Source organism: Planktothricoides sp. SR001, from assembly GCF_001276715.1.
Taxonomy (GTDB): domain Bacteria; phylum Cyanobacteriota; class Cyanobacteriia; order Cyanobacteriales; family Laspinemataceae; genus Planktothricoides; species Planktothricoides raciborskii.
In genome coordinates this window covers 241-43736 of record NZ_LIUQ01000054.1, presented here as the reverse complement: position 1 = coordinate 43736, position 43496 = coordinate 241, and the positions used below count along the sequence as shown (strand labels likewise).

The window sequence follows — 43496 nt, the reverse complement described above, 5'->3', positions numbered from 1 at the left end:
CAAACCCCTACAAGATTAGCTTCAAAGGGGGGCTAGGGGGGCAACAACCAACAACTAATAATACCATTTACAAAAATTCATGCAGCAGTAGAGGCGCGGGGCGACCACCGCCTTTTCTGTCGCCCCTACTAAGGCCATTCCAGGCTCCAGCCTGGGAACTATCTCGTAATTGTAGCAATAATTTTTCAAATTGGTATAACTAATAACCAAAGAATCCTTACCCAAAGAATCCCTACCCAAAGAATCCCTACCCAACAACAAATAACCAACCACTATATATCAGCGATCGCTTTTTTTGGGATCTGGGACTACCGCAGGCATGGTAAATGTAAAAGTGGAGCCAACATTGAGCTCGCTTTCCACGGTAATGGTTCCAGACATCATCTGACAAAAACGTTGACTGATCGATAAACCTAGTCCGGTTCCGCCATATCTGCGGGTGGTGGAATTATCTGCTTGAGTAAATGGGTCAAACACTTTATGCAGATGTTCTGGAGTCATGCCAATGCCGGTATCTTTCATCGCAAAAATCACGATTTCCGAGACTTCTTGATTAGGGATATGTGGCGGTTCAGATGTTGTTTCATATGTTGCTGCCGATGTTGTTTCAGTTTCGGTATTTCTGAGCAAATCATCCCCCTGGATGGGAACAGAATTATTTAAATTATCTAGGAGTTTTTCGGGAGGTTTATTAATTGTTTCCCCTGAAGGCGATCGCCTTACGGTAAAAGTAATTTGACCGGCGTGGGTAAATTTGGTGGCATTACTAAGCAGATTTAAAAGTACCTGTTTAACCTTAGTGCGATCGGCGATCATCACGCCCAAAGGATTAGCACAATCAACGGTCAAGGTATTATTATTTTCTGCCAGCATTGGTTGAATGGTTATGGTCAACTCTTCAATCAAAGCCGCCACATCAAACTTTTGTAATTGCAAAGTCATTTCCCCGGATTCAATCTTAGAAATATCCAGAATATCCGTAATTAAAGATAGCAAATGCAGACCAGATTGCTTAATTTGTTGTAAATCAGGAATAAAATCACTATAGCCATAGTCTTTGGCGTCTTCTTCTAATAACTGACTATAGCCAATAATTGCATTTAACGGAGTTCTTAATTCGTGACTCATACTAGCCAAAAAAGCACTTTTTGCTTGGTTGGCGGCTTCCGCTGCTTCTTTGGCTTGTTCTAACTCAACCTGGGCTAATTTACTGTCCGTAATATCCCGCACAATCGCCAGCACATCATCATCATCACTCACCACTAATCGCGCTTCAAAATATCGTCTACGTCCTTCAATAAACCATTCATACTCAAAAATTTGTAGGCCATCGCTTTCTACGGCTTTATTCACATAATGTAAATAAAGTTTAGCAATTTCTGGGGGCAAGACATCATATACAGTTTTATTTAAAAATTCTCCAGCGGGTTTCAGGATAGTGTCACCTCTGCCCCCTTTAAAATCCATAAAAGTGCCATCTGCATGAAATTGAAACATTAAATCGGGAATTGCATTGATCAAAGCCCGATTTTTACTTTCACTTTGTCTGAGATACTCGGTTTGTTTCTCCCAGCTTTCTATTAATTCTTGCAGTTGGCTGGTCATCCGATTAAAAGCATTAGCTAATACCGCTAATTCATCTTGAGTATTAATTTCAATTTTGTAGTCTAAATCGCCGTCAGCAATTCGCTTGGTTGCCGCCTTCATTTTTTGCAGGGGTTCAGTAATTGAACGGCTGAATAATAGTGAAATTAACGTACCCGCACTCGCGGCGATCGCGGCCACAAAAATGCCGCGATCGCGGATTGCCGCCATTTTTTGATTCAGGGGTTGAGTTGACAGACCAACACTCACAGCCCCTAAGCGCTGTTGCTGATTTTCCACCACTTTTCCGGCCAAAAGGCGATCGGACTGCCACTGATAAATAGTTCCCTGACGATTAAGCAGCATCACCCCAAAAGGATCCGGATGAGTCTGAGGAAGTAAAACCAAATCGTGAGCATCAGCCACCACTCGTCCCCCTTGGTCATAGATGCGACCGACCACCAACAAATTATCCGCACCAAGCTGCTGCATCATCTCTTTGAGAAAGTCCGCATCTCCCACGGAAAGAGCATTACTGGTCGTCACTTCCAGGGTATTGAGCAAAATATTTGCTTGTTGTTCTAACTCTAACTTAAAGGTTTGTTGCTGTTGGTGCAGAGAGATGCCAGTAACACTGGCGACTGTCACCATCACCAAACCAGTCATTGCCAAGGTCAATTTGGTTGCCAGCGACCCTTGTATCCTCTTAAATCTGCCCATCCAACCTCACCATAATTATCTGTTTAATTATCTGTTTCTAACTGATGCAAACAACTCAAGCATGGTGGCAATGTCCTCTGGATTAGGACAGTTGTCAAGCTGATTTGTCTGCTTAAACTTCTGGATCACTTTTTTCTTTTTGCGGTTTGATTAATCCCGATCCGTATAGTTTTGAGCATAGCTTTGACCTTTTCCAGCTTCGCCGTTTCAATATCTACCGCACTAATGTCACTTACAGGGGATTGAGGGTTCAAACCCAGTGCAACTTGCAACGACCCATAATTCGTGATGCAGCCCCGCGTAAAACCTGTCTGGATCATGTCTTATCTAAAAATGAGAAATTGTTTAATTTTTTTGAGAGTTAAAAGATTTTGTGAAGATTGAATGAAGTTTTAGTAAAGTTGCCGATCCCCCGATCAATATTTGCATCAGGTACATCAGCAATGCCCGGATATAGCTGGATTCAGGGATTTGAATCGATTTTCACGAATGGACTGGCTTTCTAGATCCTGTAGGAGTCATGTAGGAGTTATGTAGGAGTCATCTAGGAGTCATGTATGAGTCATGTATGAGTCGTGTATGAGTCATGTATGAATCATGTATGAATCATGTAGGAAATCGATCATTTCGTCCGGTTAGGGTGAGAATTGGCCAATATTTAGATCCGATCTGATTTTGAGCGTGCAGCCGCAAACAGCAAGAGAGAGAAACCTAGTTTTGATCGACATTTTACACTGCGATTGCCCTCCGATGATTTTCTGCTGATTTTCTGCCAAATGGCAACGGTCAGAATACTTAAGTAGACCTCTGGCAAAATTCCGGATCGCTCCCCCAACCCCCCTTGATACCCCCTTAATCCCCCCGATCAAAGGGGGTATCAAGGGGGCTTTTTAGAATCAAAGCAAGAAGTCTATTATAGAATACTTAAGTATATTATAAAATATTATAAACGCAACGAACAACGAAAACTGATGAGATTAAATTCCTCATTCAAAATAAAAATAGGACAAAAGCCAGAGTCATTAGTCAGAGTCATTGGCTTAACCCCAAGTTTATATATTCCCAGAAATCTCAAATACCATAACCTAATTTGAGGATTTGTTTCCCTGTCCCGCGAAACGAGCCGGTTTTTTTTGCGCGATCGCCCCTGGAACTGGGACATAATTCTCCAAACCCTTGGGCAAACCACCGACTGAAACCGAGACAACCCAGGAATTACCAGCCCTGGAGGCGATCGCCCATCTATTTATCTGCCCACAGGAGGATCTAGCCAAGTCAGATTGACTTCGGCGGGGGAATTTTGCGCTACGATATAATTCAGTCAACCATCAATCTGAGCAAAATTGTCCTGATTATCCTTTCTCTGCTTATGAAGTTCCCGGTCCAGTGGATTTATAACTTACATCGCACCGCTTTGCACCATCCAAAATATCGCTGGGTGGTAATTTTTGGCACCTTATTTTATCTCCTAAGTCCCCTAGATATATCCCCGGACTTAATCCCACTTTTAGGGCAAATCGATGATATTGCTCTGGTGATGTTATTAGTCACCGGCTTATCGGAAATGTTTACCCAATTCTTACAGGGAAATTCGCAAACATTCATTGAAAAAGACGATGCTAAAAGCAATAAATCTCAAGAGCCAGCAAATCAAACTATCGACGTAAAAGCGGTTTCCATTGATTGATTTGCTCCCTAAATTAACTCCTGACTATCTAGTCAATTCTTGACGTTAATTAAAGATGTGGAAAAATCACCATGACCATTTCAGCAACGCAGCAACATCCAAATAAACATTATACTTGGCATAATTATCGTTGTGCTTATCAAATTGTGGGAGAACCCCAGACAAACGCCTGTCAGACTCCACTCCTATTAATTCATCCCATTGGGGTGGGATTATCGGGCAAATTTTGGCAACGATTTTGTCAGAGTTGGCAAGAAAAAGGATATAAAAATCCGATTTATAATCCTGATTTACTTGGCTGTGGGGACAGTGCTATGCCCCATTTAGCCTATTATCCGATTGATTGGGCTGAACAATTAAACTATTTTATTGAAACCGTGATTCAACAGCCGGTTATTTTAGTCGTACAAGGGGCATTATTTCCCGTAGCGATTAAGTTAGTTGGCTTACAGAATCAATCGAATACTGGTACAAACTGGGTAAAAAAATTAGTCCTCAGTGGGCCTCCTCCTTGGCCATTGATGACTAAAGAAAAGTCGAGTATCCAGCAAAAATTGCAGTGGAATTTATTTTTTGACTCTCTGGTGGGTAACGGATTTTATCGTTATGCGCGATCGCGCAAGTTTCTAAGTTCATTTTCTACTAAGCGCCTTTTTGCTGATGCAGAAGCGGTTGATGAGGAATGGTTGACAGCTTTGGATGACGGGGCAAAAGATATGGCTAGTCGCTATGCGGTGTTTTCTTTTTTGGCTGGGTTTTGGCGCGAAAATTATCAGGAACAAATTGCGGCAATTCAGCAACCTACTCTGGTAGTCATGGGGGAAAAAGCCTCTAGTATTAGCAAGGAAGGCAAAGAGGAAACCGCCGATCAAAGATTAGCGGAATATTTAAAGTATTTGCCCAATGGAGAAGGCTTGAAAATGAGTGGCCGAAATGTGTTGCCTTATGAGTCAACCCATGAGTTTGTTGAGGCGATCGCGCCATTTATCCATCGGTAAAAATAGGCAAAATATAGGCAAAATATAGGCAAAAAATCATTCGGTGAACATAATGAAATTGAAAATATTGGCTACCTCTGTATTTTGGTTAGTTTTTGGTTGCTTCAGCAGTCCCAGTCAAGCCCAGAATCAACAATTAGTGCAAAAATTACTAGAAACTAAAGAATGTCGAAATTGTGACTTATTTGGAGTTTCTCTAACCAATGCTAATCTAACTCGTGCTATTTTAGGTGAAGCGATTTTAACCACCGCTGATTTAAGTGGGGCAAACCTGACCAGTGCATTTCTGAGACAGGCATCTTTAAGATATACTAACTTGAGTAATGCCACGTTAATTCAGGCTAATTTAAGTAATGCTATTTTAAGTCTAGCTAGTTTAAATAATGCTAACTTAAATCGAGCGGATCTCAGAAGTGCTTATTTATTTGATGCCAACCTCACTGGGGCTAATTTAAGTGGGGCAAATTTAAGTCGGGCTAATTTGTTAGCTGCCGACCTGACCGGGGCAAATTTGCAAGGGGCTTTGTTATTTGAAGCCAATTTGAAAAATGCGGATTTAACTAATGCCAATTTAAGCGGGGCAAACCTTTGTAATGCTACGATGCCCGATGGATCTAAGTCTGTTCAGGGTTGTTAAATTTTCAGTATTCAGCTATTAGCAATTATTGCTGATGTTTTCCTAAAATTTAAATAATTTTGGTAATTTTGTTAGAGCGCGATCGCCTCTTTACCGTCATGTATATTCAACTTGATTTTATTGATCTAGGTCTAGCATTGGGGATGATGGCGATCGCCATAATCCTTTCTTTTTGGCAAAAGTTGGGATTAGAAGGGCAACTAGCCTTAGCCAGTGCCCGCACCATAGTGCAATTGTTAGTCGTCGGTTCGGTTTTAGAAGTAATTTTTCAATGGAAAAATCCCGTCGCCGTGGTCGCAATTGTCCTGGTTATGTTAACCATTGCCGCGATCGTTGCCCGCAACCGCATTGGGAATAAAATTCCCCAGGTATTGCTGATGGTTTGGGGGTCAATTCTCACCGCCACCGTTTTAACCATGAGTTATGTAAATTTGCTCGTATTTCGGAGTAGCGAAACCTGGTTTGAACCTCAATATATTATTCCCCTCACCGGAATGGTTTTAGGCAATGCCATGAATGCGGCAGCCATATCGGGAGAACGGTTAGCCACCAGTCTAAATAATCATCAATTAGAAATAGAAACCCATCTTTGTCTCGGCGCCACTCCCGTACAGGCGATCGCACAGTATCGCCGAGAAGCCATCAAAGCTGGACTCATTCCTACTCTCAACGCCATGATGGTCGTAGGCATTGTCACCTTACCCGGAATGATCACCGGGCAAATGCTGGCAGGGGCGGATCCACTCGATGCCGCAGCCTATCAAATATTAATTATGTTCATGCTCGGATTTGCCACGTTACTAACAGCATTACTCGTCACTCGTGGGATATGGCAACAATTTTTTAATGCAGCCGCACAACTACAAAAATTTTAGTTACTGGTTATTGGTTATTCTTTATTTTAACCGAACCACAAACAACAAATAACCAATAACAAACAACAAATAACAAATAACCAGCAACCAACAACCAACAACAAACAACCAACAACAAATAACCAATGACTAGAACAAAACGAATCAAATTCTTATCTCTCACCGTTGCCATCACAATTTCTTTACTATTAATTGGTGCCGTCCTAGTTGTGCTGGGAATTTTTAACTCATTTCTCAACTGGGATATTGTCGGCCCGCAACTGGAAAAGATTTTATATGGCATTTTTTCTACTAGCCTTGCCCTCGGTGCTTTTGGCGTTGCGATTACCGTAGTTTTAGGCATTCAAGAAATTGTGAATGTGGTCGGTTCTCTGAACCCAAATAGATTAGAAGAAGATGCGGAACTGCCGGAAGCCCCAAAGTTAACTTATGTCATGTATATGTTAGGCATGGTGGCCGGTTTAACGGTTTTAGTGGGTGGGCTTTCTTTGGTTAATCATCGGGTATTACTTCACCGCAGTGGAGTCTTTAAACGGGTTGCTGCTGAACAAATGCAAAAAGTGGAAAATCGCTTTTATCAGCAAGTGTCTTTATTAACCAAACCGCCCAAAGAAAAAGTCCCCGAAACTCTCTATGATTTAGTCGCCAATGTCCAAAAGTTATCCTTTGTTAGCGGCATGACTTTGTATATTCCCGACCCAGAAGATCCGGAAGTGATTTGGAGTTATAACCATTGGGGCAGCTACGACCCTAAACAGGGATTTTCACGATTATTTGTAGCCAAAGAATTTGAAGAAGCGATTCAACAAGCTTTACAAGGTCAACCAGAGTTACTGAATGAATTGAATAGTCGCACGGGTTTTCAATGGTATGGGGTGATTTCAAATCAGCAAGGGAAACCCATTGGAGTGATTAGAATTGATGGGAATAAAAGCGAAAATTTTCGGGATTATAGTTTATAGTAATTTGGCGAACTTGTCGGGTGGGCAAATGCCCCAATTAATAAGTTTAATGGCAGAAATAAATGCACCGCATACCCCATTAGAAAAAAACTGTCATTCCCGCGAAGGCGGGAATCCAAAGCCTATCTGCGGGAAACGAAAAGTGCAATTAATTATGTTCACCTACTTAGATAAAATTGCCGCGATCGCATAATTTGCCCACCCGACGACTGGGACTATTCCGGGGGATTTTCTTCGGGTCTTGATTGGTTCAGCAAAATGTCAATAATCCGGCGATTTTCCAATTGCATTCCCCGAATTTCTGCCTGTTGTCGCTCAATATTTGCTTGTTGTTCATCCATGCGCCGAAATAAAGCATCTCTTTCCTCTTTCGCTTCTGCGGAGACATTAGCTAAGGCTTGAATCACGCGGGCATTACTTTCTACTAGCTTTTCGATTCTTTCCATAGCTTGCTCTTGCCGTTCCATAGCGCGATCGTGCCGTTCCATAGCGATCGCATTTCTTTCGACCAGAGAGGCTAACTGGTCTAATCTTTCATCAGTCCACCGTTCGTTACTCATGGCATTTTTTGCTAAAGTTTTTCTATATTATAGCAAAAATAAACAGATTTTCAAGATTCGCGATCGCCCCCGACAATCTTTAAGTAAGAGATGTTTTTGGTCATGGAATAATATTTTTCTATGCTGTTTCATCTCTGAGTTAGGGCGAAGCATTCCGGTGACAAATTTTTTATGGTAGTTTTGTGGGTTGCGTTAGGCGGACAGTTATTTTAAAATATAGATCAGTATTAGACAAGAAAGCAAAATTCTTATGCATCCCCCTTTTTTAAGGGGGGTTGGGGGGAGCGAGATATTTATTTTGCAAGAGGTCTATTTTTAATTTCCGCGACCTTCGCACCGAATTTAATTTAAAGATGGTGCGTTACGGCTCGAATAGAATTAATTTATGATGTCCCAATGTTAATCGCGAGCCTAACACACCCTACCCTTTAAAATAGAGATATTACCCATACTTGGATTAAGACACCTATGAAGTCTCTAAATGATTACACTATTGTGACTCGTCCTGACGATAACGGCACTTTTGTCGCTTATGTTCCGGCTATTGCTGGTTGTCATGCTTGGGGACAAACCCCAGATGAAGCTAAGGCAGAATTAGTCAATGTGTTTGAGATGATTCAAGAAGAATATCAAGAACAAGGGCGTTTTTTCCCTGACGATGTAGAATTGGTGGTTGCCCATGCCAGCTAAAGCAAGTGAATTAGAGAAAGTAGCCCGAAAATTAGGATTTGAAAAAGTCCGTCAGAAAGGTAGTCATGCTCGTTGGCAACATTCAGATGGGCGATCGACGACTATACCAATTCATAGTAATGCGGAAATTGGACGTTGGCTTTTTTATCAAATTCTTAAACAATTGGGGATTACCGAGTCAGAATTTAATGAATTACGGTAAAATTATCAAAATTAATCGCGAATTTAATGCAGGATTTTGATTGGTAGGGTGCGTTAGGCGGATAGTTATTTTAAAGTATAGATTGGTATCTTTAATTTCCGCGCCTTTCGCACCACCCCAATATTTATGAAAAATCGGTGCGTTACGGCTCGAATGGGATTAATTTGTGATGCCCCAATGTTAATCGCGAGCCTAACGCACCCTACAAAAGATAAATAGCAATTAGCAAAAATTTTCGGGTCAAGGAATCGCAATATTTATACTATTATAACATAAAAGGCAGCTATATTAGGGAAAAAAGACCGATGCGAGGAGCGATCGCCCCTCAACTTTTTTTACCATAGTTTTTTTGCAGGGGCGATCGCTGCGGACATAAAGAGAATTTTACTCAACTCCCTTTGTGTTCGGCAGAGTTCTGTGGTGAATTGTCACATCAACAGTCAAACACCAAAAATTAACTCTTTAATACTACCTAGGTTTCCAAGGATTTTTCAGGAGTGACAGACGAAACACTATCCATCCCCATTTAATGACAAAATAGGCTGTAATTTTTCATCATAAAACCCATCATCGGGAGCGTAAATGATTCCCGTCAACTTAGATGCTAAGTAAGCTTCTAAGCAATCTAGCATTTCCCATCCGGCATCGGTTAAGCCATTGAAATCAATCTCAAAAGCAATTATTTGTTTAGTATTGCGGAGGTGCTGAATAATCTGATTATTTTGACTAACTCCTGGGGAATAATTCAACTTTTCTGTAATTTCTTGAATTTCCTGTTGTAACAGGCGATCGCTAACATTTCGCTGAATAATAATCGGACGTTTGCCATTTTGGTAATGTATGTGAATGGATTGCCAAGCACTTTCTGAAGTGTTGGCAACATCAGGGTTTACTGTCAAACGCGGCATTTCGTCAAAAAAGTAGCCATTTTGGATGAATTCCGAAATTTCCTGGCTGGGTAAAAATTCAGCCGACTGGCAAAAAACTCGCAAAAAATAACTCATTAGTTCCTCCGTAAATATAAGGTATAGATTTTTCCTCAATTATTTAACGTTTTAGTCTCCACATCATCCCCAGGGCGGTAGGTAATCCGACGGGCTATATCCATTTTGTCTACGAAAGTCACCGTATCATTTTCGCCCAGGGCTAGAATTTCTTCAGCAATTTTGACTCTTTCTCTGGCTTCGGGCATTCCGTTTTGAAGCATTTCTCCCACTTCAACATAATCGATACTCCCATTCGCATTATATCGAACCATATCGGGATACCTGCCTCCCAGTTCGACATTTTCCACATTTTGAAATCCCTCGTTTCCTATTGCTTGACGTGCAGCCACTTGTTCGCGGCCTCCCGGTCTTCCGGGTCTTCCTCCTTGGGCTGCGGGATTAAAATATCTTTCTTTCCAAGTCTCGAAAGATAAGATATCTTCCTGTGGTTTGCCAGCTTGATATTGATCGTATTTGTAGCGTTCATATCGCCATTCTGCTGCACCGCGATCGCTAAAATTAGGTTTTGGACTTTCTGGTGGCTGAGGAGGCCAATTAAGATTAAACATTGGTTTGCTTTCCTGAGTTATTTAGTTTCCTTTATGGTTTCCCCCATAAAAATTATGTGTTTTTGCTCTTCATCTTCTGCTAATAAAAGGTCAACGCTCGCTTCTATTCTAACGTAAAATTAGCGCAGCGACATTAGGCAAAAAAAGCAATAGTAATAGCGATCGCCCCTCAACCTTTTTTTTACCATAGTTTTTTTAAAGGGGCGATCGCTGCGGACATAAACAGAATTTTACTCAACTACCTTTGTGTTCGGCAGATTTCTGTGGTGAATTGTCACATCAACAGTCAAACACCAAAAATATAATTATTTAATTTGAATTACCATCACCGGCTATCAAGCATTTATCTGCACTTTCAGCAATTCCCAAGTTTCTCGATCCATATTCAAAACCACACCAGCTTCTTCTAATAGATTGTATGTTTTTAAATTCACGGGCAATTCGTCCGAAATCAGAATATCGCACAAAGTTTCTACAGCCAAATTCCACTCGCCAGCCTTGATATACGATTGGATAGATTCTGTTTGATTGTCTGAGAGGATATCGTTGACTAGAGCCAAAGCTTGATTCAGTTTATTTTCGACAACTTTATAGTCAAACATTTGTTTTTTCCTCTTTTATTAGACTTCTTGCTTTCATTCTAAAAAGCCCCCCTTAAAAAGGGGGGTTGGGGGGATCAATCCGTTAGTTATTTAGTTTCTTTTATCGATTAACCCATAAAAATTATGTGTTTTTTGGCTCTTCATTTTCTGCGAATAAAATTTTAACTTCTATTCTAGCCCCAGGGTATTTTTCCATAGCCGCTTTGTATATCTTCATAATTGAATTAACTTCTTTATCGGACGGCTGCTGGTAGAAATAATAAGTAATGCGACTAGGCTTTCCCTGCTTTGAGGACTCAATCGCTAAATCTTCAGCTTGAACCCTAGCTTGTTTAGCTTTATATGCTGTCTCGCGTAGCTTAAATTCTGCCACATCTTTTGCTAGGGATGGATCGAGGTATTCTTTTCTTCTGACTCCATCATACGCAGCATTACCTTGACTGTTGGTAATGTTTAGCATTTTTTTATCGTCAGCTTCTTGTTCTGCTGTTCTTGGCTCTTTCGGTCTAGTTATAACTGACGGTAAGTAGGGGCTATCAATATCTTCACTAGCCCACATTTTGCCTTCCAAGTGCCACTGCTCAAAAGATAATTCTTGCTCCACAAAATATCCCCAGTTATCACCCTTCCAAGTGTTTAAAAGATTTTTTATATCCTTATTATAATTTTCCTTGGCAGGTAATTTATCTTGTAACCCTCGTGTCCATTTATCCCAACCTTTCGCATCTTTTACCGGCAACTGTTTAACAGTCGCAACACCCCAACGGATTTGAATATCTGCCAGATTATCTCTTAAATATTCAACTTGGGTGTGGGATTCCTGACAGAGTTCTGACACTTGCGACAAGAGACAACGTAACTCATATTCAAGACACCCAGGGATTCTATTACTCAAATAAAGAATTTCCTCCATCGATTCTTGGAGTGTCACAACATTTCGCCGCCATTGTTCGATATCATCTATGAGTGTCATATTTATTTAACGCCCCCACCGCGCTCGAATTTCCTCAAGCATTTCTATAGCTGTTCTGAGTTCACTAGATACCTCCTCACAGCCATCTGCTAACATGGAAAATTTTCTCCTCAATTCGGATTGCTGGGTTTCAGGAATTGTTCTTGAATTCGCACTCACTTCTTCCAGGGATTCAAGTATTCGGTTAATCATAGCCCGGAATTTTTCAATGTCCGATTCCAAATTCATTGCAATACCTCCATTAATTACTTATTACTTATTACTTAACACAATTTTGCCAGAGGGTATCAGACACATTTACCTTTTTACCACGAGGAACTTCAATGTAAGGAGTATTCACAAACCCATTATTGTCACCACCTCCTACGTTCTTTAAAAATGCCCTACCTATCGCTTCTTTAGAGATTCGACCAGCTTGGGGAGTTTCTACAATCGATTCACTGACTGTTTCATTTACCCGAAAAACCATTCTTTCTTCACAACAATCAAGAACCTGCGGAGTAATGATGACGCTTGATGGTCTTTGGGTGCAATAAATCAGATGAAGACCAAGCTTACGACCTTTGCGGGCATATTCACTTAGTCGATTTTCGATTTGATCTTTTGACTTATCTAACTTATAGGAAGGTTGGGCAAGATCCGCCGCTTCATCAATAATCAACAGGGTACGTTCAATTTTATCCTTCTCTTCAAGCTTTTCTTTTCTTAACTGTTGAATATTTTGGACTTTATAGGTTTTCAGTAACTCCGCTCGTTTTTGATACTCGTCCGTGTAAAGTTTCTCAACTAATTGTAGACATTCTTCAATAGTTGTAATGATTTCCACATGGGTCTTGAAATATTCTTCCAAAAACTGAAAGTCAACCCCCTCCGCAAAATCAGCAATATAAATCTTGCCTTTGGGGTTGGCATAGATAAATTGGAAAATGACCCAATTTAAAAAGTTAGTTTTGCCCGCACCGGGGACACCTGCAACTAAACGATGGGGAGTTTCTGCCCAGCTTGATATTACAGGTTTTCCGGCATCATTAATCCCGATAATATATTTATCTCGGTATTTATCTGGCTCCTGCTCCAGCAGACCTTTATAATGCTTGAATAAGTCTTCAGAGTTGGCAACGGGCATATTTGTTTTCATCTCCTGATTTAAGGTATTTTTAGGAACGGCAACACGGAAAAATCCGCTAATTTCTTGGGCTGTAACCAGCTTGCTAAGAGGCTTCAAATCCACAAAGCGAGCGGGTGGTGGAGCGGAAAATTTTGCTAAAGCAGAAGAACCCCTAACCACAATATCAGATCCTCCGGGTGGATTTTGATTAGGTGCAGAATTCCCACTAATCGGCAATGAAGGTTTTGCCGTCAAACTGAGAGAACCATCTCCAAATTTAGCTAATCCGGTTTTTTTAGGTTGAATCGCTTCTCTGATTAATTTTTGGCCAAAATTTTGCCATCCTGACCACTGAATTGAATTAGCAATTTCTACTTTTTCGGTAGCTTGCAAGCTTTCTGCAAATCCAGGTTGCCCTTTGGCAATTATAATTTCACAAGGTTTGCTGTGAGCCGTTTCTTTGGTAGCGTGTTCACTAAGAGTTCGCAAGACCACAGAAGCTTCGCCGCGATTTTCTGCTAACACTTTGATACTGTATTGAAATAAATCGCTAACTGCATACAATTGCTGGTATTTTTGATATAAAGCTATGGTGGTAGACAACAGGTGATCTTTGGTGCCGGTGAGTTTATCGAGTTGAACCAGCATCTCCTGAATGGCATTTACCCACAATGATTTTTCTGATGATTTTTCTGATGGATTGTGATACTTTTGCAGGGTAATTTCTAATATTAGCCGGTTGTCTAGCCCGCTGATTACCTCCCAAACATCTAACATATCATTGTCTGAATTGGATTCTATGAAATGCGGTAAGTAGTAATGCGGTTCGATGAATTGCTGATTTTTGATGACTTCGCCAATAAATTCAACCCAGGTTAAGGGCTGAAATTGAGAAAAGTTGTTTTCTCGGTTTAGGGCAAAAAATTTACTGAATTTGCCTTTGGTAAGCAGGACGTTGACTTGCTCGATAATTTCCTCGGTTTGGCTATCTGCCAAGGGATGAATCAGCAAATAAGTTTTGAGTTCCGGGCAGTTGGGGTCAGATTTGGGGTCATAATAGTAGCGCAAGGAAACTGTTAGGTTAGAAGCAATACCGACGAGCGATCGTAAAGTTTGATCTTGCGTTGGCAGGAGTTCTTTACAAAATTGACGCCAGTCTATATTATCTTCAGCGGGCTGCTGGGGATAAATTTCAAAGCTTAGTCTATTGTGCTTCATCTTTTATTTCCAATTTCTCCAATTTTTCCAATTTTCAGAGATTTCTTGGGAAATGCGCCCCAGCCGTTTTGCTTTCTGGGGAAGTTGATAATATTCGACAAAGTTCATTATTGCCAAACCTATACACATCCCCCCAATGGCATAAATAATCCACCCGAATCCATTTACATAAAGAGCATGAGCAATTAGCGCAAATATAGCCAACCCAAATAAACAACCGAGTGCGTCTTCCATTCTAAACCTCTCTAACGTCCTGTTATTTTTCTTTATTTGCTTTGATTAATAGCATTTACTTTCTTCAACCCAGCCACTACCATACTGACTACTCATGTAGGTAGCAAATCCTTGGGCTTGTTCTAGCTTGCTAAATGAAGCGACTTGAATTTGTCCGAGTTCTTTAGCTTTTGCTTGACTCTGGGCAGTTTCAAGATCCCCACAGTGGTTGAATAAAACTTGACTCCAGTTATCATCGCTGTATTGAATAAACACCGGATACCAACAGTTATTAGCACTAGATGAACTCCCGCAACCATTCGGCTTAGGAAACCCAGTAGCATACCAAGGTGTGTTAGTTGTGTTAGTTGTGTTAGTTGTGTTAGTTGTGTTAGGTACACTGGAACTACTTGAACTAGCACCAGAATCTTGATATTGCTCGGAGTATGGGACAATTACTAAGGTCATAAATAATCAATTACTAAGGTCATAAATAATATGATCGCAACTCCAATTCCCATTCCCCATAAACCAGCCTCAAAACGTTCTTTACTTTTTTTATTTAATTTTGCTTGACCTTGATTTATTTTTGGCACAAATTGACTTTTGATATATTCTAAGTCAGGTGACAAATTTTGACACTGGTTATAAGTCTGGTATTCCGTGCTATTCAGGGCTGTTTGCTTTGGTACAGCCATAAGCTCTTTATAAAGTTCAGAATCGATACCGCGAATTTCAGATAAAGCATCTTTGAGGCTTTCCTGATAATATTTAATTTTCTTTTGATATCTTGAAGTTTCAGCAATTTGTTTTTCTAGTTGAGTAATCCAACCTCTAATATCTGATAAGTAAGCTTCCTGCTTATTTTGTAAAAATTCTTGTGCTGCCGAGGTAGACTTGGAGTAAGTCCTTGCCAGGGAATTAGCCTCGGCGATCGCGTTGGCAAAGGTAGTGGCAATAACAGATTCTTTTTCTCTGCATGACGATAGCCGCTCGTCCATCTGTGGAACAGTTAAATCCTTGAGTTCGGGTTTCTCTAAAGTGTACTCAAACAGTAATGCGTCTACTAAATTAGCTATATTTGGAACTACTCCCTTGTGTGGTTCTAATAATCTTGCGGTAGCCTTTCGCACTTGCTCTTCAGGACACAGCAGTAGTACCTTTACAAGTTTTTTAATTTTCTCTGATAATTCAGCAAATTGAATTTGGTTTATTGTTTCCACAGCTTTAATTTGCTGATTAATAATCTCATCCTCGCTGGCAGCAAGTCTTAAGTTTCTTTCGATAACTTCTTCCAAATGAGAAACCGCAGGCTCCCCAATAGCCGCTACCTGCTGCCACTGCTCACAGATAACAAAGCTTCTGGCTCGAATTGAAGGATATAACCAAGAACCAGCTTGTTTAATGGCTTGTGCTGCTGATTTTCTCCATGAGATATTATTATTGTAATTATTGCTTAAAAACTCTGTTAATAGTAGGCAATCGACGATTTGATGGTTGCTGGCACTAATCTCAGTATAATTTTTATCAAAAATCGCCAAAATTGTTTCAAGAGCTTTAATTTGATGTTGACGTAACTCATTTTCACTGGTAGTCAGCTTTAACTTTCTTTCAATCACTTCTTGCAAATGAGCCAGAGCCGGTTCACCAATAGCAACTGCTTTTTCCCATTCTTCGCAGATAACAAAGCTTCTGGATCGAATTGAAGGATCTAACCAAGAACCAGCTTGTTTAATCGCTTGAGCCGCCAAGTTTCTCAGCGGTATATCTTGATTGTAATCATTGCTTAAAAAATCCTTATCCTCTATTGTCTTATAAGCTCTTTTTTGCTCGAACTCCGTAAATTCGGCAAACTTCGAGCCAGCAATACGCAAAGCTTGTTCTTGCAACCAACGTCTTTTTCTTTCGTCATCAATTTGTAAAAAAGACCTATCTTTGTCGATCGCTAACTCAATTCCTCGTACATTTAAAAAATAAATAACATCTCCTACCAGCGTTTGATATTGCGGTAAGTTAAAATTTGCTCGAAATAATTCTTCGGTCGGCCCATACAGCCAAAACTCTAAATTTATTTCATATTCAGGAGTAACTTCATTTCTACTATCGAGTATTTGAATCCTCCCAATTTCCTGAAGCTTGCGGCCAATAATTTCATTCCGAATTCGATAGGGCGGTTCTGTCAGTGCGCCTCCCTCTAAATGTGGGATCGCATCCTGAGAAAATCCGATATTTTCAATTGCCCAAGCTGCCGCCCAGCGAGTCAAATCGCCACTAACTTCCCCTTTGCCTTTTACCTCATTGGCTACATCCCTGAGTACCTGTAAATCTTCCTCAGTATCGCAAGCAGCCAGCGCCTGCTTAATGTGTGGGTCGCGAATTCTACCTAAACCTTGCAGCGCTAAAGCCCGTATCGGTTGCTTTGCTTGGGTTTCCAAAATTTCCACAAAAGCCGGAACTGCCACTTCAGGTTGATTTTCTGCTACGGCGAAAAATAGCTCTACTTTTTCCCCTGGATTTTTTGCCTTTTCAAAACTTGCAGCCAGATCGCGCCCGTTTTTCAGATTGATAGACCCAGAAAGGTTTTCGCTTTGAGATGTCGGTTCTATGCTAGAAAAATTGTTCATGTTGTTCTTACCAGGGATAGCAGCACAGGGAAACTATAATTTTCGATTTTGTTAGTCTAGTAAGTCTTATATTTCTGAGGGATAGTGCGACTCGTTATCGCACCTTACAGCGGTTTTCTTTCTTACTGAACCGCGATCTAGCACTACCTTGACCGCAGTAGGGACAGGATCTTGACCGCAGTTCATTTAATATTTGTAAAGGCAGTGAACTTATCGGTTTTTACAATTAACTGTTTACCCGAATGCTTCGCCCTATTAAGTAGGTGAACATAATTAATTGCACTTTTCGTTCCCCGGCATAAATCTTTGGATTCCCGCCTGCGCGGGAATGACAGATTTTCTTCTAATGGGGTCTGTGGTGAATTTATTTTTGCCCGTCTACTTATCTGCGGTCATGCTTGGGTTGGTGTACAGGTATTTGTGGTTTATTCGCGGAGAAAATTGCTGTAATCCGACAAACATAAGTCTTGCCCCCCAGTGGATTTACAGAGGTTTTTAGATTAATAAACCACATTAACCGTTAACCGCCAGGGAATTAATTCCCGCCTGTAGGGGTCAACGGCCGTTGACCCCTACAGTCGGTTAAAACCGACTAAAATTCTGTACGGGTCAACGGCCGTTGACCCCTACAGTCGGTTAAAACCAACTAAAATTCTGTACGGGTCAACAGCCGTTGACCCCTACCAAGCATGGTTAGTCGGATTTATCTGAAATCTTGCGCCATTTTCAACAAGCTTTTGTGTAACCCCGCGATCCGGCGGGGATTTTAATCCCCGCCTGTAGGGGTCAACGGCCGTTGACCCCTACAGTCAATTAAAACCGACTAGAAGCATTATATTAAAAGTATTTGAGTCGGTTTCAACCGACTTGATATGTTAGGCGGGGATTTTAATCCCCGCCGGTTGTTGCAACTGGTGCAAGATTTCAGATTTATCCGACTTGCGCTATGAGGCCGCCATCATTAAAATGATGGCGGACGGGTGTGGTTTCCTCAGTAGAAAACCGCTGTAGGAATCCTATAGTTGATCAAAAAATCACTGAATAAGATTTTATTTTACCACTCCACTTCAGGTCTGCCAACCCCGAAAAGTAGGATTTTGTAGGAACTTTTAAAGCCACGTTGCACCTGATTTAGTAGGAAAAAAGAGGATTTTATCCCCAAAAGTAGGAAAAAGTAGGAAAAAGTATGATAATATAGCCTGAAACCAGACTCAAACCCGATGTAACATCTATGGATATTGAAGAAGCTTTAAAGTGGACTGACGATCGCGTTTTTGCGAAAACAGGAAAACATTTGGATTCTCTGCAAATGGCCATTTTAGAGGGGGTTTGGCAACGGGAAACTTACGAAAAAATAGGAGACGATCGACATTGCAGTAAGCATCATGTGAGAAAGGAAGCTTCGGAATTATGGCAAATTCTCTCGAATGTACTGGAAGAAAATGTTAAAAAATCTAATGTAAAATCAATTTTAGAAAATGGGGCTTTTTCTTATATTTCTAACGTACAAATTGGTGATAAAAATAACTTTTGTAGCGAACAGTGTCCCTATCCAAAAGCAGGAAAAAAACGCTCAATTAGCAACCCAGATAAAGTTAAAACCGAAAAACGCCACGATTTAACGGAAGTTCCCAAGCGCGATCGCCTCTACAACCGCATCCAGGAAGTCAACACCCTCAAACAATGGATCCTCGAAGAAAAAAACCCGATTGTTACTATTATCGGGTTATCGGGTATTGGCAAAACCTCCCTGGCAGTGGAACTGGTGACACAAATTAAAGATAACTTCGATCGCCTCTTATGGCGCAACTGTAGCAACGCCCCCAGTTTAGAATCCCTGAAAACCGATTTAATCCAATTTCTCTCCCCACAAACAGAAACAAAATCAGCATCGTTAATCGACTGTTTGCGATCGCATCGTTGCCTCATCATTCTCGATGACTTCCAAGAACTATTTACCAGTGGAGAATTAGCGGGTACTTACCGACCAGACTGCCAATATTACAGCAAATTTCTCAAACAAATAGCCACCACTCCTCACCAAAGTTGCCTGCTAATTCTCAGTTGGGAAAAACCCATAGAAATTGCCACCTTAGAAGGGATAAAAAGTCCCTGCCGCACATTAAAAATTGATGGTTTAGGGGAATCCGCCAAAGAAATATTAACTGAAATGGAATTAACCGACCAAGATAGATGGTTAGAATTAATTCAACTTTACAACGGCAATCCTTTATGGTTGAATATAGCGGCCAATACGATTCAAGAACTCTTTGACGGCAGCGTGGCTGATTTCTTATCCGGTGAGAGTGTATTTTTGGGAGATTTAGAAATAATATTGCAAGAACATTATCAACGATTATCCCAGATAGAAAAACAAGCGCTTTGTTGGTTAGCCCGCCAAGAAACAGCCGGGGATATTTCCGCACATCCGCCAGATTTACCTCTCTCGGAGTCTGACTTATTAAAAGCGGTGCAATCTTTATTAAAACGCGGTTTAATTGAAAAGGTAAAAGGAAAGGGGCGATCGCGCTTCACCCTGCAACCGGCTATTCAACAATATGTGAAAAATAAATTTTAGAATAGTATGAATAAAATGATTATTACTCTGTCTATTATCGTCGATAATTGTCATTTATAAACATCAAAAATTAACGCTCAACAGTCAATTATAAACGCCCCTAATTATTTCTATATCTCTATTAGAGGCGAATTCTTTTCTAGAAAAAAACGCTGGCTATTCTGGGGAATTATCTTGTTGGTTTGACTGGTTCAGCAAAATATCAATAATCCGGCGATTTTCCAATTGCATCCCCCGAATTTCTGCCTGTTTCAATATTTGCCTGTTGTTCATCGCCGAAATAAAGCATCTCTTTCCTATTTCGCTTCTGCGAAGGCATTAGCTAAGACTTGAATCACGCGGGCATTACTTTCTACTAGCTGTTCTATTCTTTCCATAGCCCGATCGCATTTCTTTCACTAGCGATCGCATTTCTTGCCACCAGAGAGGCTAACTGGTCTAATCTTTCATCGGTCTTGCCCAAAGACTGTATATCCGGGCGGATCCTGAATCAATCTTTGCCAGACCAGAGAGAGCGATCGCCATTGTTCTCCCCAAAATTGTCTAGATTGGCACAGGTTTAAACCTGTAGCGACTGTAGTAAAGTATTTTGAGGTTAGCCAAGAAAAAATTATTATCTATATAAAGAATGAACTCGGTTCAACAATGCTTTGCGTCTCTGCGTGATTCCCATCAGGGATCCCCCGAATGTGCCTTAATTCCTTTTATCACTGCTGGCGATCCTGACTTGGAGACAACGGCCCAGGCTTTGCAAATCCTAGATCGCAACGGGGCCGATCTGATTGAACTCGGTGTTCCCTATTCGGATCCCTTGGCCGATGGGCCAGTGATTCAAGCCGCAGCCACTCGCGCTTTGCAACGGGGCACCCGGTTAGATGATGTGTTAGAAATGCTGGCCCAAGTGACGCCACATCTGAAAGCACCGATTATTTTGTTTACTTATTACAACCCGATTTTGCATCGCGGGTTAGAAACTTTTTGCCAACAAATTGCCCAAGCTGGGGTCAAAGGGTTGGTGGTGCCCGATTTGCCGTTGGAAGAATCCGCTGAGGTGATTAAAGTAGCCACAGCCCACGGAATTTCCGTGGTGTTATTGGTGGCGCCGACCACTCCCAAAGACCGGATTCACGCGATCGCCGAACAGTCTCAGGGATTTATTTATTTAGTCAGCGTCACTGGGGTGACGGGGATGAGAACGGAAATTCAATCCCGGGCGAAAGATTTACTGACTCAGATTAGAGATTTGACCGACAAACCCATTGGGGTAGGTTTTGGTATTTCTGACCCAGAACAAGCCACCCAGGTGAAAAATTGGGGCGCTGATGCGGTGATTGTGGGCAGTGCCTTTGTCAAACGGTTAGCCGATGGAACTCCCGCTGAAGGATTAAAGGCGATCGGGGATTTTTGCGCCAGTCTCAAGTCAGCAATTCGTTAACTGTTTCGTTAACTGTTCTTAATTCAGTGGAAAAATTTTTCCGGTTGGATAGAGACGTTGCATAAAATAGACAAGAATGCCTAAATCCAAAAAGCCCTCCGAATCCGCCATCAGGGTTGGGGGGGTATCTGGTTGTAATTCTGCATTCTTGTCTGGGATTTTTTGAAGGATTCGATGACAGGCAGTGCGATCGCTTAAACATCAGCCCGGTTTCTGAAAGAAAATGATTGATTTGATCTGATTCAATCAGGGTCAGAAACTCGGTTTTTAGAGTTTTGACGCTCGAATCATCTGCTCTAGTCGCCGAAAATCTCGTTCTACTTCTACCCACAGAGATCGATTGTGCGGATCGGTGCGGAGTGCTTTTTTTAAATATATTCTCGCTTGCTCTAATTTTTTCTCTGTAATTAATTGACTAGCCAAGCGCTGATAAGCGCTGGCTAACCACTCTTTTACATCCGGATCTTGCGGAATTCTTTGTATCAGTGCTTCGGTTAATACAACAGCGCGAGCAAAGCGTTTATTTTGTAAAAATCCCTGTAATTCTAAATATGCTTTTTGCTTTAGTAATTTTTCCGGATCCGTAAGCTCAAAATCCTGTCGAGTATTTGATTTTTTAGCAGTAACCCGCGTCTGGGGTGGTGTTTTTGTTGATGATGAGGCCGATGCCGATCGCACTTCATCTAACTTTTCACCGGGCGGTTTGGCGATGCCAAGCAGAAAATTATACGCTTGATTAATCTCAATAAACTTATCGTGGGATCTCAAATCTTGAGGATTTACATCGGGATGATATTTTCTCGCCAATAGTCGGTACGATTTCTTCACTTCTTCGAGAGTTGCATCCACTGTTAAACCCAATAATCGATAAGATTCTTCAATATTCATAGAAGTAAAAATGCTAGAAACCGTGAATTTTGATTCGAGGATTTTTGGTTAAAGCTGGAACGAAACAAACAAGGCTTAAATCCTAGAATTAAATAAGGATTTAAGCATTTAAGTCAAGCATAATTAACTGGATCAAAACAGAGTGAACCAGTGCCACTAATGCCGATCGATTTTAACTGTCATCATCTAAAGAACTAATCGAGGCTAAACTTTTCTCCAAGTGCATTCGCTGTTCCATTTTGTGCAAAAAATAGCCTGTCATCATGGCTGAAGCTAATAAACCGGCTAAATTTTCGCGATTGGTGGTGATTTGAATATCAAAGTTTTCTGATGGTAGAACTCCCATCATTCCTTGCACATTTTGGGAGATAATTTCCTTGATTTCTGTAGAAGCAGATTTGGCCATATTTGCTAAGACTTCTGGGGGCTGGTGCCGCAGATATTTCAGCAATTGATTGGCATCTACAGAATCGGTATTGGAATTCATAAAATTGGGTTGATCTACCATAAGTATTTCTGGGGATGAGACTGGTCAATTAATCAAGTGACAGTTCCAGTTTTAAGCAAGTCAAATGAGCGAAAACTCGCCGGAACAATTTGAGCGATCTTTAATGTAATTTAAATACAATCAAGATATCTTGTAACCCGATGGGAACCCAGGGATGAGATTCTAATGAATTTCAACGGGGTCAGTCCGGGGTGGATTTCCGGTTTGGCGTCTGGTGAACATTGTCCCCAGAATTTTCACTGACCAGAGTTCTTACTGGGACTCTTGATTGCGATCCTGTTGGCTAGTCTAACATAGATAACTGACTGCCTGCCACGGGGCACTGATGGGCGATCGCCCTGGGAAACAGTGATGCTGCCGATGAAAATCAAGAATTTTGCTCAGGGTAGTTGACTTTACAAAAAAAATGGTTAATAATGATGCGTGCTGATTCGCTAGAGCAAAAGATGCCTGCCATCACAGGTAAGCATCCAATTATCCGGCAAATTAAGCCAGGGGGCGTGGCGGAATGGTAGACGCTACGGACTTAAGAAATTGAGCCTTGTTGGAGAAATCTGGCAAGTGAATGCTCTCAAATTCAGGGAAACCTAAATCTGCTCACAGACAAGGCAATCCTGAGCCAAGCCGAAATTATTCAAGATTCGGAAGGTGCAGAGACTCGACGGGAGCTACCCTAACGTTCAGACGAGGGTAAAGAGAGAGTCCAATTCTCAAAGCCATTAGGTAGTAGCGAAAGCTGCGAGAGAATGAAAATCCGTTGGCTAGTGATAGCCGTGTGGGTTCAAGTCCCACCGCCCCCATATTATTAAAACCCTTATAGGCTAAGGCTTATAAGGGTTTTTGATTCCCGATCATTTAAAATCCATAGTTGACGGTAAAGTAAAAGCCTTCATCTTGTAAATTGTCGCCTTTATCGTCTATAGAGATTAAAGGACGGGCATAATCTAACCGCATATTTAAACCGGGAATTACTTGCCAAAGCACCCCCGCACCGATGCCGACTAAAAATTGTTCATCTGGTAAGGGATTAGGATTATCACCATGATTCCAAATACTGCCCATATCCACAAATGGAGCAACCTGTAAGATGGAGAAGTTAGAGGTATTTCTAATCACAGTAATTCGGTCTTCTACGGAAAAGCGAAAGCCATTGTCTCCAGAACGGACATTTTGCCGATACCCCCGTAAAGAACTACCGCCACCAATCACGAATTGCTGAGAAGATAATAGACTATTGGGTGTAAGTTGTAGATCTCCTTGAATAATTAATAAGTGATTGTTGTTCAGCCGTTGGACGCGCTGCAATTGTCCCGTCCAACTGAAAAAACGACCATCAGGAATGGGATCGGGGTTGACGGTAGCATTCAACCAGCCGGTGCCTAGGGTAAATTGCGATCGCACCGACCAAGCTCCCTGCACATCCCGTCGGATATAGTCTTGGCCAAATTTAATCACGCTGGTGCGACTGATTCCGTCTTCATCAGGGCCTAAGCCAAAAGGGGTTGGGCCTTGGAAAGTAAAGGTCTGACCTGTTTGATGGGCTAAGGCCAAAGATAGGGCAAATTCTTCACGAGGCGATCGCGCCAAAGGCTGACGAAAACTCAGTTCATACAATTCTGAATTGCCCCGAATTTCTAATTCTTCAAATTCATCTTGGACAATGCCATTCCGGTTTGGGGCTACTCGTAATTGAACCGTGCCATTCATCGCATTCACCGGCACGCGATAGGAGAAATCATAAACTTGTGAATCCCCATCGGAAATATAAAATGAACCCAAAATATCATCACCCCATCCGGTGACATTGCGCCAACCCAAAGTTATTCCCGCTCTTTGTGAACCCACCGACGGCGGCGATAAATTATCCACACTAAAATTATTCACAAAAGGGCTGGCTTCTTTAATCCTTACCAGGAGCACACTTTTACCAATCTCACTGCCAGCCCGTAAAGAAGCTTCCACATTTTCAAAAATCGGATTCAGCCGGAGTAATCTGAGTTGATCTTCTAATAAGGCTGTATTCAGCGGACTACTTGCCCCTAAAAAAATCCGCCTCTTAATATAAGAAGGATTAATGCGACGATTCCCTTCAACTTGAACATCTTCTAAAACTCCTTCAATAATATTAATTCTAACAATGCCAGTTTGATCTAAAGTTTGGTCAGGAATAAAAGCACGAGAGGTAATATAACCTCGATCCAAATAAATTTGGGTAATCGTATCCGCAACTTCTTTCAATTGTTGCACCGTAATGTAATTCCCTTCCAAGGGGGCAACAAGCTGTTGAATTTCTGCCTCCGTGAGTACAGTAGAAGTCACAATCTCGATTTTTTTAACCAGAAATTGTTCAGAGGATTCAGTCGGTAAAGGAATTTCTGTGGGGGTGGGTTCTGGGAGAACATTTTCTTCCTCTTCTGGGGATGTGGGTTCCGGTTCCGGGATTGGTTGGGGAAAGCGATCGCGGTTCGGGTCGGGTTGAGGATTAAGCGGTGGTGCCGGTGGGTTTTGAGTTATATAATTTTGAGTTAGGTTTTGGTCAATGATAGGGCGATCGCTGTCAAAAGAAACAAAAGAAATATCCGACAATTCCAGAGAATCATCCCCCGTAAAAACCGGCAGCCAATTCGATGTCATTTCTTCTGGAGACCAACCAAAGTTATCATCAATATCCGGTTGATTTGCCACCGCATCTTCCGGCAAAACCACTGATAAATTTGTCAGCATCTCTGCCCTAGCCTGCTCGTCAAATATTAGCAGGCTGATGCTCATAAAAACTCCACAAAACACCAATCTCATTAAATATCTAATCATCAGATTGCTTGCTCCTATTTGTAATTTCTTGACTGCCCCTAGCAAAATGTAGCAAAATGTAGTTTGGGTTGAGGAACGAAACCCAACCTAAGAATAAAGCTACGAATAAAGCTTATTTTAGCCCGGTCATGGCAGTATGGTGCGTTCGCGGAAGTTTAAGTTTCGTAGGGGATCGTCGGGGCAACCACAGCGATCGGATTGCCCCTACTAATGGCCAAATTAACGTCTTAATTGTAGCAATAATTTATAATGCCTGGTATAATATAAAAATTATACTCACCACAAAGGCACAAAGAACACCAAGAGAGAATTAAGACCTTTGTGTCCTTTGTGTCTTTGTGGTGAATTCATCACTTCCCTAACAACTCCTGCAACACCTCCTTAGTAAAAGGATTCTTCCCCTTCTTCAACGCATCCACCCAACCTTGACGCTGTACCTTTTTCTTTTCATAATCCTTCCGGTAATCTTCATTTTCTGTTTCTCTAATCCACTGATTCAAATCTTTAATATACGCCTCAAAATCTAAAATTGCCCCCGGATAATCACCAGTCAACGCACGAGCTACCCCGCGACTATCCCGAATATTTCCATTATTGAGATCGCGTTTTACCGCCATATCGCAAGCACTCATCACCTCAGCCGCATAACCCCGTAAACTGCCATGGCGACATAAATTATTTAAATTCGGATTATTTGCTTGTTCCAATTGAGCATCTAGCTCTTGTGCTTCTTTATATTTAGCCAAAGCTTTCTTGGCATTATCATCTTTCATTAACTCGACTGCCTGCTTCACTAAATCAGGCACCACCAGTGATTTGACCTTCGCTTCCAACTCGGCTTTTTCCTGATTATTCCATATCGGTTCACCATATTCATTCACCTGTTCTTCGCAAATTTTCACCGCTTCATGGGCTATTTGCCGGTCTTCCCCATCTTTAATGAATGCGTTCACAAACATCTGATTCGACCGCAACTCGTCACACCCAGCATCCAACCAACCCTGCCAAGTCCCTGGCCACAGGCGAATCGTTTTGTCCCCACTCCCAGAAACAATTCTGCGACCATCCGGGGAAAATGCTACTGAGTTGACCAAATTCTCATGGCCTTTGAGGACGGCTAATTGTTCCCCCGACTGGATATCCCACAGGCGAATCGTTTTGTCCCCACTCCCAGAAACAATTCTCTGACCATCCGGGGAAAATGCTACTGAGTTGACCAAATTCTCATGGCCTTTGAAGACGGCTAATTCTGACTTCGACTGGATATCCCACAGGCGAATCGTTTTGTCCCCACTCCCAGAAACAATTCTCTGACCATCCGGGGGGGAAAATGCTACTGATTTGACCCAACTCTCATGGCCGTTGAAGACAGCTAATTCTGACTTCGACTGGATATCCCACAGGCGAATCGTTCCGTTGCCACTCCCAGAAACAATTCTGCGACCATCCGGGGAAAATGCTACTGAGTTGACCTGGCTCTCATGGCCGTTGAAGACAGCTAATTCTGACTTCGACTGGATATCCCACAGGCGAATCGTTCCGTTGCCACTCCCAGAAACAATTCTGCGACCATCCGGGGAAAATGCTACTGAGTTGACCTGGCTCGGATCGCCTTTGAAGACAGCTAATTCTGACTTCGACTGGATATCCCACAGGCGAATCCTTCCGTTGCCACTCCCAGAAACAATTCTGCGACCATCCGGGGAAGATGCTACTGAGTTGACATCAGACTCATCGTTTTTGAAGACAGCTAATTCTGACTTCGACTGGATATCCCACAGGCGAATCGTTCCGTCATGACTCCCAGAAACAATTCTGCGACCGTCCGGGGAAAATGCTACTGAGTTGACAAAATACTGATAGCCCTTGAACAAGTTGCCTTTGCGTGTCACCGGCAATGCTGCGAATAAACTAGATTGCACGAGAGGCAAAACTTGACCCAAGTCTTTTTGACTTCTGCCGGTGACTTGAATCGCAAGAGTTAAAGCTTTTACTGGGTCAGAGTCCACTAAACTTTCTGCTAACGAAGCATTGGTTTTTATTTGATCTACTCGCTCCTGTTGTTCTGCCTGCTGCCACTGTAGCCCAGAAAAAATAGCCGCCCCACTGACCAATATAATAAGCGCTGCTACTGACCCAATTTGTAACAGTCGATTATTCCGGTTTTGTTGCCGACTTTTAGCAATAAATTCTTTTTGTAAATCTGTGGCTGGTGGTTGCTTATTTTCTGCCTCACTTTCCCGCAACCAACTCTCAGCACCCGTTAACTCTCTGCCCCGCAATAATAAATCCTTACTTTGAGATTTTTCCTCCCATTCTAAAGCCCGTTGCGACCACTTGGTATGACTCTGCACATGGTCTCTATCTGTATCTAAGATCCTGACTAATTCGCTAAAATTCGCATAAAAATCGCCCTGATGCTTGGTAAAATCAATCCATTGCACTTTGGCCAAAGCCGGATGCAGTGTTTTTGATTTAACGGGACGATATAATATCGTGACAAATCGCTTATTTAATTTTTCGGCATATTCCACCTCATCGCTACAATAAGGAGAAAATACCGAATCAGGCGATATAATAAACAGAAAGTTATCAGAGTTTTTTATGCCCCGGTATATTTCGTGCTGAAAATCGGTTCCTGCGGCGATACTTTCCTGGTCAAACCAGGTAGTTTTACCCTGAATTTGCAACGCATCATTGATTTTTCGGGCTAAGTCGGAATCCCTACGCGAGTAGGCAATAAACACCTCTAAAGATTTGGCTTGATGCTGACTGCTGGCTTTGAGAAATTCTTTTTGTAAATCCGTTGGCAAATGGTCTTGACGAGTTTCTGCTACCTTCAACCAAGCCTGAAAATATTGCAGGTTATATCCCCGAAACAAAATGCTAGGGTTATGATTTTGATCTTGCCATTTCAGGGCTTGCACTAATAAAATCTTATGCTGATGATAATATAGTTCATCGTCTTTAATTTGTTTAATTAACTCATTTGTCTGGCTTTCATAACTAAATTCTGGCAATGCCTCTATTTCTGGGGATGGCACGATAAAACATATTATTCGCTTGTGATAAGATAAGGCTAAATCTATTTCGGTTTGGCAATAGTCAGCGGTGAGTGACTCTAGAGAAACTAAGTAAACAAAATTATCCGCGATCGCGATACCACGATGCAGTTTTTCCTGGAAACTCATCCGTTTTTTGATGTCGCTTCTCTCAGTCCATATCGTGATTTTTTCTCGCTGCAATGTTCGCGTGAGTTTTTTCATTACTGCGCGATCGCCCTCAGCATAGCGGATAAAAACCTGAGTTAATAAATTATTGGCATTTTTAATGCTTTCACAGATATATTCACAATGTAAATCCGACGGCTGACAGGGGGCTTGTTCCTCTTTAAACCGAATATCTAACCATGCTTCTGCTGCTTGCAGTTGTTGCCCAATTAATAAGTAACGACTGGGCTTTTTATTTTGCTCCCATTCCCTGGCTTTGGCTAATATTTCCGTATGTTGTCTCACATAATCTTCATAGCTGTGGAATACTTCGATAAGTCCCGCAAAAGATGTGTCAAAATTATCCGCATCTTCCCGGAAATATGCCCAGTTAATTTGGCCGATTTTTGGCGGCATATTGGTCAAAGAAGAATCCAAACCTTTGGCTTGATATGCTTCCCAGTCTTCCTTTGTCCCTTGGGGATTTCGTTCTTGCCAAATTTCCTGGGTAATTTGCTCAACATGGAGTAAGGGAATGATGCGCTTATTATATTTGACTGCTAGATTAATCTCTTTCTGGCAATAGGGCGAATTCACCGAATGCGGGGCAATAATAAAGAGGAAATTATCCGCTTTGGCAATGCCATCGTCGATTTGATTTTGGAAATCCACTCCCAAGGGAATATCGTTTTGGTCAAACCAAATGTTAAAGCCAGCGCTGGTGAGGCAATTGTAAAGTTTTGTAGCAAATTCTTTGCTATCGGCGCGGCCATAGGAAATGAAGGCGTTGTAGAATTTTGTCATAAGCTAATAAGCGTTTTTCTATTGAATAAATCACACCCGTCGGGGTTAAAACTTCCCAGATCATAGCGTAAGCCTGCCCCCGTGAAAACGGGGGTCGGATCTATCCGACTAATTCATGCTTGTAGTTATACCGTTTTCAATTAACAATGCAACAGTAGGGGCGGTTCGCGAACCGCCCCTACATACGCCCAAATTAACGCCTTAATTGTAGCAATAATTTTTGATGCTTGGTTTAATATAAAAATTTTACTCACCACAAAGGCACAAAGAACACCAAGAGAGAATTAAGACTTTTGTGGCCTCTGTGTCTCTGTGGTGAATTATCTAAGCAGTGCTTTATTCGTAGAGCCTGCCCCCAGCCTGCCCCCGTGCGGGGGGCGGGGGTTGGACTTTTGGAACGAAACCCAACATTATTCTTCCGTTGGGTTTCCTACATTTTTAAGGCTGTGGTGCCCCCACGCGGGGGTAAACTAGGCTGGAATAAAGGTTGATTGTTTATACCTTAAATTTCCGCGAACAGCCCCCTACAAATAACCAACAACAAACAACCACCAACCAATAACCAACAACAAATCACCAATTTACCTCATATTCGCGAGTTGCTGAGTTCGTTCTAAATAAATTTCTATGACGCGATCGCCGGGATTTTTGCTTAAACAATCCTCTAACAATTCAGCCGCTTCTCGATATAGTTGTTGATGATACAACAATATCGCTTGTTCAAAAGCGGTTTGGGTCAGTAACTTGGCGGTTTTCACTTCTGGGGGATCCGCATCAAATACTTCAAAAACCGTCACCATTTCTGATTTCCCTTTCACCTGCACTCGATCCAGCAACCGAATCGCATAATCATTGGGATTTGCTAACTTTAAAAAAGTTTGGTTAGAAATTAACAAGGACACGCGATAATTTTTGGTCAAGCCTTCTAAACGAGAGGCTAAATTCACTGCGTCACTAATCACCGTCCCATCCATGCGATCTTTCCCCCCAACGGTGCCAAGCATCAAATCTCCTGTATTAATGCCAATCCCAATTTTAATCGGCATTTTCCCAGCTTGGATGCGATTTTGATTATATTCCTCTAATCGATTTAACATAGAAATACCCGCTTTCACCGCATCATCGGCACTCTGACTAAACAAGGCCATAATCGCATCGCCAATATATTTGTCAATAAAGCCATTATTTTCCAGAATGGCTGGTTCCATACAGGATAAGTAATCATTAATAAATTGAAAGGTTTCTTCTGGACTCATTTGTTCGCTCAGAGAGGTAAAATCTCTAATGTCCGAGAATAAGATTGACATTTCTTTTTTAGATTGATCGCCCAGTTTGACCTCCAGAATACTCTCTTTTTGTAACAAGCGTAGAAACTCATGGGGAACAAAGCGACCATAGGCAATGTTAATCTTGGCCAATTTCATGTGAGTTTTAATTCTAGCAATTAATTCATTTTTAGAAATCGGTTTACTCAGGTAATCGTTTGCCCCATTTTGAAAGCCTTCTACCATGTCAGAGATTTGATTTTTCGCCGTCAGCATCAAAACCGGCAGTTCTGACGCTGGGAAATGCTCACGGAGTTTTTCACAAACTTCATACCCGGTCATTTTGGGCATCATCACGTCTAATAAAATCAGGTCAGGTTTAAACCCGTTTGCCACTAGGTTTAAAGCTTCTTGTCCATTAGAAGCTTGGGTAATGGAATAGTTTTGTAAAGATAGGTAATTGATCAATACCTGAAGGTTGACGGGTTCATCATCGACGATCAACACTTTAAATCGATCTAATTCTTCATTTGAGGAAAATTTATTATGCAAATTATTATGCAAAATTTCTGGATATGTTTCCGGTTGATGGGTGTTTTCCTGGGAATTGACTAAGCCCAAAGACACTTTTTCTATCGCTGCACTGGCGGACTTTTCCCAAGATAAAATCCGGTCTTCTTTGAGAGACGTTGGCGCTGATGCGATCGCCTCTGATCCTGCCCCTGATCCTGCCGCGATCGCCAAGGTAAAAGTAAACCTTGACCCTTTGCCAACCGTTGATTCTACGGAAATAGTTCCCCCGTGTAACTCCACTAATTGTTTAGTCACCGCTAACCCTAAACCTGTCCCTCCATATTCTCTAGCGGTTGACCCATCTCCTTGTTCAAAGGATTCAAAAATTTTGTCTAATTTATCCTCTGGAATGCCAATTCCCGTATCCGCAACCGTAATCATAATTTGTTGGTTGTTGGCTATTGGTTGTTGGTTGTTGGTTATTGGTTGTTGGTTATTGGTTGTTGCCGGTTCCCCGTTCCCGGTTTTTAATGCGGCGGAAACTTCAACGGTGCCACTTTCAGAAAATTTAATGCCATTGCCCACCAGATTATAAAGAATCTGTTGTAAGCGATTTTCATCGGCAAAAGCGGCGGGAAATTCCTGGGGAATCCGGTTAATCAACCGGAGATTTTTTCCCTTAATCAGAGATTGGCTTAAGGTCAGCACTACTTCGGCGATCGCTCGCAGTCCGACGGGCTTTAGTTGCAGTTCAATATTATTATGTTGTAACTTGGAAAAATCCAGAATATCATTCACCAAATTAGCCAGTCTGTGTCCACTTTGGGCAATCAATAAAAGATTTTGCTTTTGCAGTTCTGACAATTCTCCCGTTGCCCCATCAATCATCGATTCCGCAATGCCAATCATGCCGTTCAGTGGGGTGCGGAGTTCGTGAGAAGTATTGGCTAAAAACTCATCCTTCAATTTATCTAAGCGTTGTAATTGCTCATTTTTAGACTCTAAAGTCATAAATGAAGCTTTTAACTCTTCTGCCATCTTATTAAAAGATTTAGCCAGTTCACCGAGTTCATCAGCGCGGGTAATGGGTAATTTTTGATCCCATTCTCCATCCGCTAGATGTTTCGCCGCATTCTTCAGGCGCAAAATTGGTTTGACAATCCACCGCGAGGTCTGTAAACAGAATAAAAATGCTACCAGTAACGCCACAACACATAAGGCGATCGTGGTGCGAGTATTCGTGTTGATATATTCCATAAAATCCGCTTCAGGAATCACCACCACAATCAGCCAATTTAAGCCTTTATTGTCTTGAATCGGTGAGACTCTAACCAGTTGTTTTTGCCCATTGACTTTAAGGATTAGCTTTTGCGAACTGTTAATTTCCTCCAGACTGATCCCTTCTTTTAAAAGCTGCTGCATTGTCAATTTAATGGCTGGTTCCTGACTATTCAGCGCATTCAGTCGTTCCGGTTCTCCTGTGGTTGTGATAAACGGAGGTTCTGGAGTGGAACTGGCCACCAAATCTCCGTTTCTTTCGATAATGAAAGCTTCCCCAGATTTACTAACTTCTAAGGTGTTGAGAAATTCACTAATTTGAGAAAGCATTAAATTGATGCCAAACACTCCTCGCAGTTGATTGTTAGCATCATAAACAGGAATCGCTGGGGTAATTTGTAACATTCCCAAATCCGCCGAGATATAAATAGAACTCCAGGTAGGGGCTTGGGCTTTAATTGTTTCTTGATACCACGGTCTAGTTCGCGGATCGTATTCGCTGGATTTGATAAATTCTTGGCGATTTCCTTGATTATCGAGTAAATAAATTTCGCGGTTGGGAGCGCTATACCAATCTCTAAATTTGACCACGGTTCGGCCATCGAGATATTTTTGCACTCCCATAAAGTTGCCCTCATCATCGGCAAAATATATATATTCTATGGCATTGGAAAGCTGGATTTCTGACCATAACTGCTTTTGTAAGATTAACAAATCTTCTACATCTAAAATGCCATTACTCACGGTGGCTGCATTGATTTTGTGGAATAAGTGAGGGGTATTCAAGTAATTCTCTAAATGCAGATCGATCCGTTTCGTGACTTGGGTGCTTAACTGGAGAGCAAAATTACTGACGGTTTTTTGACCGTTGCGCCAGGAAAAGTAGCCAACCAGTGCCACTATAACAAAAATTTGCAGCACAAATGGCACGATTAGCATGATCCGCAGCGGGATTTTATCGGTTATTTTAAGAATAAAGTTATTTAATGATTTTATGAACATAACCCAATCGACCATCCGGCTTAGTAATAAAAAATACAAAATAGAAACAAATAACTAATTTGGGATAAAATATTAGCTTGTTACTTAAAATATTTTAAGTTCTTTGAGATTTTTTGTCAATGTTTATATTTTTGATCCTATTTAAATTCAATAAGAGCAAGTGAGTAAATTTATATTTTTCCCCATAATTAATTTTTCTGAGTTTCTTTGACGAATTCTTTGACGAATTATAGATCACAGTGCGATCGCGCCTCTCTGCCTGAATTTTTTTGCCCATCAGTTCCCCTCTTCTTTACCATCTCTGCATAACTCTCGATGATTTCACTCCCCGGCTGACTAAGGATGACTATAGAATATAATACCAATTTCAAAAATTACAGCGACAATTACGAAGTAAATTGGGGCACTTTTCCGTAGCGCCCCTACTGTCGTCTTTTTAATTGGAAACGGTATAACTTAAGAATATAACTTAGAAATATAACTTAATTTTTGACCAGACGATGATTTTCGTCGCCTCTGCTATGGCTTTGCTATGGGTGACTATGGCTGCCAACCCAAGGTCAATCGGGCTAAGTGGCGATCGCTGAGGATTTTAGTTGAGGGCATATAAAACCCGATCGCGTCCTTGTTCTTTGGCTTGATATAAGGCTTGGTCGGCAGTATTAATTAAAGCAGCGGGAGAAAAATCAGCATTAATTAAAGTGCTGGCTACGCCACAACTGAGGGTGACATACTGAAAAGCTTTGTTGTGAGCGTGAGGAATTTCTAATTTCCTAACTTGTAGGCGAATTCTTTCGGCAACTTGCGCCGCTGTTTCGGCGTTGGTATTTGGTAGAATTACTACAAATTCTTCCCCTCCGTAACGAGCCACGATATCTGTGTGACGGACTGCTTGAGTAATGGCTTTGGCGACTTGTCGCAAACAATCATCCCCGGCTTGATGACCGTAGGTGTCATTAAAAAGTTTAAAACAATCTACGTCACAAAGAATTAAAGCAAGATGCGCTTTTTTGCCGCAAGAATCAGAAAAAGAGTTGAGATAGCGATCGAAGTAACCGCGATTAGCAAGTTGAGTCAGGCTATCTATTGAAGCGAGGTGAGATAGTTGATAATGTTGATAGGCAATTAGGGCGATCGCGGCACTAATGAATCCAGTTAACGGAGAAATCACCGGCAGCCACCAACCCCAGAGAAAAGCACTATAACTAATACCAAATAAACTGCCAATTCCTAGGAGGATAGGGAAGAGTTCCCAGCGAAAACTTCTCAGGGAAATTGGCTTGATTTCTCCTAAGTGAGCAGCGGCGATCGCGCCGAGAAAAGACCAGAAAATAATCCATAACCATTTTTGCTGCTTTGACCAGACTCTAATCATGGGACGACCGTCCAAGGCTGCACTGATAATTTGGCTGGTTAAATTGGCCTGAATCACAATGCCAGGAACTCTTGAATCCGTTCCTAATAAATAGGGTTGGTAAGGAGTGGAAAACATTTCGCCAAACCGGGGAGAAGTCGCCCCAATTAAGACAATGCGATCGCGAAAAATTTCTTTTTTTTCTAATTCTGATTTATTTTGCAGCACATCGGTCAGGGAAACTACTTTAAACCGCTCGATTAAGCCGCGATAGTTTAATAAAATCTGATAGCCGCCAAAATCTGTGCCGATATAGGCTCCATTGTTTTCATTTAAAGGGGTTAACACGCTTTTTCCCAACTGGGAAGCATCGCTTTCTTCGGCAATGGGAGTGAGAAAAATTCCCTCAGATGCTAAATATTTTAAGGCTAATTTAACCGCTATATTCTCTTTGACTACCCCAGAATCTAGTTGCACAGAGATTAAGGCACGGCGCAGTTTCCCATCAGCATCTAACATTACATCACTGATGCCCACTTGCCCTTTTTCTGCCAGCCAAGAAGGGGCAGGAATCGTTTCTCCTACTACTTTTTCAATTCCCATTAAAGTAGGAGTATTTTTATAAATATCAATTAATTGGTCATCTCCGGGGTCTATGGGTATATCTCGATACATTAATAATCCAATTGCCCGGGGACTTTGTTGATTTATTTTTTCAATTAAATCTGCTAAAATAGCATCAGGTATTGGCCATGTCCCCAAATGATTAATATCTGATTGCTCGATGGAAACAATCGCCAAGCGGGAATCGGGTTGTTCCAGGGGACGTAGCCGAAAAAATTGATCTAAAGTTGCCCACTCTAGCAGTTGAAACGAGCCTTTGCAATCACCCAGAATAATCAAAGATGCCACCGTTGGGCCAATGATTAGTGTTTTTTTCCATTGCTGAAACAATCCTCCGATCCGTTGCCACATAAAAGCTCAACACCCATAATGAATACAAGATACCAGACAAAAGCTGAGTTTCTTCTATTTATTCTAATGGATAAAAATTCTATGTAACAGGGGGTCGGACTGTCACTTAAGTATGGGCAAAGTATGGGGCGATCGCGATCTCCATCACGATCGCGATCGCGATCGCCGTATGATTAGTTCTGGGGATTTATCACTGCTGAGTTATTGACTCAAAGATTAAACAAAGATAAAAATTTGACGAATTTTTTCACGGGGTTCGAGTCAGTATTCTAGCTTATGTGGTGCTACCGCTACTGGAGGAATTATCGGGGGCTGGTTTTCCAGGGGGAGTTAGAGGATGTTTTCCCACCAGGATCGTGCTTTCCCTTTGTTGGAACAGCCTTGGTTCTGAGCCGAAAAGCCCGGTGGTGTAGTCACCGTAACTGTGAGAGATTAGAGAAAGAGCGATGAAAACTAAAGTTAAGAGCGAAAATTTTTGAGTAGCCATGAGTTGATATCCTGGTATCCTGTAATAGATGTGTTGTCGCTTTTCTGAAGCGTCGATCGCCGATCAGGATATTTTTACTGCGGGAATAAAATTGTTCAGTAGACGCGGACGATTGATGCTGACGATTTGTTAAAAAACTTCATATTCATGGGTTTTTAGGCCAAGATGGACTTGACGGTGACAACGGCAAATCCATCCCCGCTGGATGGCTCGGCTATCGACAAAATAGCCAAAAATGGTGATGATTTGGGGTTGGGGATTTAGGGTTTAGCTTGATTGATGAATGGCTTATATATTGAAGCAGTATTGGGGTAAAATAAAAAAAATCGCGGCATAATAATGTTAAAGCCAGTTAAATATGATAGGATTACTTCAGAGGCGATCGTCTGGAAAATTAACATCGGCTAAGTTCCGAAGATTTTTCAGAAAACGGCAACAGACCGAGCAGAGCAAATCTGCACAATCATCATAAATGCTAAAATTTGGCCTAAATTTGAATGATTCCGCTCCAACTGAATTTAAAAAATTTTCTGAGCTACCGTGAAGCGAGTCTGGATTTTCGCGGGTTACACACTGCTTGTATTTGCGGGCCAAATGGGGCTGGCAAATCATCGTTGTTAGAGGCGATCGCCTGGTCAATTTGGGGCAATAGCCGTGCGGGGACTGATGACGATATTATTCATACGGGAACGACAGAAGTTTGTGTGGACTTTACTTTTCAGTGCGACGAACAAATCCTCAGAGTCCGGCGATCGCGGCAACGGGGACAAACCAGCACCTTGGAATTTCAAATCGCTACCAGTGAAGATGAGCTACAGGTTCAGTTTCGTTCCCTGACCGAACGCAGTTTACGGGCAACCCAACAAAAAATTATCCAACATATCAAGATTGATTATGAAACTTTTGTCAATTCCGCTTATTTACGTCAGGGGCGGGCCGATGAATTTATGCTCAAGCGTCCCAGCGAACGCAAACAAGTTTTAGCCTCTCTGTTGCGACTGGATGAATACGATCGATTAGCAGAAGCGGCGAAAGAGCGATCGCGGGATTATAAAGCCCAAATTCAATTGCTGCAACAAAATCAACAGTCTCTAGAAACTCAGTTAGAACAGCGAGAAGAAACTCTAGAGGCGATCGCCACGGTGGAACGGGAAATTCTCCAACAACAACAAGCACAAGCCACTGACCAAGACCAGTTACAACAGTATAAGGTCAGCAACCATCAGCGGCATACTTGGCAACAACAACTCAGTTGGTTGCAGAGTAATTTAGATCAGTTAACTCGCGAATGCCAGCGGATCGAGCAAGAACAAAAACATAGTCAACAACGGCAACAAGAATTAGAGGAATTGTTGGGGCAAGAAGCCGAAATTCACCAAAAATATAGTGAATTTGAACAACTCCAAGCCCAGGAACAAGTTTTGTCCGATAAGTTACACGCTTACCAAGAAGCCCAAAAGGAGCGATCGCAGCTTCAAGAACAACTGACTAATTATTTAAGCGATCTGAAAAGTCAGCAACAACAAATCAAAGCCCAATTAGAAGCTTTAGAACAACAGAAAAAAGAGTTGCAAAATACTCTCGGTCAAGGGGCGGAAGTGGCAGCGGCAATGACGGAACTCGAAGCCGCCCGCACCAGACTTGCGAGTTTAGACCAATTGCAAACTAAGGCCATTCCTCTGATTCACCGGCGGCAAATTATCCAGACAGAAGTAGTATCTCGTCGCGCCCATACCGAGGCGCGTTTGGCAGAAATTGTCAGTCAAATTAATCGCTTGCAAGTGCAGCAACAAACGGCGGTGCAAGTCCAACAAGCGGTGCAACAAGTTTCCCTACAAATTGAAGATTTGGAGAAGAAGCGAATTTATCAGCAACGGGTGCGGGAAAAAGGACTAGAACGGCGCAATTTTATGGAACGTTTGCAAGCCCAGTTGCGCGATCGCGAGGTGCAGTTGGCGGATATTGAACAAAAGTTACGGTTATTGCAGGTTCCTGATGCGATTTGTCCGTTGTGCGATCGCCCCTTAGATGAGCATCATTGGGACTTGGTGGCAGAAAAACATCAAGCCCAACAGCAAGAATTTAGGAATCATATTTGGGTTTTGCGGGAACAGTTGGCGGTTTCTGAGAGAGAAATTCAACTGTTGCGCGATGAATATGGTAAATTAAATCGAGAATTGGCGGGTTCCGATAATCTCCAAAAACAGTGGGGAGGGTTGCAAGCTCAACTGAATATGACGGCGACTGAACGAGAAAGGCTGCAAAAAATTGATCGGGAAAAAGCCGCCTTAGAGCGATCGCTGAAAACTGGTGAATTTGCCGGTGATTTATATACAGAATTGCAACAAATCGAGCGGGATTTGCAAGAGTTACATTATGATGAAAAAAATCATGCTCTGGCTCGGAGTGATGTAGAACGTTGGCGGTGGGCAGAAATTAAACTGGCTCAAATTAGAGATGCGGAAAAACGGTTACAAAGTCTGAAAAATCGGGAACCAGAATTAGTAGAAAAGCTGGAAAATATTTCAAATTTAATTGAACGAGAAAAAACCGAGTCTTTTTTACATCAAAAGCTGGTAAAATTAGAACAAAAAATTGAGCAAATTGGTTATGATTTTGCCGAACATAAAGCGATTAGTGCTGCCCGAAATAAGGCTCAGGTTTGGTTGACCCGCAAAGAACAACTGCGTCAAGCTCAACAAGATTATCCTCAAGTGAGTAGCCGCGTTAAAGAAGTGACTAAACGATTGCTGGAACGGTTACAAGACCAAGAAAAACTGAGGCAGCAAATCGATCTGATCCAGGAAAAACTGAAGGAATGTCCAGACCAAACGGTAGCGATTAAAAATTTAGAACAGCAAATTGCCCAGCGTCGGCATCAGTTAGACCTCGCTTTGGCTAAATTAGGGCAACTCCAACAACAACAAAAACATTTAGAAGATTTGAGTCAGCAAAAGCACCTGATTAAGCATCAAATTAAGGAAGCGAAAAATCAATATCGGGTCTATAATGAATTGGCGATCGCCTTTAGCAAAAAGGGCATTCAAGCCTTGATGATTGAGAATATATTACCCCAGCTAGAAGCGGAAACGAATAAAATATTATCCCGATTGACGGGCAATCAATTGCACGTCCAATTTGTCACGCAAAAAGCCGGACGTTCAAATAAAAAAGATCCCAAATTAATCGATACATTGGATATTGTAATTGCGGATGCTCGCGGCACTCGCCCCTATGAAACTTATTCCGGGGGCGAAGCTTTTAGAATTAATTTTGCCATTCGCTTGGCGTTAGCTCAACTGCTTTGTACTCGTCAAGGCACCCGGTTACAAATGTTAATTGTGGATGAGGGTTTTGGCACCCAAGACCGTCAAGGGTGCGATCGCTTGATTGCCGCGATTAATGCGATCGCCCCCGACTTTGCCACCATTTTAATCGTCACTCATATGCCCCAATTTAAAGAAGCATTTCAAGCCAGAATAGAAATTAGCAAAACGGCGGAAACCGGATCTCAATTATTGTTGGCTTAATTGGGGGAGTCATAAATATATCAACTCGGTTTCAAGTCGCGCATTTTTAACTCTAATAAATTAGACAATTAGACAAAACCTGATTTATAGTGATTTCAATTCAGATTAATACAATTATGTAGGGGCGCAATTAGGGGCGCAAGCATTGCGCCCCTACAGCAAATGAACATATATTGTAGGGGCGCAATGCTTGCGCCCCTGATTTTTGTCTCAACCACAATTGAAATACCTATATTTAGAGATTATACGGAGGTTTTGGCCATGAATTATCCCACGAAAAATCAAATGAATTGGAAAAGTAAGATGGGTTTGGCTATTTGGAATTATCGAATGAAGCAGCCCAACTATAATAACAACTATAATAAGATTTTCGGTGGTGGTGACTCATTGGGTTTACGAGTTTTAGCTCATAACTACCTAAACTCTCCTGCCTTTCGCGCCGTGTATTTAAAAGAAATTGTCATAAATTCAATATTTTAGAGGATTTTGCTAAACCTAAAAAAGTATAAATTTCTACAATCAGTGGGGGAGAAGATAGTTTTATCTTCTATTTAAATTCAGAAAAATCTTATGAAAAGTTATTCAAAAAAATAGAAACAACAACCGATATCAATAATATTGAGATTGATTTAAATCTTCAATGTTTTAATTTGGCAGAAGGAAATAATCTGCCCAAAAAAATAGAAATTGATCTGGGGGCTTATGTGGCAATTTCTCTGGAACTAGATGAGGAGGGTGATCTAGATTTATCTAGCGATCAACCCTTAAGTTTTAATTTATTTCTAAATCTTGACATTTATGCCCCGATTAAATTAAGCAGAGAACATTACAATGGTGAAATAGCTCAATTAAACCAGCCAAGACTGGCGAATTTTTTACAGCGTCTTGAGCAAAAATTACCTGTAGAATTTGTTTGGGTCGATGCCCCTGACTATGAGGAATCGATTGGACGTTACGGCTTTAATGGTTATAGCGATCGCCCTTAAGTTAGCCAAGCAAAAACCGGGCTTCTCTACACAAGAAACCCGGTTTCTGGGAAGAACCAATCTAGCCAAAGAGGATTAAATCATCGGCTTTAACAAACATTGAGGCGGTCAAATCTTCTTCGGTAAACCCTTGGACAATGCCCAAGTATTTATTATCAACTTTAATCGCTACAGATGCGATCGCGCTGGCATCACCGAGGCCAAAATTGACGGCTTCAAAAGAGAGATTTTGATATGTTACTCCGTCGGTTAAACCAATCTTATCTTCACTGGAGTTGAAATCTAAAATCACATCGGCGGTATTGAGAGTAGATGCTGCGGCTTCACCACTGCGGAGGACAAAGGTATCGCTGCCGCCGTCCCCGGTCAGGAAGTCTTGACCCATATCCCCGCAGAGCACGTCATCGCCATTGCCGCCCATCAAATTATCATCCCCTTTGCCACCACGCAGGAGGTCATTGCCATCACCGCCAAATAAATTGTCGTTGTCTTGGTTGCCGTTGACGACATCATCTCCGGACTCACCGTCAACTTCATCGGCACCCTGACCGCCGCGCAACACATCATTGCCGATATTGCCTTTGACGATATCGTTGCCTTGGTTGCCGTTGACGATATCAGCCCCTTCGCTGCCTTGGATGACATCTTTGCCGGATAAGCCTCGGACATGAAGTCCGATCGCCTGGGCAATTTGGGGCAGGAAAACATTATCATCGCCATCGGATAAGTTGTAAAATTCACCGATCGCCTGATTCGGTGCTTCGCCAGTGGGCGCACCGGGTTCCGTAGCATTGGCTGTGGGTCGTGCCAGCTTAATCGTCTCCGGACTGCTGGGCAGAATAGTTGGCAAACTGAAGATGGCCACAGCGCCAGGACCTGCGGGAGCAACCGGCATAGAGTCGGATGAGCTAGTTGGCTGAAGATTAACTTCAGTCTCGCTACCCGCAACCGGGAGATCCAACGAGTTACTATCCGATGAGTCTGTCACCTCGCTACCCAGTTTCGTGTTTGAAATCAAAGTATCCAAGGCATCACCCGTATTTGCCGCCACCACATCCGCGATCGCCTTTTGTCCGGCAGCCGCAGCGTTTAAGTCATCGCTGGTTGTACCCAGGGCAACTTTTTGCACCCGCGCTAATTCTTGATTCACGTCTGCCCCGGTATTGTTGGCGACTACGGTGTCGATACGTTCATTCGCTTCGGCAATCACTTGGGCTACGGACTCGGACAACTCGCCTAAATCCACTTGCGCTTTAGTCCCGGCGGCTTCCAGAACCGTTTGCAACTGGGACGCATTGGTTAAATCCAAGGTTGTCCCGGCTTGAATTTGAGAGGCGATCGCCCCCACCACGGTTTGACTACTTTCGGCAACGGATAAGCTGGATGCCCCAGAGATCGTATTCGCCATCTGAGTCACAGCATTTTGCAACTTCACCATCGCTGAGTTAAGTTGCACCCCACCGGCTTGATTCTGGGCAGTGGCCGCGATCGGGTCTGTATTACTCAAATCTATACCGGCGGGAATCCCCAGGGCTGTTTTCACTTGGGTTTCCGCGTCCGCTTTGCTCACGCCCTGGTCAACCAAATCCGACACCACATTACTTAACAACGTCACGATGGTAGTATCTGGGGTCGCGACCAACGGCGTAGCCAATGGCAATCCCGTCGCCGTATCCGTCCCCCCGGAAATCACGATCCGGCCTTCTTCGGGATCTAAACGACCATTATTATTCAGATCGAACGGACGGGGATCGATATTAAAAGCAAATCGGCCTTCCTCTGTAGTAATGGCAGAAGGTTCTTGCGGATCCAATACCCCATTACGATTAGTATCCAAAAAGGCTGTGGCATCGGCAATATAACCATCAATCGCAATGCCGTCAATGCCATTACTCCACAATCGGAACAAGTCGCTGGTACTGGCACCTTCGGGATCGGTTGCCGTCACCTCAATTTCTATGAAAAATGAGCGATCGGTATCCTGGGTACTAAAGGTCAAGGTACTGGAATCGAACGTCAACCAATCGGGTAGCGGTCCTGCTCCTTGTTCTTGCCACTCACCGTCGCTCCAGTCAACAAAGCTCACCTGAGTAGCACTGTAAGTCAGTTCGCCTCCCTCTGGATCGGTAAAAGTATTAGGTTCCAGGGTTAAGCTAAAATTCTCATTCCAATCGTGACTTTGCCAAGAAATCGGATTAGTCACCACAGGTGCATCGTTTACATCGGGATTATCCACCACCTCAGGGGGTACGGGGTCTACCAGTATCGGCGGTTCCCAAACGGGTTGCTCAAACGTCACCTCTGGCAGTTCCGCCGCCAAAATTTCTTCACCGCTGAGATTGCCCACGGTTTCAATAAAGCCGCTTCCGGCACCAGTTCCCGCTGCATCAAAGAAATTGGTAATCACAACATCTGACCATTGGTTAGCCCAGCCATCTTTGTTGGTATCAATCACCAGGCTTGTACCCATCCGACCCAGACCGGCGATACCCGCAGCCAAGCCAGTAGCCGATAGAGTCATCGGCGTTTCCGTTACTTCTGTAGGCTCCACCGGCATCGGCTCGACGGCGGATGTAGGCTCCACCGGCATCGGCTCGACGGGGGATATAGGCATAGGCTCCATCCGCACAGGATCGACGGCTAATGTAGGCTCCACCGGCATCGG

The 43496-nt window shown here is 42.3% G+C and carries 31 protein-coding genes; 12 read left to right on the top strand and 19 right to left on the bottom strand.

Features of this window, described 5'->3' with window-relative positions; translation table 11 throughout:
- Positions 1-279 precede the first annotated feature (279 nt).
- Both AM228_RS30175 and AM228_RS33395 read right to left on the bottom strand, forming a co-directional pair.
- Positions 280-2250 carry an ATP-binding protein gene (locus tag AM228_RS30175; RefSeq protein ID WP_231636926.1) on the bottom strand — a complete coding sequence of 657 codons (1971 nt, stop codon included), beginning with the start codon at positions 2248-2250 and terminating at the stop codon, positions 280-282.
- 1139 nt (positions 2251-3389) lie between these two features.
- On the bottom strand, positions 3390-3629 hold the full coding sequence (locus AM228_RS33395; RefSeq protein WP_156332001.1) for a hypothetical protein: 240 nt from the start codon (positions 3627-3629) through the stop codon (positions 3390-3392).
- A 44-nt stretch (positions 3630-3673) separates the two neighbouring features.
- Between AM228_RS33395 and AM228_RS23475 the strand changes: the two genes are divergently transcribed.
- The 6 genes from AM228_RS23475 to AM228_RS23450 all read left to right on the top strand — a co-directional run bounded on the left by AM228_RS23475 (position 3674) and on the right by AM228_RS23450 (position 7656).
- The gene (locus tag AM228_RS23475) at positions 3674-3991 is read left to right on the top strand and encodes a YkvA family protein (RefSeq protein ID WP_054469362.1); all 318 of its coding nucleotides are present in this window, start codon (positions 3674-3676) and stop codon (positions 3989-3991) included.
- Between the two features lie 71 nt (positions 3992-4062).
- Positions 4063-4989, top strand: coding sequence for an alpha/beta fold hydrolase (locus AM228_RS23470; RefSeq protein WP_054469361.1), 927 nt, complete (start codon positions 4063-4065; stop codon positions 4987-4989).
- Between the two features lie 52 nt (positions 4990-5041).
- Complete coding sequence (locus AM228_RS23465; protein WP_082349030.1) at positions 5042-5626, top strand: pentapeptide repeat-containing protein; 585 nt, start codon at positions 5042-5044, stop codon at positions 5624-5626.
- Positions 5627-5724: 98 nt separating this feature from the next.
- Positions 5725-6501: an ABC transporter permease gene (gene fetB / locus AM228_RS23460; protein ID WP_054469365.1), complete on the top strand. Its 777-nt coding sequence runs from the start codon at positions 5725-5727 to the stop codon at positions 6499-6501.
- Positions 6502-6626: 125 nt separating this feature from the next.
- A complete protein-coding gene (locus AM228_RS23455) occupies positions 6627-7463 on the top strand; it encodes a hypothetical protein (RefSeq protein WP_054469360.1) in 837 nt (278 codons plus the stop codon).
- Between the two features lie 28 nt (positions 7464-7491).
- Positions 7492-7656 (top strand): hypothetical protein, encoded by a 165-nt coding sequence (locus tag AM228_RS23450; protein WP_156332000.1) that lies wholly within the window; start codon positions 7492-7494, stop codon positions 7654-7656.
- A gap of 22 nt (positions 7657-7678) precedes the next feature.
- Here AM228_RS23450 and AM228_RS23445 read toward each other — a convergent pair whose 3' ends face one another.
- Complete coding sequence (locus tag AM228_RS23445) at positions 7679-8023, bottom strand: hypothetical protein (protein WP_054469358.1); 345 nt, start codon at positions 8021-8023, stop codon at positions 7679-7681.
- A gap of 468 nt (positions 8024-8491) precedes the next feature.
- Here AM228_RS23445 and AM228_RS23440 point away from each other — a divergent pair, with 468 nt between their 5' ends.
- Both AM228_RS23440 and AM228_RS23435 read left to right on the top strand, forming a co-directional pair.
- Positions 8492-8713: a type II toxin-antitoxin system HicB family antitoxin gene (locus AM228_RS23440; RefSeq protein ID WP_054469357.1), complete on the top strand. Its 222-nt coding sequence runs from the start codon at positions 8492-8494 to the stop codon at positions 8711-8713.
- On the top strand, positions 8703-8915 hold the full coding sequence (locus AM228_RS23435; protein WP_054469356.1) for a type II toxin-antitoxin system HicA family toxin: 213 nt from the start codon (positions 8703-8705) through the stop codon (positions 8913-8915). The genes AM228_RS23440 and AM228_RS23435 overlap by 11 nt, the downstream gene beginning before the upstream one ends.
- Before the next feature lie 512 nt (positions 8916-9427).
- Here the strand turns inward: AM228_RS23435 and AM228_RS23430 are convergent.
- The 9 genes from AM228_RS23430 to AM228_RS23390 all read right to left on the bottom strand — a co-directional run bounded on the left by AM228_RS23430 (position 9428) and on the right by AM228_RS23390 (position 17028).
- Positions 9428-9919: a hypothetical protein gene (locus AM228_RS23430; protein WP_054469355.1), complete on the bottom strand. Its 492-nt coding sequence runs from the start codon at positions 9917-9919 to the stop codon at positions 9428-9430.
- Positions 9920-9954: 35 nt separating this feature from the next.
- Positions 9955-10470 carry a hypothetical protein gene (locus AM228_RS23425; protein WP_054469354.1) on the bottom strand — a complete coding sequence of 172 codons (516 nt, stop codon included), beginning with the start codon at positions 10468-10470 and terminating at the stop codon, positions 9955-9957.
- 335 nt (positions 10471-10805) lie between these two features.
- The gene (locus AM228_RS23420) at positions 10806-11072 is read right to left on the bottom strand and encodes a MafI family immunity protein (protein WP_054469353.1); all 267 of its coding nucleotides are present in this window, start codon (positions 11070-11072) and stop codon (positions 10806-10808) included.
- Positions 11073-11193: 121 nt separating this feature from the next.
- Complete coding sequence (locus AM228_RS23415; RefSeq protein ID WP_054469352.1) at positions 11194-12045, bottom strand: hypothetical protein; 852 nt, start codon at positions 12043-12045, stop codon at positions 11194-11196.
- A gap of 6 nt (positions 12046-12051) precedes the next feature.
- Complete coding sequence (locus tag AM228_RS23410) at positions 12052-12273, bottom strand: hypothetical protein (RefSeq protein ID WP_054469351.1); 222 nt, start codon at positions 12271-12273, stop codon at positions 12052-12054.
- A gap of 31 nt (positions 12274-12304) precedes the next feature.
- Positions 12305-14371, bottom strand: a complete 2067-nt coding sequence (locus tag AM228_RS23405; RefSeq protein ID WP_054469350.1) for an FtsK/SpoIIIE domain-containing protein — start codon at positions 14369-14371, stop codon at positions 12305-12307.
- A gap of 3 nt (positions 14372-14374) precedes the next feature.
- A complete protein-coding gene (locus tag AM228_RS23400) occupies positions 14375-14605 on the bottom strand; it encodes a hypothetical protein (protein WP_054469349.1) in 231 nt (76 codons plus the stop codon).
- A 45-nt stretch (positions 14606-14650) separates the two neighbouring features.
- On the bottom strand, positions 14651-15052 hold the full coding sequence (locus AM228_RS33390; RefSeq protein ID WP_156331999.1) for a hypothetical protein: 402 nt from the start codon (positions 15050-15052) through the stop codon (positions 14651-14653).
- Positions 15049-17028, bottom strand: coding sequence for a HEAT repeat domain-containing protein (locus AM228_RS23390; protein WP_197285390.1), 1980 nt, complete (start codon positions 17026-17028; stop codon positions 15049-15051). The genes AM228_RS33390 and AM228_RS23390 overlap by 4 nt, the downstream gene beginning before the upstream one ends.
- A 1411-nt stretch (positions 17029-18439) precedes the next feature.
- Here AM228_RS23390 and AM228_RS23385 point away from each other — a divergent pair.
- On the top strand, positions 18440-19786 hold the full coding sequence (locus tag AM228_RS23385) for an NB-ARC domain-containing protein (RefSeq protein ID WP_054469346.1): 1347 nt from the start codon (positions 18440-18442) through the stop codon (positions 19784-19786).
- 628 nt (positions 19787-20414) lie between these two features.
- The gene (trpA, locus tag AM228_RS23380) at positions 20415-21221 is read left to right on the top strand and encodes a tryptophan synthase subunit alpha (RefSeq protein ID WP_054469345.1); all 807 of its coding nucleotides are present in this window, start codon (positions 20415-20417) and stop codon (positions 21219-21221) included.
- Positions 21222-21488: 267 nt separating this feature from the next.
- On the opposite strand, the gene AM228_RS23375 is transcribed toward trpA, so the two are convergent.
- From AM228_RS23375 to AM228_RS23350, 6 genes are all read right to left on the bottom strand, one after another.
- Positions 21489-22109: a DnaJ domain-containing protein gene (locus tag AM228_RS23375; RefSeq protein WP_054469344.1), complete on the bottom strand. Its 621-nt coding sequence runs from the start codon at positions 22107-22109 to the stop codon at positions 21489-21491.
- Between the two features lie 172 nt (positions 22110-22281).
- Positions 22282-22617, bottom strand: a complete 336-nt coding sequence (locus tag AM228_RS23370; protein WP_054469343.1) for a DUF760 domain-containing protein — start codon at positions 22615-22617, stop codon at positions 22282-22284.
- Between the two features lie 855 nt (positions 22618-23472).
- Positions 23473-25386, bottom strand: a complete 1914-nt coding sequence (locus AM228_RS23365) for a ShlB/FhaC/HecB family hemolysin secretion/activation protein (protein ID WP_231636925.1) — start codon at positions 25384-25386, stop codon at positions 23473-23475.
- Positions 25387-25778: 392 nt separating this feature from the next.
- Positions 25779-29441, bottom strand: a complete 3663-nt coding sequence (locus AM228_RS23360) for a TIR domain-containing protein (RefSeq protein ID WP_054469341.1) — start codon at positions 29439-29441, stop codon at positions 25779-25781.
- Positions 29442-30022: 581 nt separating this feature from the next.
- Complete coding sequence (locus AM228_RS23355; RefSeq protein WP_231636924.1) at positions 30023-33436, bottom strand: response regulator; 3414 nt, start codon at positions 33434-33436, stop codon at positions 30023-30025.
- Positions 33437-34091: 655 nt separating this feature from the next.
- On the bottom strand, positions 34092-35828 hold the full coding sequence (locus AM228_RS23350) for a CHASE2 domain-containing protein (protein WP_054469340.1): 1737 nt from the start codon (positions 35826-35828) through the stop codon (positions 34092-34094).
- 984 nt (positions 35829-36812) lie between these two features.
- Here AM228_RS23350 and AM228_RS23345 point away from each other — a divergent pair.
- Both AM228_RS23345 and AM228_RS23335 read left to right on the top strand, forming a co-directional pair.
- Positions 36813-39845 (top strand): AAA family ATPase, encoded by a 3033-nt coding sequence (locus AM228_RS23345; protein WP_054469339.1) that lies wholly within the window; start codon positions 36813-36815, stop codon positions 39843-39845.
- A 650-nt stretch (positions 39846-40495) separates the two neighbouring features.
- Positions 40496-40831 carry a hypothetical protein gene (locus AM228_RS23335; protein WP_054469337.1) on the top strand — a complete coding sequence of 112 codons (336 nt, stop codon included), beginning with the start codon at positions 40496-40498 and terminating at the stop codon, positions 40829-40831.
- A 61-nt stretch (positions 40832-40892) separates the two neighbouring features.
- Here the strand turns inward: AM228_RS23335 and AM228_RS23330 are convergent.
- Positions 40893-43496: putative Ig domain-containing protein (locus AM228_RS23330; protein ID WP_231636923.1), on the bottom strand; the 2604-nt coding region annotated here is incomplete at its 5' end.

What these genes read in the sequence shown, in the direction of transcription:
- AM228_RS30175 (WP_231636926.1), bottom strand. Translation starts at nt 2,250, where the DNA reads ATGACTGGTTTGGTGATGGTGACAGTCGCCAGTGTTACTGGCATCTCT.
- AM228_RS23475 (WP_054469362.1), top strand. Translation starts at nt 3,674, where the DNA reads ATGAAGTTCCCGGTCCAGTGGATTTATAACTTACATCGCACCGCTTTG.
- AM228_RS23470 (WP_054469361.1), top strand. Translation starts at nt 4,063, where the DNA reads ATGACCATTTCAGCAACGCAGCAACATCCAAATAAACATTATACTTGG.
- AM228_RS23465 (WP_082349030.1), top strand. Translation starts at nt 5,042, where the DNA reads ATGAAATTGAAAATATTGGCTACCTCTGTATTTTGGTTAGTTTTTGGT.
- fetB (WP_054469365.1), top strand. Translation starts at nt 5,725, where the DNA reads ATGTATATTCAACTTGATTTTATTGATCTAGGTCTAGCATTGGGGATG.
- AM228_RS23455 (WP_054469360.1), top strand. Translation starts at nt 6,627, where the DNA reads ATGACTAGAACAAAACGAATCAAATTCTTATCTCTCACCGTTGCCATC.
- AM228_RS23450 (WP_156332000.1), top strand. Translation starts at nt 7,492, where the DNA reads ATGCCCCAATTAATAAGTTTAATGGCAGAAATAAATGCACCGCATACC.
- AM228_RS23445 (WP_054469358.1), bottom strand. Translation starts at nt 8,023, where the DNA reads ATGAGTAACGAACGGTGGACTGATGAAAGATTAGACCAGTTAGCCTCT.
- AM228_RS23440 (WP_054469357.1), top strand. Translation starts at nt 8,492, where the DNA reads ATGAAGTCTCTAAATGATTACACTATTGTGACTCGTCCTGACGATAAC.
- AM228_RS23435 (WP_054469356.1), top strand. Translation starts at nt 8,703, where the DNA reads ATGCCAGCTAAAGCAAGTGAATTAGAGAAAGTAGCCCGAAAATTAGGA.
- AM228_RS23430 (WP_054469355.1), bottom strand. Translation starts at nt 9,919, where the DNA reads ATGAGTTATTTTTTGCGAGTTTTTTGCCAGTCGGCTGAATTTTTACCC.
- AM228_RS23425 (WP_054469354.1), bottom strand. Translation starts at nt 10,470, where the DNA reads ATGTTTAATCTTAATTGGCCTCCTCAGCCACCAGAAAGTCCAAAACCT.
- AM228_RS23420 (WP_054469353.1), bottom strand. Translation starts at nt 11,072, where the DNA reads ATGTTTGACTATAAAGTTGTCGAAAATAAACTGAATCAAGCTTTGGCT.
- AM228_RS23415 (WP_054469352.1), bottom strand. Translation starts at nt 12,045, where the DNA reads ATGACACTCATAGATGATATCGAACAATGGCGGCGAAATGTTGTGACA.
- AM228_RS23410 (WP_054469351.1), bottom strand. Translation starts at nt 12,273, where the DNA reads ATGAATTTGGAATCGGACATTGAAAAATTCCGGGCTATGATTAACCGA.
- AM228_RS23405 (WP_054469350.1), bottom strand. Translation starts at nt 14,371, where the DNA reads ATGAAGCACAATAGACTAAGCTTTGAAATTTATCCCCAGCAGCCCGCT.
- AM228_RS23400 (WP_054469349.1), bottom strand. Translation starts at nt 14,605, where the DNA reads ATGGAAGACGCACTCGGTTGTTTATTTGGGTTGGCTATATTTGCGCTA.
- AM228_RS33390 (WP_156331999.1), bottom strand. Translation starts at nt 15,052, where the DNA reads ATGACCTTAGTAATTGTCCCATACTCCGAGCAATATCAAGATTCTGGT.
- AM228_RS23385 (WP_054469346.1), top strand. Translation starts at nt 18,440, where the DNA reads ATGGATATTGAAGAAGCTTTAAAGTGGACTGACGATCGCGTTTTTGCG.
- trpA (WP_054469345.1), top strand. Translation starts at nt 20,415, where the DNA reads ATGAACTCGGTTCAACAATGCTTTGCGTCTCTGCGTGATTCCCATCAG.
- AM228_RS23375 (WP_054469344.1), bottom strand. Translation starts at nt 22,109, where the DNA reads ATGAATATTGAAGAATCTTATCGATTATTGGGTTTAACAGTGGATGCA.
- AM228_RS23370 (WP_054469343.1), bottom strand. Translation starts at nt 22,617, where the DNA reads ATGGTAGATCAACCCAATTTTATGAATTCCAATACCGATTCTGTAGAT.
- AM228_RS23365 (WP_231636925.1), bottom strand. Translation starts at nt 25,386, where the DNA reads ATGAGCATCAGCCTGCTAATATTTGACGAGCAGGCTAGGGCAGAGATG.
- AM228_RS23360 (WP_054469341.1), bottom strand. Translation starts at nt 29,441, where the DNA reads ATGACAAAATTCTACAACGCCTTCATTTCCTATGGCCGCGCCGATAGC.
- AM228_RS23355 (WP_231636924.1), bottom strand. Translation starts at nt 33,436, where the DNA reads ATGCTAATCGTGCCATTTGTGCTGCAAATTTTTGTTATAGTGGCACTG.
- AM228_RS23350 (WP_054469340.1), bottom strand. Translation starts at nt 35,828, where the DNA reads ATGTGGCAACGGATCGGAGGATTGTTTCAGCAATGGAAAAAAACACTA.
- AM228_RS23345 (WP_054469339.1), top strand. Translation starts at nt 36,813, where the DNA reads ATGATTCCGCTCCAACTGAATTTAAAAAATTTTCTGAGCTACCGTGAA.